At 69.6% G+C, this 47,943-nt stretch carries 47 protein-coding genes and 1 other RNA gene (1 of these 48 cut by a window edge); 27 read left to right on the top strand and 21 right to left on the bottom strand.

The window, feature by feature from the left end:
- A partial coding sequence (locus AC4D2C_RS18605) for a zinc metalloprotease (protein ID WP_490916288.1) occupies positions 1-1,302 on the bottom strand: 1,302 nt, incomplete at its 3' end.
- Between the two features lie 517 nt (positions 1,303-1,819).
- On the opposite strand from AC4D2C_RS18605, the gene AC4D2C_RS18600 reads away from it, so the two are divergent.
- From AC4D2C_RS18600 to AC4D2C_RS18520, 17 genes are all read left to right on the top strand, one after another.
- The gene (locus tag AC4D2C_RS18600; RefSeq protein WP_490916287.1) at positions 1,820-3,046 is read left to right on the top strand and encodes a TadA family conjugal transfer-associated ATPase; all 1,227 of its coding nucleotides are present in this window, start codon (positions 1,820-1,822) and stop codon (positions 3,044-3,046) included.
- Entirely contained in the window at positions 3,043-3,900 is an 858-nt protein-coding gene (locus AC4D2C_RS18595) for a type II secretion system F family protein (protein ID WP_490916286.1), read from the top strand. Before AC4D2C_RS18600 ends, AC4D2C_RS18595 begins: the two co-directional genes overlap by 4 nt.
- Positions 3,897-4,838 carry a type II secretion system F family protein gene (locus AC4D2C_RS18590; RefSeq protein WP_490916285.1) on the top strand — a complete coding sequence of 314 codons (942 nt, stop codon included), beginning with the start codon at positions 3,897-3,899 and terminating at the stop codon, positions 4,836-4,838. The genes AC4D2C_RS18595 and AC4D2C_RS18590 overlap by 4 nt, the downstream gene beginning before the upstream one ends.
- Positions 4,839-4,907: 69 nt before the next feature.
- Positions 4,908-5,147 (top strand): hypothetical protein, encoded by a 240-nt coding sequence (locus AC4D2C_RS18585; protein WP_490916284.1) that lies wholly within the window; start codon positions 4,908-4,910, stop codon positions 5,145-5,147.
- Positions 5,148-5,570: a TadE family protein gene (locus tag AC4D2C_RS18580; RefSeq protein WP_490916283.1), complete on the top strand. Its 423-nt coding sequence runs from the start codon at positions 5,148-5,150 to the stop codon at positions 5,568-5,570.
- Between the two features lie 67 nt (positions 5,571-5,637).
- Entirely contained in the window at positions 5,638-6,069 is a 432-nt protein-coding gene (locus tag AC4D2C_RS18575) for a hypothetical protein (protein WP_490916282.1), read from the top strand.
- A 5-nt stretch (positions 6,070-6,074) separates the two neighbouring features.
- Positions 6,075-6,536: a pilus assembly protein TadG-related protein gene (locus tag AC4D2C_RS18570; RefSeq protein WP_490916281.1), complete on the top strand. Its 462-nt coding sequence runs from the start codon at positions 6,075-6,077 to the stop codon at positions 6,534-6,536.
- 91 nt (positions 6,537-6,627) lie between these two features.
- Entirely contained in the window at positions 6,628-7,743 is a 1,116-nt protein-coding gene (prfB, locus tag AC4D2C_RS18565; protein ID WP_490916280.1) for a peptide chain release factor 2, read from the top strand.
- 169 nt (positions 7,744-7,912) lie between these two features.
- Positions 7,913-8,629, top strand: coding sequence for a cell division ATP-binding protein FtsE (gene ftsE, locus AC4D2C_RS18560; protein ID WP_490916279.1), 717 nt, complete (start codon positions 7,913-7,915; stop codon positions 8,627-8,629).
- Positions 8,626-9,540, top strand: coding sequence for a permease-like cell division protein FtsX (gene ftsX, locus AC4D2C_RS18555; RefSeq protein ID WP_490907593.1), 915 nt, complete (start codon positions 8,626-8,628; stop codon positions 9,538-9,540). The genes ftsE and ftsX overlap by 4 nt, the downstream gene beginning before the upstream one ends.
- A gap of 4 nt (positions 9,541-9,544) precedes the next feature.
- Positions 9,545-11,107 carry a peptidoglycan DD-metalloendopeptidase family protein gene (locus tag AC4D2C_RS18550; RefSeq protein WP_490916278.1) on the top strand — a complete coding sequence of 521 codons (1,563 nt, stop codon included), beginning with the start codon at positions 9,545-9,547 and terminating at the stop codon, positions 11,105-11,107.
- A gap of 71 nt (positions 11,108-11,178) precedes the next feature.
- Positions 11,179-11,652 carry an SsrA-binding protein SmpB gene (smpB, locus tag AC4D2C_RS18545; protein ID WP_104179060.1) on the top strand — a complete coding sequence of 158 codons (474 nt, stop codon included), beginning with the start codon at positions 11,179-11,181 and terminating at the stop codon, positions 11,650-11,652.
- Entirely contained in the window at positions 11,649-12,167 is a 519-nt protein-coding gene (locus AC4D2C_RS18540; protein WP_490916277.1) for a hypothetical protein, read from the top strand. The genes smpB and AC4D2C_RS18540 overlap by 4 nt, the downstream gene beginning before the upstream one ends.
- Positions 12,141-12,508: a transfer-messenger RNA gene (gene ssrA, locus AC4D2C_RS18535) on the top strand. Before AC4D2C_RS18540 ends, ssrA begins: the two co-directional genes overlap by 27 nt.
- Positions 12,509-12,635: 127 nt before the next feature.
- Positions 12,636-13,778 (top strand): D-alanyl-D-alanine carboxypeptidase family protein, encoded by a 1,143-nt coding sequence (locus tag AC4D2C_RS18530; RefSeq protein WP_490916276.1) that lies wholly within the window; start codon positions 12,636-12,638, stop codon positions 13,776-13,778.
- A 44-nt stretch (positions 13,779-13,822) separates the two neighbouring features.
- Positions 13,823-14,050, top strand: a complete 228-nt coding sequence (locus AC4D2C_RS18525) for a hypothetical protein (RefSeq protein WP_490907589.1) — start codon at positions 13,823-13,825, stop codon at positions 14,048-14,050.
- A gap of 40 nt (positions 14,051-14,090) precedes the next feature.
- Positions 14,091-16,232, top strand: a complete 2,142-nt coding sequence (locus AC4D2C_RS18520; protein ID WP_490916275.1) for an alpha-galactosidase — start codon at positions 14,091-14,093, stop codon at positions 16,230-16,232.
- Positions 16,233-16,285: 53 nt separating this feature from the next.
- Here the strand turns inward: AC4D2C_RS18520 and AC4D2C_RS18515 are convergent, their stop codons facing one another.
- From AC4D2C_RS18515 to AC4D2C_RS18465, 11 genes are all read right to left on the bottom strand, one after another.
- Complete coding sequence (locus tag AC4D2C_RS18515; RefSeq protein ID WP_490907587.1) at positions 16,286-17,380, bottom strand: carboxylate-amine ligase; 1,095 nt, start codon at positions 17,378-17,380, stop codon at positions 16,286-16,288.
- A 143-nt stretch (positions 17,381-17,523) separates the two neighbouring features.
- The gene (locus tag AC4D2C_RS18510; protein WP_490916274.1) at positions 17,524-18,324 is read right to left on the bottom strand and encodes a metal-dependent transcriptional regulator; all 801 of its coding nucleotides are present in this window, start codon (positions 18,322-18,324) and stop codon (positions 17,524-17,526) included.
- Positions 18,324-19,205 carry a metal ABC transporter permease gene (locus AC4D2C_RS18505; protein WP_490907585.1) on the bottom strand — a complete coding sequence of 294 codons (882 nt, stop codon included), beginning with the start codon at positions 19,203-19,205 and terminating at the stop codon, positions 18,324-18,326. Before AC4D2C_RS18505 ends, AC4D2C_RS18510 begins: the two co-directional genes overlap by 1 nt.
- Position 19,206: 1 nt before the next feature.
- Entirely contained in the window at positions 19,207-20,004 is a 798-nt protein-coding gene (locus AC4D2C_RS18500) for a metal ABC transporter ATP-binding protein (protein ID WP_490916273.1), read from the bottom strand.
- Entirely contained in the window at positions 20,001-20,924 is a 924-nt protein-coding gene (locus AC4D2C_RS18495) for a metal ABC transporter substrate-binding protein (protein ID WP_490916272.1), read from the bottom strand. The genes AC4D2C_RS18500 and AC4D2C_RS18495 overlap by 4 nt, the downstream gene beginning before the upstream one ends.
- Positions 20,925-20,955: 31 nt before the next feature.
- Positions 20,956-21,744, bottom strand: a complete 789-nt coding sequence (locus AC4D2C_RS18490) for a class I SAM-dependent methyltransferase (RefSeq protein WP_490916270.1) — start codon at positions 21,742-21,744, stop codon at positions 20,956-20,958.
- A complete protein-coding gene (gene hisN / locus AC4D2C_RS18485; protein ID WP_104049636.1) occupies positions 21,731-22,540 on the bottom strand; it encodes a histidinol-phosphatase in 810 nt (269 codons plus the stop codon). Before hisN ends, AC4D2C_RS18490 begins: the two co-directional genes overlap by 14 nt.
- A 143-nt stretch (positions 22,541-22,683) precedes the next feature.
- A complete protein-coding gene (locus AC4D2C_RS18480; RefSeq protein WP_043446208.1) occupies positions 22,684-22,887 on the bottom strand; it encodes a cold-shock protein in 204 nt (67 codons plus the stop codon).
- Between the two features lie 186 nt (positions 22,888-23,073).
- On the bottom strand, positions 23,074-24,204 hold the full coding sequence (gene rsgA, locus AC4D2C_RS18475; protein WP_490916268.1) for a ribosome small subunit-dependent GTPase A: 1,131 nt from the start codon (positions 24,202-24,204) through the stop codon (positions 23,074-23,076).
- Positions 24,201-25,565 (bottom strand): 3-phosphoshikimate 1-carboxyvinyltransferase, encoded by a 1,365-nt coding sequence (gene aroA / locus AC4D2C_RS18470; RefSeq protein ID WP_490916267.1) that lies wholly within the window; start codon positions 25,563-25,565, stop codon positions 24,201-24,203. The genes rsgA and aroA overlap by 4 nt, the downstream gene beginning before the upstream one ends.
- A gap of 5 nt (positions 25,566-25,570) precedes the next feature.
- Entirely contained in the window at positions 25,571-26,119 is a 549-nt protein-coding gene (locus AC4D2C_RS18465) for a DoxX family protein (RefSeq protein ID WP_490907579.1), read from the bottom strand.
- A 324-nt stretch (positions 26,120-26,443) separates the two neighbouring features.
- On the opposite strand from AC4D2C_RS18465, the gene AC4D2C_RS18460 reads away from it, so the two are divergent.
- Positions 26,444-27,139 carry a sigma-70 family RNA polymerase sigma factor gene (locus AC4D2C_RS18460; protein ID WP_490907578.1) on the top strand — a complete coding sequence of 232 codons (696 nt, stop codon included), beginning with the start codon at positions 26,444-26,446 and terminating at the stop codon, positions 27,137-27,139.
- A complete protein-coding gene (gene rsrA / locus AC4D2C_RS18455) occupies positions 27,136-27,396 on the top strand; it encodes a mycothiol system anti-sigma-R factor (protein WP_104049641.1) in 261 nt (86 codons plus the stop codon). The genes AC4D2C_RS18460 and rsrA overlap by 4 nt, the downstream gene beginning before the upstream one ends.
- 84 nt (positions 27,397-27,480) lie before the next feature.
- Here rsrA and AC4D2C_RS18450 read toward each other — a convergent pair whose 3' ends face one another.
- Complete coding sequence (locus AC4D2C_RS18450) at positions 27,481-27,555, bottom strand: 50S ribosomal protein bL37 (RefSeq protein ID WP_369299106.1); 75 nt, start codon at positions 27,553-27,555, stop codon at positions 27,481-27,483.
- A gap of 147 nt (positions 27,556-27,702) precedes the next feature.
- On the opposite strand from AC4D2C_RS18450, the gene AC4D2C_RS18445 reads away from it, so the two are divergent.
- Positions 27,703-28,668, top strand: a complete 966-nt coding sequence (locus AC4D2C_RS18445; protein ID WP_490916266.1) for a zinc-binding dehydrogenase — start codon at positions 27,703-27,705, stop codon at positions 28,666-28,668.
- 125 nt (positions 28,669-28,793) lie between these two features.
- Here AC4D2C_RS18445 and AC4D2C_RS18440 read toward each other — a convergent pair whose 3' ends face one another.
- The 6 genes from AC4D2C_RS18440 to AC4D2C_RS18415 form a co-directional block, all read right to left on the bottom strand.
- On the bottom strand, positions 28,794-30,575 hold the full coding sequence (locus AC4D2C_RS18440; RefSeq protein ID WP_490916265.1) for an ABC transporter ATP-binding protein: 1,782 nt from the start codon (positions 30,573-30,575) through the stop codon (positions 28,794-28,796).
- Entirely contained in the window at positions 30,575-31,609 is a 1,035-nt protein-coding gene (locus AC4D2C_RS18435; RefSeq protein ID WP_490916264.1) for an ABC transporter permease, read from the bottom strand. The genes AC4D2C_RS18440 and AC4D2C_RS18435 overlap by 1 nt, the downstream gene beginning before the upstream one ends.
- A 9-nt stretch (positions 31,610-31,618) precedes the next feature.
- Positions 31,619-33,151, bottom strand: a complete 1,533-nt coding sequence (locus AC4D2C_RS18430; RefSeq protein ID WP_490916263.1) for an ABC transporter permease — start codon at positions 33,149-33,151, stop codon at positions 31,619-31,621.
- A gap of 102 nt (positions 33,152-33,253) precedes the next feature.
- Complete coding sequence (locus AC4D2C_RS18425) at positions 33,254-35,038, bottom strand: ABC transporter family substrate-binding protein (RefSeq protein WP_490916262.1); 1,785 nt, start codon at positions 35,036-35,038, stop codon at positions 33,254-33,256.
- Positions 35,039-35,267: 229 nt separating this feature from the next.
- Positions 35,268-35,867: a GDSL-type esterase/lipase family protein gene (locus AC4D2C_RS18420; protein WP_104049646.1), complete on the bottom strand. Its 600-nt coding sequence runs from the start codon at positions 35,865-35,867 to the stop codon at positions 35,268-35,270.
- A 153-nt stretch (positions 35,868-36,020) separates the two neighbouring features.
- Entirely contained in the window at positions 36,021-39,863 is a 3,843-nt protein-coding gene (locus tag AC4D2C_RS18415; RefSeq protein WP_490916261.1) for a multifunctional oxoglutarate decarboxylase/oxoglutarate dehydrogenase thiamine pyrophosphate-binding subunit/dihydrolipoyllysine-residue succinyltransferase subunit, read from the bottom strand.
- Positions 39,864-40,111: 248 nt separating this feature from the next.
- Here AC4D2C_RS18415 and guaB1 point away from each other — a divergent pair, with 248 nt between their 5' ends.
- From guaB1 to AC4D2C_RS18380, 7 genes are all read left to right on the top strand, one after another.
- Complete coding sequence (gene guaB1 / locus AC4D2C_RS18410) at positions 40,112-41,563, top strand: GMP reductase (RefSeq protein ID WP_490916260.1); 1,452 nt, start codon at positions 40,112-40,114, stop codon at positions 41,561-41,563.
- An 80-nt stretch (positions 41,564-41,643) separates the two neighbouring features.
- On the top strand, positions 41,644-41,829 hold the full coding sequence (locus AC4D2C_RS18405) for a hypothetical protein (protein WP_490916259.1): 186 nt from the start codon (positions 41,644-41,646) through the stop codon (positions 41,827-41,829).
- 2 nt (positions 41,830-41,831) lie between these two features.
- On the top strand, positions 41,832-43,271 hold the full coding sequence (locus tag AC4D2C_RS18400) for a hemolysin family protein (RefSeq protein ID WP_490916258.1): 1,440 nt from the start codon (positions 41,832-41,834) through the stop codon (positions 43,269-43,271).
- The gene (locus AC4D2C_RS18395; RefSeq protein ID WP_490916256.1) at positions 43,268-44,356 is read left to right on the top strand and encodes a hemolysin family protein; all 1,089 of its coding nucleotides are present in this window, start codon (positions 43,268-43,270) and stop codon (positions 44,354-44,356) included. Before AC4D2C_RS18400 ends, AC4D2C_RS18395 begins: the two co-directional genes overlap by 4 nt.
- Positions 44,357-44,450: 94 nt before the next feature.
- Positions 44,451-45,434 carry a metal ABC transporter solute-binding protein, Zn/Mn family gene (locus AC4D2C_RS18390; protein WP_490916255.1) on the top strand — a complete coding sequence of 328 codons (984 nt, stop codon included), beginning with the start codon at positions 44,451-44,453 and terminating at the stop codon, positions 45,432-45,434.
- 65 nt (positions 45,435-45,499) lie between these two features.
- Entirely contained in the window at positions 45,500-46,336 is an 837-nt protein-coding gene (locus AC4D2C_RS18385) for a metal ABC transporter ATP-binding protein (protein WP_490907837.1), read from the top strand.
- A 2-nt stretch (positions 46,337-46,338) separates the two neighbouring features.
- Complete coding sequence (locus tag AC4D2C_RS18380; protein WP_490916254.1) at positions 46,339-47,232, top strand: metal ABC transporter permease; 894 nt, start codon at positions 46,339-46,341, stop codon at positions 47,230-47,232.
- Here AC4D2C_RS18380 and AC4D2C_RS18375 read toward each other — a convergent pair.
- The gene (locus tag AC4D2C_RS18375) at positions 47,229-47,780 is read right to left on the bottom strand and encodes a MarR family winged helix-turn-helix transcriptional regulator (protein ID WP_490916253.1); all 552 of its coding nucleotides are present in this window, start codon (positions 47,778-47,780) and stop codon (positions 47,229-47,231) included. The two genes, AC4D2C_RS18380 and AC4D2C_RS18375, sit on opposite strands and share 4 nt — an antisense overlap.
- Before the next feature lie 51 nt (positions 47,781-47,831).
- Positions 47,832-47,943: the end of a MarR family winged helix-turn-helix transcriptional regulator gene (locus tag AC4D2C_RS18370; RefSeq protein WP_490916252.1), read on the bottom strand. 455 nt of this gene lie beyond the right edge of the window; 112 of the gene's 567 nt are visible here — the last part of the coding sequence; the start codon falls outside the window, past its right edge — the gene reads right to left on this strand; it ends in the stop codon at positions 47,832-47,834.

The following is a 47,943-nucleotide window of genomic DNA, read 5'->3' as shown; positions in this document are numbered from 1 at the left end:
AGTCCTGCCGGCTACGGCAGCAATCGCCGCACCGCCCGCGGTTGACGCAGACTGCCGGGCTGAGATGGTGACGCGGGCGCCTGCGTTGTCCATCGAGTCGACACGCACCTTGATCCCGCTGGGCGTCGTGAAGGTCTGGCCTGCTTGCCAGGTGAGCGTTTTGTTGGCGTATCCGAAAAGTTTGCTGTTCGGTGTGAGGACGATTGAGGCGTTGCCGCTCCAGCCGAGGATGTCCTTCTTCGTGATCTTGACACCCCGGTTGCCCCCTATTGCAGTCGCCGCGTCGGTTCCGACGGGCGCCCGGAGTTCGAGGTAGTAGGTCTCGCCGCTGGCCGGGTCCGTGAACTTCACGGCACGATGTGAGGCCGCGCCGGCCCACGGCCGCAGGGTGACCGACTGCGACGACGCCAGACTGCCGAGGTTCCGGATCTCATCGCCGCGTCCGAAGCCGCCGTACTCCCAGAGGAACGCGTTGATCGACGGCAAGCTGATCTGGGCGTAGCCCATGAGGTCGGTGGTGTCGCTGTACTCGGAGGACCAGCAGGCAGGATCGGCCCACGATGCCCCGGAGCGCGCCACGTCGGTGCGCCCGTTGCTGCAGGCCAGGGAGTTGGCGTGGTGCAGTCCGAGCACGTGACCGAACTCGTGCGTCACGACGTTGTTGGTCAGCGCGGACGGGTAGGGCATGATGACGCGCCCGCTGGTGGCGCTGTCGGTGAAGCCGCCACCCAGGATGCCCCAGGAGCCGTTGTAGTTGAGGTCAGCATGCGGCACGAAGACGACGAGGGACTCGTAGGCCCGGTACTGCCAGTTCAGCTCCTTCGTGACGGTTGCCATGATAGTGCCGTAGGAGTCAGTGATCTTCGCCTTGGAGACGTGGCGGATCTCGTCGACGTTCGTCATGGACAGTCGCCCGCCTGACGTGGAGTTCCAGTACTTGTGGGCGCTGATGATCGAGTTGCGTGCGGCCGTCATGTTGATCGCATTGGTGTCTGCAACTGTCTTCCCCGACAGTTGCACGGTGACCAGGGTGACCTTGAAGGTGCCGGACCGTGGCGCCATTGCTGCCATGCCTGCACCGTCATCGACGCTGAGGGGCGATGCGGCCTTCAGTGGGGCGGCAGGCTCGGCGTAGTGCTCGCCGTAGCGGGCATTGGAGTCGGGGTCCGCGAGAGGGTTCCACGTCAGGTCGGGCACGAAGGATGTGACCTCGTCCTGCGCGGGCGCCGTGGCGACCGGCGCGGGTTCGCTCGCCGGGGGATCCGCCGGCAGCGTTGCGGGGTCCGTTGGAACGGGGGCCACGGGGGAGGTGGGGGAAGCCGGCGAAGGCGGTGGGATAGGCGGAGTGGACGGGACAGCCGGAGCGGCTGTCGCGGAGGGGGCCGGGGCGGTGGCCGACGGTGTCGGCAGGACGTCGTCGGCAATTGCGGGAACCGCGCTGCCCACGAGACCGAAGGACAGTAGGGCGGCGCAGGCAAGTCGCGCAGGGAAGGGCAGTGTCACGGGTTTCTCCAGCAGAATCCGGGCGTCAGCCAGCTAAGTGAAATCCCGAGAAGACTACTGAGATGTGACTTGAGTGACTAACGATTCGCATGTGACTGCGGAATCTTAGGTAAAACCTGCGCCTTAGCCGGGGATGCATTCGGCGTGTCGCTGCCGTACGGGGCGGGAGCGGGTGTAGTTCCGAGTAGCCGAAGTGTTGTCCACAGGTGGCCAGCACTCTGGTCGGGCCGGGTCTCCTTCAGTAGGGTGAGGCCGAGCAGGGGCTACCGAGGGACCGCCACCGCGCAGACGGCGGACCAACCTATGGGGGACGTCGATGGATGCTGTGGGCATGGTCGAGGGCGAGGTGCGCGAACTCATCCGTCGGCGCGGTCTAGACCCGGCCTTGCAGATCGCCGAGGTCCAGCACCTGGTCGACGACGCCGTGGCGGACTATGAGGAGCGTTCCGTCCTCGGAATCCTTCCTCCGCTCGGCAGGCTCGAAGTCGCACGCAGACAGATCTACGACGCCGTCGCCGGCTTCGGCGCCCTCCAGCCTCTCCTCGATGATCCGACCATCGAGGAGATCTGGATCAACGCCCCCTCCGAGGTGTACATCGCGCGGGACGGCGAATCCGAACTCACGGCGCTCTCACTCACCGATCAGCAGGTCCGCGACCTCGTCGAGAAGATGCTCAAGTCCTCCGGACGCCGCCTGGACCTTTCCTCACCTTTCGTCGATGCGTCGCTCCCGGACGGCTCCCGCCTGCACGTGGTGATCCCGGACGTTACCCGCAGGCACTGGTCCGTGAACATCCGTAAGTTCATCGCGCGCGCGTCCCGCCTCGAGCACCTCGTGGAACTGGGGACGCTCAGTCCGCAGGCTGCCCGGTTTCTCGGCACGGCGGTGGCGAGCGGGCTGAACATCCTGGTGTCCGGGGCCACGCAGGCCGGGAAGACGACGCTGCTCAATTGCCTCGGTGCGTCGATCGGGCCCCGCGAGCGCGTCATCACGGTCGAGGAGATCTTCGAACTGCAGCTACCGCTCCGCGACGTCGTAGGTCTGCAGTGCCGGCAGCCCAACCTGGAGGGCACGGGGGAGATCCCGCTGCGACGCCTCGTCAAGGAGGCCCTGCGCATGCGCCCGGACCGCCTGATCGTCGGCGAGGTCCGCGAGGCCGAAAGCCTGGACATGCTCATCGCGCTGAACAGCGGATTGCCCGGCATGTGCAGCGTGCATGCCAACAGCGCTCACGACGCCGTCATGAAGATCTGCACCCTGCCGCTCCTGGCCGGAGAGAACATCTCGAGCAGTTTCGTGGTGCCGACCGTCGCCTCCTGCATCGACCTCGTGGTGCACTGCGCGCGGCTCCCGGGCGGCCAGCGAAGGGTCATGGAGATCATGGCTCTCGGGCGCCGGGTCGAGAACGGCGTCATCGAGTCGTCCTCTGTCTTCCGACGCGTCGACGGATTTCTGCAGGTCACCGCCAGCGGAATGCCTGCGGAGGAGAAGTTCGCCGCTGCGGGTGTCGACGTATCCGCCCTGCTCGGAGCCCGCGCATGAACACCGCCGTCGGCGTAGCCCTCGGCGCCGGACTGTTCCTCCTGTGGTGGTCCTGCTGGGAGCGTCCGGTGACGGAACGCAGGGGGCCACAGCGACGGCGGCTGCTCGACGACCTCCTCCTGCGCGCCGGCGTGGAACGCGTCTCGGCGAACGGGCTCCTCGCCTCCTGTATGGCGGTGGGCGTGGTCGTTCTGCTGATCGGTTTCGTGCTGACCGGATCCGTCCCGATCGCGCTGTGTTTCGCGCTGTTCGGCGGCTTCCTCCCGTTCTCGATCGTCAGGTGGCGCGCGGCCAGGCGCACCGCCTCCCTGCGCGAACTCTGGCCCGACGTCGTCGATCACCTCCGATCCGCCATCCGTGCGGGCCTGTCCCTGCCGGAGGCACTCATCCAGCTCGGGGAGAAGGGGCCGGTCGAACTGCGGGCCGCCTTCCAGTCGTTCGGGGCGGACTACCGCGGCGGCGGGCGCTTCGACGACGCGCTCAACCGGCTCAAGGAGCGGCTGGCGGATCCCGTCGCCGACCGCATCGTCGAGGCGCTCCGGATGACGCGGGAGGTCGGCGGTTCCGACCTCGGCCGGCTGCTCGGGACGCTGTCCGAGTTCCTGCGCGATGCCGCCCGGACGCGCAGTGAGCTCGAGGCGCGGCAGTCCTGGACGGTCAATGCCGCCCGCCTCGCCGTCGCTGCTCCCTGGATCGTCCTGCTGCTCCTGTCGACCCGCCCCGAAGCCGTCCGTGCGTACAACTCTGCGGCCGGGGCAGCGGTGCTGCTCGGCGGGCTGCTGGTCTCCGTGGTCTGCTATCGCATCATGCTGCGCATCGGCGCGCTGCCCGAGGACGAGAGGGTCCTCCGGTGAACCCCGTCGTCGCCCTGGCCGCCCTCGCCGGGCTCCTCCTCGGCGTAGGGCTGTGGCTGGTCGCCGTGCGGTTGCCCGTCATGCGGCCGGTCACCCTGACACAGCGGATCGCTCCGCAGCTGCGCGCAGTCGACGTCCGGTCCAGGCTGCTCACCGAGACCCCGGTCAACGTCACGCCATTCGGCCCGCTCGAACGCATCCTCCGACCACTCCTGGCGGACGCCGTGTCATGGTCGCACCGCTTCAACCCCGCGGCGGCGACCCTCGCCCGCAGACTCGCCCAGGCCGGCCGCGGGCAGACGACGACGGACTTCCGCGCCCAGCAGCTGCTCTGGGCCGCCGGAGGACTCGCCGGATCGACCCTCGTCATGGTGCTCCTGGCGGCCTCCGGCTCGGCCAACCTGCCGCTGGCCGTCGTCCTCGTCCTGGGCTGCGCCGTCCTCGGGTTCGTCGGGCGCGACTACCTCCTGTCCATGGACATCAGGCGCCGGGAGGCCCGCATGCTGGCGGAGTTCCCGAGCCTCGCCGAACTCATGGCGCTCGCCGTGTCGGCCGGCGAGAGCACCACAGGTGCGCTCGAACGCATCTGCAGGACGGCGCGGGGTGAGCTCGCGGGCGAGTTCGGTCTCGTCCTGGCTGCCACCCGCGCCGGCAGACCCCTGGTGGACGCGCTGCAGGAGTTCTCGAACCGGACACGGCTGGCCCCGCTGGCCCGGTTCGTCGACGGCATCACCGTCGCCGTCCAGCGAGGGACGCCGCTCGCGGATGTCCTGCGCGCCCAGGCGCAGGACGTCCGTGACCTGGCCAAGCGGGAGCTGATGGAGTCGGCGGGCAAGAAGGAGATCGCCATGATGGTCCCGCTGGTCTTCGGCGTCCTTCCGCTGACCGTCCTCTTCGCCGTCTATCCCGGAATCGCCCTCATCAATCTCGGTTTCTGATCACGCGCGGCACGAAAGCATCATCACGACAGAGCACCACGACAAGGCATCACTCGACGAGGACACCCCATGAGAATCCTGACCGCAGTACAGCGCATCATCCTGCTCCTCCTCGCTTCGCTGGCGGCCTCAGCCTCGGCGGCGCCGCCGACACGGGTGGCGCCGGCCGACGACCACGAACGCGGGGACGTGCCCGGCTGGGTGATGATCACGCTCATGTCCGCGGTCCTCGTCGCGGCGCTGCTCGCGATCGCAGGGCCCGCCCTCGAAGGCCTGTTCAACCAGGCGATCGATCAGGTCTCGCCCTAGGTGCCGGCCCACGCAGCAGGACCTCCGTGCGGTCGGCGGCGAGGGCGCCGTCGCGACGGTGAGCGCGGTGCCGCCGTCGTCGACTTCGCCCTGGTCGGTGGACTCCTGACGGTGATCTTCATAGCCATCGTCCAGCTGACGCTCGTCCTCCATGTACGCAACACCCTCATCGACGCCGCCGCGTCGGGCGCCCGTTACGGGACGCTCGCCGACCGGAACCCCCAGGACGCGGTGGCGCGCACCGAGGAGCTGATCCGCGGTTCATTGGCCGATTCCTACGGTTCCGACGTCGCCGTCGGAGAGAGCACGACAGGCGGGGTCAGGACGCTCGAGGTCGTGGTCCGCGCGCCCCTGCCGGTCATCGGCCTCATCGGCCCTGCCGGCGTGATTGAGGTGCGCGGCCATGCGGCCCTGCCCTCGTGAGGCGGGCGCCGACCGCGGGACCGGGTGCGGCCGGACCGGCGCTACCCGGCGCGCACCCCGGCCACGCATGGACGCGCGTCGCCGCCGGTGGGACGAGCGCGGCAGTGCGGTCGTGGAGTTCGTGTTCCTGGGCGTCCTGCTGCTGGTGCCGGTCGTCTACCTCGTCCTGACCGTGGGCCGGCTGCAGGGCGGGTCGTTCGCCGTCGTCGGTGCAGCCGACCAGGCCGCGAAGGTGTACGTGGACGCGCCGACGCCACAGGACGCCGATGCCCGGGCACGGGAGGCCGTGCGCGTTGCGCTCGCCGATTTCGGGTTCTCCGAGGACCAGGCCGCCGTGGACATCGCCTGCAGCGCCGCGTGCCTCGCACCGGGCTCGACGGTGACCGTCGTCGTCCGCCTCGACGTCCCGCTCCCGCTGATCCCCGCCATCGCGGGGACGCACGCCTCCGCCGCGACCGTGGACGCAGCAGCGACGCAGCTCGTCGAGCGGTTCGGGTGAGAGCCGTGGAAACTCGGTCCGCGGCGCACCCCGATCGCGGGGAGGACGGGCAGGTCGGTGTCCTGGTCATCGGCTACCTCCTCGTCTCGCTGCTGGTCGTGACCGTCGTGCTGGCCGTCTCGTCCGTATATATAGAGCACAAGAAACTGCTGTCGGCAGCCGACGGGGCCGCGTTGTCGGCCGCCGACGACTACAGCATCGACGTCGGCGCCGGTGGGGGCGCGACACCGCGGCCGGTGCTGCGGGACTCCGGTGTCGAGCAGTCGGCCGGGGGCTATCTCGCCGCGACCGGGGCCGGGGCGCGTTTCGCGCAGCTCACCATCGACCCGGCGACGGGTGCCCCCGACGGACGTACGGCACGGGTGGTCCTCACCGCCGTCGTGCGTCCGCCCATCGTCAACTTCCTCGTCCCGGGCGGGATCCCCATCGTCGCCCGTGCCGACGCCCGCGCCGAACTGACTCGCTGACGCGCCCGGCCGGCCGTGTCCGGCAGCTGCATCGCGGGCGCACCCCTGCCCTCGCGGCGTGCCGGAACGGATGACGTAGGCTGGAAGGACCATGGCAGCCACTGATTTTCCCGCAGAGATCCGCGCCCTCCGCGCCAAGTACACGTCCATCGAGCAGGTCTCCGATGTCGAGGGGATCCGCAAGGACATCGACGAACTCAGCGAGGAAGCAGGTGCCCCGGACCTCTGGGACGATCCCGCCGCAGCGCAGAAGGTCACCTCGAAGCTGTCCTACCGGCAGTCCGCCCTCGAACGTCTCGAGACGCTCGAGAGTCGCATCGACGACCTCGAGGTCCTCGTGGAGCTCGCGCAGGACGAAGGTGACGAGGACTCCCTCGCCGAGGCCGAGAAGGAACTCGTCTCCCTGAGCAGGTCCCTCGACGACCTGGAGATTGTCACGCTGCTGGCCGGCGAATGGGACGAGCGCGAGGCCGTGGTGACCATCCGTTCGGGCGCCGGGGGAGTGGACGCCGCCGACTTCGCGGAGATGCTCCTGCGCATGTACCTGCGCTGGGCCGAGCGCCACGGCTACCCGACGCAGGTCCTCGACACCTCCTACGCCGAGGAGGCGGGCCTGAAGTCGGCGACGTTCGAGGTCAAGGCGCCCTACGCTTTCGGTACCCTCTCGGTCGAGGCCGGGACGCACCGTCTCGTGCGCATCAGCCCGTTCGACAACCAGGGCCGCCGGCAGACGTCCTTCGCCGCCGTCGAGGTCATCCCGCTCATCGAGCAGACGGACGTCATCGAGGTGCCGGACAACGAGATCCGCGTCGACGTATTCCGCTCGTCCGGTCCCGGCGGCCAGTCGGTCAACACCACGGACTCCGCCGTGCGGCTGACCCACCTCCCCACGGGCACTGTCGTCTCCATGCAGAACGAGAAGTCGCAGATCCAGAACCGCGCCGCCGCGATGCGCGTCCTCCAGTCCAGGCTCCTGCTGCTGAAGAAGGAGCAGGAGGATGCGGAGAAGAAGGCGTTCGCCGGGGACGTCAAGGCGTCCTGGGGCGACCAGATGCGCTCCTACGTGCTGAACCCGTACCAGATGGTCAAGGACCTCCGGACCAATCACGAGGTCGGCAACACCTCGGCCGTGTTCGACGGCGAGATCGACGACTTCATCGACGCGGGTATCCGCTGGCGCACCAACAACCGGAACGACGCCGCGTAGTCGCTACGCGAAAACAGGGCTCGACCACCTGTTTTCACCGCAACCTCTTGCATGCGACACACCGGGGCGGTAATGGGCGCTACGTGATGCCCTCGCTATAGTCGAGGAGCCGCGGCTTCCTTCCCCCAGCCAATGCCCGTGCCCGGCGCATCAGGGCGCTTAAGTGGTCATGATCCGATTCGACAACGTCACGAAGACCTACGACCAGCAGTCCCACCCTGCCCTGGACGCGGTCTCACTCGACATCGACCGCGGCGAGTTCGTCTTCCTCGTCGGCGCCTCGGGATCCGGGAAGTCGACGTTCATCCGGCTGGTCCTCAAGGAGGACCGGGTGTCGCGCGGAGCCGTGTACGTCGCGGGCCAGAACGTCGCCAACATCCCCAGCTGGCGCGTGCCCCGTCTCCGCCGCGGCATCGGCGTCGTGTTCCAGGACTTCCGCCTGCTGCCCAACAAGACGGTCTTCGCGAACGTGGCGTTCGCGATGCAGGTCATCGGCAGGAGCCGCGCCGTCATCCGCGAGACCGTCCCCGACGTCCTCGCGACCGTGGGCCTCGAGGGCAAGAACAACCGCATGCCGCACGAACTCTCCGGCGGCGAGCAGCAGCGCGTCGCGATCGCGCGTGCCATCGTCAACCGTCCCGGCATCCTGCTGGCCGACGAGCCCACGGGCAACCTGGATCCGACGACGTCCATGGGCATCATGAAGGTCCTCGACCGGATCAACCAGAACGGCACCACGGTGGTCATGGCCACGCACGACGACGACATCGTGAACACGATGCGCAAGCGCGTCGTCGAGCTCCGCAGCGGGTCCGTGGTGCGCGACGATGCCCAGGGCATCTACGTGGGCGACGCGGGGTCCGACGTCGCGGTGGGGGCCGAATGAGGCTCGCGTTCATCCTGTCCGAGATCGGCTCCGGCATCCGCCGGAACCTGTCCATGGTCACGTCCGTGATCCTCGTGACCTTCATCTCCCTGACCTTCGTCGGTGCCGCCGGGCTGTTCCAGCTGCAGATCGGCCAGATGAAGGGCTACTGGTATGACCGCGTCCAGGTCACGATCTACCTCTGCGTCGGCAACTCCTCGGAGGCGAGCTGTGCCACCGGCCCGGTGACGGAGGACCAGCGCGCCGCGATCCAGGCGAAGCTGGAATCCGAGCAGTTCGCCCCGTACGTCGACACCGTCACGTACGAATCGCAGGAGGAGGCGCTCGGCCACTTCCGCGACCAGTTCGCCAACTCGCCGATCGTCGACTCCGTCACCGCGGAGCAGCTCCCCGAGTCCTTCCGCGTGAGTCTCGTGGACGCGGAGAAGTACGAGGTCATCGACGAGGCCTTCTCCTCGGAGCCGGGCGTCGACGCCGTCAGCGACCAGCGCGACTTCCTCGAGGCGATCTTCCGCTACATGAACTGGGCGTCCGTCGTCGCGCTCGTGATCGCGGGCATCATGACGTTCTGCGCCATCCTGCTCATCGCGACCACCATCCGCCTGTCCGCGTTCAGCCGCCGCCGCGAGACCGGCATCATGCGCCTCGTCGGGGCCTCGAAGGCGGTCATCCAGCTGCCGTTCGTCCTGGAGGGCGTCATCGCGGCCGTGATCGGCGCGGTCCTCGCCTCGGCGACCCTCTGGGGCGCGTCCCGGTTCCTGATCGACGGCTGGCTCGTGAAGACCTTCCCGCAGACGGCGTTCATCTCGTCCCAGCAGGTCCTGATCCTCGTCCCCGCACTCATCCTGCTCGGGGCCGTCCTCGCGGGGCTCTCATCCCTGCTCACCCTCCGACGATACGTAAAGGTCTAGCATCATGCCGCACAGCGCCAGGGGATACGTGCGCCCATCAGGATCCTCCTGGTGGGCCCGGCAGGACAGGAGGGCCTTCGTGGTCCGCGCGACGGCGGGCAGCTCCATCGCCCTGGTCGTCGCGCTCGCCCTCGGTTCGACGCCGGTCGTGGCCGACGAACTCGACGACCGCAAGAGTGCCCTCGAGAAAGAGATCACCGAGGTGCAGCAGTCGATGGAGTACCTCGACTCCGACATCGCCGAGACCATCGGGACCCTGAGGACCTACCAGGGCCGGCTCCCCGCCGCCCAGCAGGCACTCGCCGACGCCCAGGGCAAGGTCGAGACCGCCGCCGGCGAGGCCGAGGCACTGGCGGTCCGCGTCGAGCTGGCGCAGGAGACGAAGAACAAGATCTCCGACGAACTCCGCGCCAACCAGCAGGAGATGGACAAGACCCGCGAGGTCATCGGTCAGATCGCGACCGAGGCGTACAAGAACGGCGGGATCCCCACCAACGTGTCCCTGCTGATGGGCGCCGACGACGTCGAGAACTTCACAGAGTCCATGGACCTCGTGGACCAGGCCCTGCGCAGCCAGAACGCCGCCATGGAACGCCTCTCGGAGCAGAACGCCACGAATGCCAACAGCCAGGCGCGCCTCGTCGCGGTGGAGGCGGAGATCTCGAAGCTGAAGGACAAGGCCGACGCCGCCCTCGCGGCGGAGCAGTCGGCCCGGGACGCGGCCGCCGCCGAGAAGGGGAAGGTGGACCGGCTCGTCGCGGACACCTCGGCACTGTCCGGCAAGCTCCAGGCGCAGAAGCCGGTCATCGAGGCGAAGCTGGCAAGCGTGGAGAAGGCCCAGCAGCAGGTCAACGCCGATCTCGCCGAACGCCAGCGCCGCCAGATCGAGGAGGCCCGCAAGGCGGAGGAGGCACGGCAGAAGGCCGAGCAGGAGCGCCTGCGGGCCGAGGCCGAAGCCGCCGCCGCTGCGGAGCAGGCCCGGCTCCAGGCCGAGGCGGAGGCTGCCGCGGCAGCCGAGACGGCGCGCCGGGCCGCCGAGGCGGAGGCCGCCAACCGGCCGGCCCCGGCCCCGGTCCAGCCGCAGGTGGTCGCGCCGGTCGCACCCGTCATCCCGGTGGCGCCCGTGCCGGCTCCGTCAGGTCCCGACTCCTTCGGCCTCAGGGCGCCTGTCAACGCCCCGATCAGCTCGGGCTTCGGGTTCCGCCCCACGCCGGTCGGCACCATCGACTTCAACGGCACGGGCGGATACATGCACACCGGGATCGACTACGGCGTGGGCTGCGGCACGCCCCTCTACGCCCCCGCGGCCGGGGAGGTCTGGTACGCGGACTCCGACGCCCTGCCGGGCGCCGGGAACAGGATCGTCCTCAACCACGGTGTGGTCGGCGGCAACGCCCTCGCGACCAACTTCTACCACCTGACGAGCTACCTGGTGTCGCCCGGCCAGCGCGTGAGCGCCGGCCAGCTGATCGGCTACACCGGGACCACGGGCAACTCGACCGGCTGCCACCTGCACTTCGAGACGATGCTCAACGGCGCCCTCGTGGACCCGATCGGTTTGTTCTAGGTCGTAGGATGGAAGGCACTGTCCACCCGCGGACCGCCGTCCGCAGCAGTGTCGTACGAAGGAGAGTCGCCGTGCCGAAGGAAAGTGGCCGGAAAGTCGTGGCCACCAATCGGAAGGCCTTTCACGACTACGCCGTGCTCGACACGTACGAGGCGGGCATCGCGCTCATGGGCACCGAGGTGAAATCCCTGCGCGCCGGACGCGCCTCGCTGATCGACGGCTACGCCGTCTTCTACGGTGACGAACTGTGGCTCGAGGGCATCCACATCTCCGAGTACTCGCAGGGCAGCTGGACCAACCACGCCGCCCGTCGCCGCAGGAAGCTGCTCCTGCACCGCGAGGAACTCACCAAGATCTCGCAGAAGATCCGCGAGTCGGGCTTCACCCTCGTCCCCCTGCAGCTCTATTTCCTGAACGGACGGGCCAAGGTGGAGATCGCCGTGGCCCGCGGCAAGCGGGACTACGACAAGCGCCAGACCCTGCGGGAGAAGCAGGACAACAGGGAGGCGCTGCGCGCCATGCGCGAGAAGAACCTCGGCGCGTGAGCGACGTCTTCTGGGAAGCCCAGGAGGACGAGGAGCCCGAGATCTCCGAACTGGCCTACCGGCGGCCGTGGTGGGTCACCGTCGGGGCGCTCGTCGACCTGATCATCCTGCTCGCAGTGGTGCCGGTCGGGATCCTCTCGCTCATCCCGTTCGTCTTCCTCGTGTACGTGTTCTTCGCGCAGCTCCTCGTCTGGATCTCGCCCGTGCTGCTGGTGCTCAACATCGCCATCTTCTGGTGGAGCTTCCGCCGCAAGCAGGCGGCGACCACGGCACTGGCCGCCCTCGGCATCGCCTTCGTCACGCTGGCCTTCGTCGTCGTGCGCCTCTGGCAGTCGCCCGTCGTCGTCCTGGGGCTCACGCTGGCCGCTAGGCCGCCTTCGTTCTCCCACGGCGAAGCCTTCCCGGACAGCCCGGTAGGTGCGGTAGACTTCTGGAGTCGGACGGGCCGGTGGGCCTCCCGACACAGGGATCACTTGATAACTGAACATGGGGATGACAGGTTTCGACGATGTTAGTCGCGACAGGGGAAGCGGGCCGAGGATACAGGGTTATCTCGTAAACGCTCCTTGTAAAACAATAAGTGCCGAACAAAAGCGCACTGACTTCGCTCTCGCTGCCTAAGCAGCCTGACTAGTCCGTCAGCCCGGGTTTGCTCTCGCCCCGGATCCTGGCGTCATTTAGAGGGCCACTGCTCCCGATCCTCGTTGTAGGGATCGGGGGGACTCTTATACAACTGGGCTTGGCAGCCACTCGTTCGCACGATGGCTGAAGCCGAGAAAAACCGACGCGAACTGCGCCCGGAGAAGCCCTGACAACACTGCATCGGACGCGGGTTCAATTCCCGCCATCTCCACCACCGACGAAGCGCTCCACCGGTATCCGGCGGGGCGCTTCGTCGTTCCCAGGTGATGCCCAGCTAGCCTTGTTGCTCCTTGAAGAGGAGGCTTACCCTTGGACCGACCACGACTTCCAGGAGTTGCACGATGAAGCGTACCGTCGCGGAGTTGCTGACCGCACTGGTCTGTGCCCTGATCGTGGTCGGCGGTTTCATCACGTCCCCGGCAAGCCACGCGGCAACACCGATCGACGCCCGCTACGCGGCTCTTGGAGGGGCGAGCGGGCGTCTCGGCTCTGCGACGGGTCCGGAGACCTGTGGGCTCCGCGGAGGCGGCTGCTACCGCAACTACGAGGGCGGGGCGATCACCTGGTCGCCAGCGACCGGGGCTCACCCGACGTGGGGCGCGATCCGCGGGACCTGGCGCGCCTTCGGCTCGGAGAACGGCAAGCTCGGCTACCCGACGTCGAACGAGGTCTGCGGCCTGCGGGGGCGGGGCTGCTACCAGAACTACCAGGGCGGCGCGATCATCTGGTCGCCCACGACCGGCGCGCGCAGCTCGGTCGGCGCGATCAGGAGGGCGTGGGCGACCACCGGCTTCGAGAACGGCGCCCTGGGCTATCCGGTGTCGAACGAGGCATGTTCGGGCGGTACATGCAGCCAGAAGCACCAGCGCGGTTCGATCTCGTGGTCCTCCACGGGCGGGACGAGGATAGCCCGCGACATCGACGTCGCATCGTCCTCGGTGGTGGTCGTCAACAAGAAACGTGCGCTGAATCCCGCACGCTACACCCCCGGTTCCCTCGTGGGGGTGGAGGGTTCCTTGCTGCGCAGCGATGCGGCGCAGCAGTTCAGCCGGCTGCTCGCCGATGCGAGGGCCGGAGGGGTCGCGATGGTACCGGTCAGTGGTTACCGGTCCTACGACACACAGGCCTCCCTCTATGCTTCCTACGTCAACCAGTACGGCCGGGCGACGGCGGACCTCATCTCGGCGCGTCCCGGGTACAGCGAACACCAGACCGGCCTCGCCATCGACATCGGCAACGCCAACGGAACGTGTGGCCTCCAGGAATGCTTTGCGACAACCCCCGCGGGAGCATGGGCGGCGCAGAACGCCTGGCGCTACGGATTCATCATCCGCTACCCGCAGGGCCGGACCTCGATTACCGGCTATGCCTATGAACCATGGCATCTGCGTTACGTCGGCACGACGATCTCGGCGGAGATGCGTACCCACGCCATACCTACCCTGGAGCAGTACATGAGCCTCCCTGCCGCCCCGTCCTACTGAGGAGATACCCGGCAGGTACCGACGAGCGGAACTACACTGAGGCCATGAGCTGGACCGACCGGCCGCCGTCGTGGCTCCCGCCACTGCCGCCGCCCCACAGGGGACGTGCTCTGATCGTGCTCGGCTGGATCCTCGTGGGCGGGACGTTCATCTACATCTTCGTCATGAGCTACCTCGGCGGCACGCACACCCTGCTCACGCTGGTGCCGCTCCTGCTCGGCCTCCTGTGCCTCATCGTCGGCCTGCTGCGGCGGGACACCCGCCCGCGGTAGCGTGTTGCCGCACCAGTTAGTTACACGATAAAAATAAGCAATGACCTTCGAACCCCTCCACCTCTCCCGCGGAGGCACCAGCGTGGTGCTCGAGCCCCATCCGCACGGACTACCGGCCCTCACGTACTGGGGCCCAGACCTCGGTGACGCAGGGGACCTCGCGGCCCTCGCTGCGGCCCAGCAGCCGCAGCGCGTCTCCGGTGGCATCGACGTGCCGGCGCGCCTCACCCTCGTGCCCCTCGAATCCGCAGGCTGGCAGGGCACGCCCGGCCTGACCGGGGACCGCTCGGGATCCCGCCTCCATCCGCGGTTCACCGTGGTCTCGGTCGACTGCCCGCCCGGGTCCGCGGCCGCGGTCGTCGAGGCGCGCGACGACGACGCCGGGCTCGCGCTGACCGCCCACCTGGGCCTCTCGGCGTCGGGCCTGCTCACGCAGCGCCTGGTGCTCACCAACATGGGTGACGACGACTACGAGGTGCGCTCGCTCCACCTCTTCTTCCCGCTCCACCACACGGCCGCCGAGGTGCTGGACACCACCGGCCGCCACCTCCGCGAGCGGTCCCCCCAGCGGCACGCCCTGACCGCGGGCACCTATGCGCGGATGAGCCGGCGCGGCCGTCCCGGGGCGGATGCCACCGTGCTGCTCGCGGCGGGCGCCGCCGGCTTCGGTTTCGAGCACGGCCACGTGCAGGGCGTGCACCTGGCGTGGAGCGGCAACCAGCAGGTTCTCGTGGAGAAGACCCCGGCGGGTGCTGCGTTCCTCGCGGCGGGCGAGGTGCTCTCGCCCCGCGAGGTCGTACTCGCGCCGGGGGAGAGCTACGCCACGCCGGAAGCCGTCGGCTCCTGGGGTGAAGGGCTCAACGAACTCTCGGGACGCTTCCACCGGGACCTCCGCGCGAGGACGTCGCATCCGCAGCGGCCGCGCCCCGTGACCCTCAACACCTGGGAGGCCGTGTACTTCGACCTGGATCTCCCACGCCTGCTGGCGCTCGCCGACCGGGCGGCGTCCCTCGGCGTCGAACGGTTCGTCCTCGACGACGGCTGGTTCCGGGGACGGCGGGACGACACGTCGAGCCTCGGCGACTGGTACGTGGACGAGACCGTCTGGCCGGACGGCCTGGCGCCGATCATCGACCACGTGCGCGGGCTGGGCATGGAATTCGGGCTCTGGTTCGAACCCGAGATGGTCAACCCCGACTCCGACCTCGCGCGGGCCCATCCGGAGTGGATCCTGCAGCCCGAGGGGCGGCTGCCCCTGCCGGGCCGGCAGCAGCAGGTGCTCAACCTCGGGAATCCGGACGCCTACGCGTACATCCTCGAACGCCTCGACGACATCCTGACCGCCAACGACATCGCCTATGTGAAGTGGGACCACAACCGGGACCTGCTCGAGGCCGCCGATGCGCGCACCGGGCAGGCCGCCGTGCACCGGCACGTGCTGGCGCTCTACCGGCTGCTCGACGAGCTGCGGCAGCGCCACCCCGGTCTCGAGATCGAGAGCTGCGCCTCCGGTGGGGCGCGCGTGGACCTCGGCATCCTCGCCCGGACGGACCGCATCTGGACGAGCGACTGCATCGACCCGATCGAGCGGCTCGTCAACCAGAAGTACACAGGCCTCGTGGTGCCTCCCGAGCTCATGGGGATGCACGTCGGCGGGCCGGTCTCGCACTCGACCGGCAGGGCGCACACCCTGCCCTTCCGCGCCGGCACGGCCGTCTTCGGGCACTACGGCATCGAGTGGGACATCTCTGCTCTCACCGACGAGGAGTACGCGGTCCTCGGCCGGTACGTGGAGCTGCACCGGTCGTGGCGCCGGGACCTGCACCGCGGCACCGTGCTGCACGCGGACCTCACCGATCCGGCGATGGACCTGCGGGGCGTGGTGTCGGACGACCGCCGCCGGGCGCTCTTCGGCTATTCGCTGACGGCCTCGAGCGCGAGCTACCCGCCCGGCCCCCTGACGTTCCCCGGCCTCGAGCCGGACACGCTGTACACGGTGCGGCCGGCCGTCCCTGAGGAGGGGCACCCCGGCAACGGGCAGTCGCCGCTCGGCTGGCTGCAGGCGGCCCTCGACGGCGCGCCGCTCCGGCTGTCCGGCCGGGTCCTGGCCCAGGCAGGGCTCCAGGCGCCCGTGCTGCTGCCCGGGCAGACGCTGCTGATCGAGTTCCACGCCGCCGACTGAGGGCCCGCGGTCGGGCTCGGCAGGAGAGCCGGGTGCCCGCCGTGGCTGCCCGGTCAGGCGGTGAGGGTGCTGCCGTACAGGGACAGGAGAGCGTCCAGGCCGCCGTCACGCATGGCCCGGCGCTGGCGCTCGGCGCCCGTGCCGCGGTCCGCCGCGGCCGCCAGCCCTTCCCGGACCTGCCCGGTGTCGCCCTCGGCCTCGAGGGCGGCTCCGACGTGGTCGAGGAAGGCCTCGAGGTGCTGCCGCGCGGGCACGGGTTCCGCCGTGGCGAGATCCACGAGATGGTGCTCCATGCCGTCCCGTGCGCCCTGCCAGAGCGCGGCGTCGAGCAGCTCCGGGTCCGGCACGAGGGGCGCGGAGTCCTGCTCGGCGTCGTGCAGGGCGGTGACGACGAGCGCCCGCGTCAGCGCCCCGAGGAGCACGGCGTCCCCGGCCTCGAGCTGCACGTCGCAGGCCCTAAGTTCCAGGGTCGGGTACCGGTCGGAGAGCCGTGCCACCCAGGTCAGCACCCCGCGGTCGAGGATCGCACCCGTGGCACTGAGGGCCATGATGCGTCGCTCGTAGTCGGCGGCGTCGGCGAACCAGGGCGCCACGCCCTGGACCGCCCACCGCCGGTAGTGGATGACCCGCCAGCTGCCGAAGCCGCTGTCCCGACCGAGCCAGTACGGCGAGTTCACCCCGAGGGCGGCCAGCAGCGGGATCCAGGGCCGGATCCGGTTCAGGGCCTGGACCCCGTGCTCCTTGTCCGGCACGCCGACGTGCACGTGCAGGCCGTTGACGAACTGGTCGCCCACGATGCCCGGCGCGGTGGCGCGCAGATCCGCGTAGCGCTGCTTGTCCGTCAGCTCGGGATAGGACTGCGGGATCCAGGGCGCCGTCCCGGTGGCGGCGCCGATGGTCCCGGCGTGTGCCGCGGCGTCGGCGAACGTCCTGCGGAAGGTCAGCAGGGAGTGCTCGGCCTGCGCCAGGGTCTCGCACACGGGGGTCGCCGTCTCGATCTGGCAGGACAGGAGTTCGCGCTGGATCTCGTCGTCGCTGATCTCCGGCACGGCCTCGAGCAGCGCCTGCACCTCCGTCGCGCGGTGGGCGGGCAGTCCGGACACCGGGTCGAGGAGCAGGTACTCCTCCTCAAGTCCGAGCGTGGTCATAGGGGACTCCATCAGGGCGTCGGGGACAGGGCGGGAACAGGGCGGTGCGCGGCGGGCGCGCATCCCGATCAGTCTAGGAGCGGGCACAGCGCATGGGCGAGCGCTCGGCTGCCGTGGCGCGCCCGACCGCGTGGCCGGGCGGGTCACTGCGGCGCGCGGAGGGTGCACCCCTCGTGGGGGACGGTCGTCTCGATCCACAGGGCGCGGGCGAGGGCGGCGTCCACCGCCAGCGTCCGCGCCGCGGGCGAGGGTGGCGCGGGCGCGGATGGCGCGGCATCCCGGCCGGCGTCATGGCGGGTGTCCCCGGCGTCCCCGGGAATACCGACGCGCAGCTCCAGCACCGAACCGGCATCAGGGCGTCCCAGGCGCAGGTCGGCGTCAAGCCCTATGCCGTGCCGGTCGAGGAGGCGCAGGACGTCGGGGTCCTCGTCGCTGACCCGCACGAGCCGGCCCGCGTGGCCGTCGTCGACCCCGTCGAGGCGATGCGCCGGCGGATACTCGACGGAGCCGTCGGCGGCCGGGATGGGGTCCCCGTGGGGGTCGCGCCGCGGGCGGCCGAGCTTCGCATCGAGGCGTTCGATGAAGGCGTCGGAGACGGTGTGCTCGAGGAGCTCGGCTTCGTCGTGCACCTCGTCCCAGCCGTAGCCGAGCTCCGTGACGAGGAAGGTCTCGATGAGCCGGTGCCGCCGGACCATGGCGAGGGCGAGCGTCCGGCCCGAAGAGGTGAGGGCGATGGGACCGTACTTCCGGTGGTCCGCGAGGCCGAGGTCCACGAGCTTCGCGACCATCCCCGTCACCGAGGAGTTGGCGACCGACAGGCGCGTGGCCAGGTGCGTGGCGGTCATGGCCGTGTCCTGCCACTCGGTGAAGGCGTAGACGGCCTTCACGTAGTCCTGCACGCTGGTCGATTCGATGCTGAGGACGGCGCCCCTGCGACCCGCCATCAGGCCGCAGCCCGTGCGGCCGGGCCGCTGCGTGCCCCGACGCGCCGTCGGGCCCGCCAGAGCATCCCGTCGGGCCGGGCGAAGAGGTAGACGGCGGCGAACACGAGGGCCTGGCACAGGACCACCGCCGCGCCGGTGGAGATGTCCAGGTAGTAGCTGGCGTAGATCCCGGACACGGACGCCGCCACGGTGAGCACGACGGCGATGCCGAGCATGCGGTCGAAGCTGCGGGACAGCAGGAAGGCCGTGGCACCGGGGGTGATGAGCATGGCCACCACGAGGATGATGCCGACGGCCTGCAGGCCGACGACGACGGTGAGGGCGAGCAGCCCCAGCAGCAGCGCGGACAGCAGCCGGATATTGAGCCCGATCACGTGGGCGTGGGTGCGGTCGAAGGCGAGGAGGGTGAGGTCGCGCCGCTTGAACAGCAGGACGGCGAGGGTCACGGCGCCGAGGACCAGCACCTGCCACACATCGGCGGCGGACACCCCGAGGACGTTGCCGAACAGGATGTGCATGAGGTCGATCTGGGACGGCGTCGCGGAGACGATGGCGAGGCCCGACGCGAAGAGGGCCGTGAACACCACACCGATCACGGTGTCGGCCTTCAGCTTCGTGGTGGAACGGACCACGCCGATGAGAGCGACCGCTCCGGCGCCGAAGACGAACGCGCCGATGGAGAACGGGATCCCCAGGATGTAGGCGAGGGCCACGCCCGGGAGGACGGCGTGCGAGACGGCGTCGCCCATGAGCGACCAGCCCATGAGGATCAGCCAGCACGAGAGGACAGCGGCCACCACGGCCGCGGCCACCGTGACGGCGAGGGCCCGCGTGAGGAAGCCGTACTGCAGCGGCTCGAGGAAGAAGGCGAGGAGGTCCATGTCAGAAACCGCCGTCGGAGCGCGACGCCGCAGCCGGGGCCACGGGGACCTCCGGGTCCGCGGGTGCGGATCCGAAGGCCCGCGCGAGGTTGCCGTGCGTGAGCACCTGCGCCGGTTCACCCGATGCCAGGACGCGCCGGTGCAGGAGGACCGCCTCGTCGCACAGGGCGGGGACCCCGGCGAGATCGTGGGTGGAGACGAGCACCGACCGGCCCTCGTCGCGGAGTGCCTTCAGGAGGTCCGTCATGGTGCGCTCGCTGGCCTGGTCCACGCCCGCGAACGGCTCGTCGAGCAGGAGCAGCCGGGCGTCCTGCGCGATGCTCCGGGCGATGAACACGCGCTTGCGCTGGCCGCCGGACAGCTGGCCGATCTGCCGCCTCCGCAGCGCGGTGAGGCCCACCCGTTCCAGGGCGTCGCCCACTGCAGCGCGGTCGGCGGCCCCGAGGCGGCGGGCGGCGCCCAGGCGTCCGTACAACCCCATGGCGACGACGTCGGAGACCGAGACCGGGAAGGTCCAGTCGACCTCCTCGGCCTGCGGCATGTAGGCGACGAGGCCCCGCTTCCGCGCCTGCGTGGTGGTCGTCCCGAAGAGCTCGACGCTGCCCTCCCGTGGAACCAGGAGCCCCATGAGGGCCTTGAACAGCGTCGACTTCCCGGAGCCGTTCACGCCGATCAGCCCGCAGATCCTGCCGGCCGCCAGCGCGAGCGAGACGTCGTCGAGCGCGTGCACCTCGTCGTAGCGGACGGTGAGGTGCCGGACGTCGAGGACCGGGGCGTCGGGGTGGAGGTCGGTGGTCATCGTGTGATTCCCTCCGCGATGGTCTCGAGGTCGTAGCGGATGAGGTCGAGGAACGTGGGGACGGGGCCGTCGGGCCCGGAGAGCGAGTCCACGTAGAGCGTGCCGCCGAGGTCCGCGCCGGTGGCCAGGGCCACCTGCTCCTGGGCGGAGGCGTTGACCGTGGATTCGCAGAAGAGCGTCCGTACCCCGTGGTCCTCGACGAAACCGATGACGTCGCGGATCTGGCGGGGCGTCCCCTCCGAGTCGGCGTTCACCGGCCAGATGAACGCCTCCGCGAGTCCGGCGTCGCGGGCGAGGTAGGAGAACGCCCCCTCGCAGGTCACCAGGGCCGGCGTGCCGACGCCGGCGATGTCGGCGCGGAAGGCCACCAGCAGTTCCGCCAGATCCTCCTTCAGCCGCTGCCCGTTCGCCTCGAAGTCGGCGGTGTGCTCGGGAGCGAGCCCGGAGAGGGCGTCCACGGTGTTGTCCACGTAGACCTGCGCGGCGAGCGGGGACATCCACGCGTGCGGGTTGGCGTGCCCGCTGTAGTCGCCCGAGCGGATGTCCACGGGCTCCACGCCGTCGGACAGGACCACATGCGGGGCGTCGACGGCGGTGAGGAAGCGCTCGAACCACCGCTCGAGCCCGAGCCCGTTGTCGAGGATGAGGTCGGCGTCCTGCGCCCGGACGAGGTCGGACGGCGTCGGCTCGTAGCCGTGGATCTCCGCGCCGACCTTCGTGATGGACTCGACACGCACATGCTCGCCGGCGACAGTGCCGGCGAGATCCGCGAGCACCGAGAAGGTGGTCAGGACGAGCGGGCGGTCGTCCTCCGGCGCCTGGTGCCCGGGGGAGGCGGCGCATCCGCCGAGCACGGCGAGGACGACCACGCACCGCGCGATGCGTGCAGGGGCGGAACTGCCGAGCAGATACCGAGGCATACCCCAAAGTAGCTTTTAGGCATGCCGAAATCTAGTCGGGAAGCAGGGACGCCCGCCAGGCATGGGTGTAGTAGGGGACCCGCACCACGGCATCGGGCGGGAACGCGAGGTACTCGGTGAGGTACCAGCGCAGGTTCGTCTCGACGCGGGCGCGCCCGGCGGGCGAAGCGCGTCGGTAGTGGCTGCGGGAGCGCGTCAGGTCCACGAGGTCGGGAACGGTGAGCTCCTGCGACCAATGCACGAGGATGTCCTCCGGTGGCCCGAAGGCCGGCCCGAAGATGGGGCGGTACGCGGGGGAGAAGACATCACCTGCGTGCATGATGCGGGACAGGCGGTGCACCCATGGCAGGGAGACGTCGAGCTGGTTCCACAGCAGCGCGAGCCGGCCGCCGCGTGTGAGCACGCGGGCGGCTTCCCGGACCGTCGCGGGATGGTCGCACCAGTGCCAGGTCTGGGCGAGCGTGAGGAGGTCGACTGAGGCGTCCGGCAGGGGGGAGTGCTCGGCAGTGCCCGGGAGGGCGGGCACACCGGGCAGTCGGGTCGAGAGGACGGCCAGCATGTCCTCGGACGGATCGACGGCGGTCACCTCGAGGCCGCTGTCCACCAGGAGGGCGGTGAAGATGCCGGTCCCGGCGCCGATATCGGCAGCCCGGCGGGCATGCGGGGGGACGATCCAGTCGGCGACGGCGGCAGGATAGCCGGGCCGCACGCGGTCGTACCGCCCCGCGCCCGAGAGGTAGGCGTCCGCCAGTTCCCGGCGGCGCTGCCCAGCGAGGCGTGGTCCGCCCTGCGAGCCGCGCGGGCTGCTAGAGGAGGTCATCCACGTCCGGGTTGAGGGTCCGCAGGACCTCGCTGTGCAGGGATCCGTTGGTCGCGAGGGCGTTGCCGCCGAAGGGCCCGTCCTCGCCGTCGAGCGACGTGAACCGGCCGCCGGCCTCGGTCACGATGGGCACGAGCGCTGCCATGTCGTGCAGGTTCAGCTCCGGTTCGCACGCGATGTCCACGGAGCCCTCGGCCACGAGGCAGTAGGACCAGAAGTCGCCGTAGGCGCGGGTGCGCCACACGCGGTCGGTCAGGTTGACGAACTCCGCCAGGGCGCCGCGCTCCCGCCAGCCGGACAGGCTGGAGTAGGACAGCGAGGCGTCCGCGAGCCGGGAGACGTTGGAGACGCGGAGGCGCTGGGCGGCGGCGAGTGACTTCCCGGTGTAGGCGCCGGTCCCCTGCGCCGCCCACCACCGCTTGCCGAGTGCCGGCGCGCTGACCAGGCCGACGACCGGCCGGCCGTCGTCGATCAGGGAGATGAGGGTCGCCCACACGGGCACGCCGCGCACGAAGTTCTTGGTGCCGTCGATGGGATCGATGACCCAGCGGCGTGAGCCCGAACCGGTGCTGCCGAACTCCTCGCCGAGCACCGCGTCGCGTGGCCTGGCCCGGGAGAGCTGGCCGCGGATGGCCTCCTCGGCGCTCTTGTCGGCGTCCGTCACGGGGGTGAGGTCGGGCTTCGTCTCGACGCGCAGGTCGAGCGCCTTGAAACGGGCCATGGTCTGGTCGTCCACCGAATCGGCCATGATGTGGGCGAGACGGAGGTCGTCGTTGTAGCCCTGCGTGAAACTCATACCGATCAACCTATCCTCTGGGCGGGCGCATCAGGCGCTGCCGGCGCGGGCGGGGCGGGTGTGCCCGGACAGCGGAAAGCCACCGCGGGCTCGCGCCGCGCGGTGGCTTTCGGTCCGTCGCCGCACTGCGGCACGGGAGGGAATCAGAGAACGGTGATGTTCTCGGCCTGGGGGCCCTTGGGGCCCTGGGTGGTCTCGAAGTTGACCTTCTGGTTCTCTTCGAGGGAACGGTAGCCGTTCGAGTTGATCGCGGAGAAGTGGGCGAACACGTCAGCGCCGCCGTCCTCGGGAGCGATGAAGCCGAAGCCCTTTTCGGCGTTGAACCATTTCACTGTGCCAGTAGCCATGTCGTACATCCTTACCTGGGAGAGCGCCCCGACGTTCGGGGGCTCATCGTGGTGTTCGTTACCCGCTTATCAAAAAAGCTGTCGAACTCCAGGTGGAGGGTCAAGGCTTAGAGATGTAATGCGCAAACAACAACTTCGTTCACTCTAACAGCCCGGGGGCCGGCACCTGACATCGTGTGCCGGATATCACTGCTGGCCGAGCTCCTTGGCGTCATGGGCACTGCCCCGCGCCTCCGCCGTCCCGGCCGTCAGCAGGCGCCGCAGGCTGGCGAGGCGGACGGGGCCGGAGTCCCCGGCGAGCCCCTCCTCCACATAGCTGTCGAGTCCGCAGTCGACGGCGTGGTCGTCGTGCCGGCACCCGCGCTCGCAGCGCTCGGTACCCGGCTCGAGGTCGGGGAAGGCCTTCAGGATGCGGTCGGCGTCCACGTGCGCAAGACCGAACGACCGGATGCCGGGGGTGTCGATGATCCAGGTGCCCGGGGCGGCATCGGCGGCCTTGAGGGCGAGGGCCGACGACGACGTGTGGCGTCCCCTGCCCGTGACGGCGTTGACGCCGCCCGTGGCGCGCGTGGACCCGGTGAGGGCGTTCACCATGGTCGACTTCCCGACGCCGGAGTGTCCGAGCAGCACGCTGACCTGCCCGTCGAGTTCGTCGCGGAGGGCATCGACGGCGCCGTGCGAGAGACGAGCCGATTCGCCGTCGTCGGAGGTGGCGTCGATCCCGACGCCCTCGTCCGTCCTGCTGATGATCACGCGCAGGTCGAGGTGCTCGTAGTTGGCGAGGAGCGCGGCCGGGTCACGGAGGTCGGCCTTGGTGATGCACAGGAGCGGCTCGATCCCGGCGTCGTAGGCGGCCACGAGGGCGCGGTCGATGAACCCAGTGCGCGGTTCCGGATTGGCCGCGGCGACGACGATGACGAGCTGGTCCGCGTTGGCGACGACGACCCGCTCCACCGGGTCCGTGTCGTCCGCGCTGCGGCGCAGGACGGTGTGCCGTTCCTCGATCCGGACGAGGCGCGCGAGGGAGTCGGGGCCGCCGGAGAGGTCACCGACGAGGGCCACGAGATCGCCGGCGACGACGGCGCTGCGGCGCAGTTCGCGAGCGCGTGCGGCGATGACGGTCCGCTCGTCGGGGGTGTCCTCGTCCACGACCGTGGTGTAGCGCCCGCGGTCGACGGTCACCACCCGTCCGGTCACGGCGTCGTCGTAGGCGGGTCGCGTCTTGGTGCGCGGGCGGGACCCCTTCTTGTTGGGGCGGATCCGGACGTCGGACTCGTCCCAGGCCCGCGATCCGCGACGGTTGCCGGCCTCGCTCATGCCCGGTCCGCCGTTCCGCCCGTGCCTGTTCCCGTCCCCGTGCCCGTCCCCGTGACCGCGGCCCAGAGGGCGGGGAATTCGGGCAGGGTCTTGGCCGTGGTCGCGATGTTCTCGACCTCGACGCCGTCCACGGCCAGGCCGATGATCGCCCCGGCGGTCGCCATCCGGTGGTCGTCGTAGGTGTGGAACACGCCGCCGTGCAGGGGGGCCGGGCGGATGACGAGACCGTCGGCCGTCTCCTCGGCGTCGCCGCCGAGCGCGTTGATCTCGGCGACGAGTGCGGCGAGCCGGTCCGTCTCGTGCCCGCGGAGATGCGCGATGCCGGTGAGGGTCGACGGCGTGTCCGCCAGGGCGCACATGGCCGCGACCGTGGGGGCGAGCTCGGAGGTGTCGGCGAACGTGCCGCCGGAGATCGAGGGTCCGCCCGTGACGGTCAGGACGCCGTCGTCGAGGCTCGTCCGCGCGCCCATGAGCGGCAGGATGCGTCGCCATGCGTCGCCCACCTGGGTGGTGCCGTCCGGCCAGTTGCGCACGCGGACGGTGCCGCCGGTGACGAGGGCGGCGGCGAGGAACGGTCCGGCGTTGGAGAGGTCCGGTTCCACTGCTACGTCGAAGGCCGCGATGGGCCCGGGGGAGACCCGCCAGTGGTCCGGGACGGAATCGTCGACGGCCACCCCGAGGGACCGCAGCACCGATACGGTCATCCGCACGTGGTCGAGGCTGGGGACGGGCTTGCCGACGTGCTCGAGGTGCAGTCCCTCGGTGAAGCGGGCGCCCACGAGGAGCAGCGCCGAGACGAACTGGGAGGACGCGGACGCGTCGATGACGAGTCGTCCGCCACGGACGCGCCCGTCGCCCTCGATACCGAACGGCAGTGCACCGGCCCCGCCGTCGTCGACCGCCACCCCGAGGCCGCGCAGTGCCGCGATGATGCTGCCCATCGGGCGGCGGCGTGCATGGGGGTCGCCGTCGAACCGGGTGGTGCCGGTGACGAGTCCGGCGAGGGGCGGGACGAAGCGCATGACCGTGCCGGCCAACCCGCAGTCGACGGCGCGGTCGGCCGGTGAGCCGGGACCGGCCTGCAGGGGGGTGACGCGGAGGTCCGGGCCGAAGCCGCCGTCGCCCGGCACCTCCTCGATGACGGCTCCGAGCGCCCGCAGGGCGCCCACCATCAGTGCGGAGTCACGGGAGTGGAGGGGCCGCCGGATGAGGCACGGGCCGTCGGCCAGAGCCGCGAGGACGAGGTAGCGGTTGGTGAGCGATTTGGAGCCGGGAACCGAGATCCCGGCGTCCACGGGATGCGTCAGGCGGGGTGCCCGCCACAGAGCCTGGTCGGACACCCCGCCTGAGGCAACGGTCATGTCGCTTAGGAACCGACGACGTCGGCAGCGGTCTTGCGCACGGCCAGGTCGGCCTTCTTCAGCTGCTTGCGGGCATCCCTGCTCAGGCCGGCGGCGTTCTTCTTCGCGTCCCGGGCGAGGTGCTCGGCGCGCCAGGCGATGCCCGGGCGGCCGTTGGTGTCCACGGCGGCGAGCAGGACGGCACCGATGAGCGAGAGGTGCTTGAGCAGCTGCGCGCGGCGGGCCTTCTTGGCCGCCGGCGTCGAGGCATCCGCTGAGCGGTAGTCGACGAGGGCGTTGACCGTCGCGGTCACGGTCAGCAGCAGGGCCGCGACGCGGGAGAACCGCCCGATGCCGAGCAGGAGTGCCGCCCCGACCTGCGTGGCGCCGAGGACCTGGCCCACGAGCTTCTCGTTGCTCGTGAGCGCGGCGGCGGACGGGACCACCTTGGTCACCCCGGCCAGGACGGGCTTGAGCTGCGGGGCCGTGGCGCCGGCCGTACGGTACCGGTCGACGCCGGAGAACACGAAGCTGCTGGCGAGCAGGGGTCGGGCGATTACGCGGACAAGGGTCACAACTGCCTCCTGGTTGCCGGCGGGGTGCGCCGGGCATCGGTTCGGTACTGCGTCGTCAAAGTACTAAGCACGCTGGGTCCAGTTTTGCATGCCGTGCCGCACGGGGCGATCCGGAACCCGCCGGCCTGCAGGAATGGAACAGGAATAGAAGGGGCTGCGGGCAGGTTGGAGAAGGCGTAACGGGAACGGCAGGCGAAAGGGGACGCACGGATGACAGGTGCACGGACCGCGACGGTCGACAGACCAGGGTTCCAGCTCACGACGACGGTCAAGCACGACGCCCCCACGGGGCCCGCGCGGGTTCGGCGCGTAGACTTTGCCACGATGAATACCACAGCCCCCGCAGGCAGCAGCCAGGCCGAAGATGCAGAGTTGGACGTGTCGACGGAGTCCGAGGCGGACCGTAAGGCGCGCTTCGAGCGTGACGCCATGCAGTACGTGGACCAGCTCTACTCCGCGGCGATGCGCATGGCCCGGAACCCGAGCGACGCCGAGGACCTGGTGCAGGAGGCTTACACCAAGGCGTTCTCCGCCTTCCACCAGTACAAGCCGGGAACCAACCTGAAGGCGTGGCTGTACCGGATCCTCACCAACACGTACATCAACCTCTACCGCAAGAGGCAGCGAGAGCCCCTGCAGTCCCACTCGGACACGATCGAGGACTGGCAGCTCGCGAAGGCCGCCGAGCACACCTCGGCCGGCCTGCGGTCTGCGGAGGCCGAGGCGCTGGACCACCTGCCCGACTCCGACGTGAAGAGCGCGCTGCAGGCGATCCCGGAGGAGTTCAGGCTCGCCGTGTACTTCTCCGACGTGGAGGGCTTCGCGTACAAGGAAATATCGGAAATCATGAACACGCCCATCGGGACCGTCATGTCCCGGCTGCATCGCGGCCGCAAGCTCCTGCGGGAACTGCTCGCCGAGTACGCGCACGAGCGGGGACTGGGTACCACCAGCGGTGCTGGTACCAAGACCCCGGTCGCCGCAGGTGCAGCGGGCAAGGAACAGGAGATGAAGAAATGAGCGATTGCGGTAGTTTGGGCGACTGCGCCGACTCGAGGATCGAGCGGCTGTACGAGTACCTCGACGGGGCGCTGTCCCATCAGGACCTCGTGGAGATCAAGGACCACCTGGACGGGTGCCCCCAGTGCGCCGAGGAGCACGATCTCGAGTGCGTCATCCGCTCGGTCGTGAAGCGGTCCTGCACGGAAGTCGCGCCGTCGACCCTGAAGGCCAGCATCCTCGACCGCATCAGCCACCTCCAGTCCGTGGACCACTGACGGACCGGTAGCGCGGTCACGACGACAAAGAAGAACCTCCGGCCCAGCGGGCCGGAGGTTCTTCTTTCGTACTGACGCCTGGACTCAGGTGTTGGGGCGCTTACCGTGGTTCGCGCCTCCACGCTTCCGGTCGCGGCGCTTGCGTGCTCGCTTGCTCATGGCTGCCTCCTTCTTCTTCAGGCACTGCAGTCGTGCAGAACTGGTCCCAAGTCTCCCATACGCCGGCCTGCCCCGCCTAAACAGGACCCGTCGGGGGAGCCCGTGCTTAGGATGAGGGCGACCATCCATGACCGAAGGAGCTTATGCATGCGCGCCGCCTACGCAGCCACCCAGTCCACGGACGATCCGCTCGCCGGCCTCACCGTGGGGGACGTGGAGCTACCCGACGCACCCGACGGCTTCCGCCGGGTGCGGGTCGTGGCGTCCTGCCTGAACCACCACGACCTCTGGTCGCTCAGGGGAGTGGGGCTCCCGCAGGAGCGCCTGCCCATGGTGCTCGGCTGCGACGCCGCCGGGATCGACGACGACGGCGCCGAGGTGATCGTCCACGGCGTCGTGTCCTCGCCCGACTGGCGCGGCGACGAGACTCTGGACCCACGGCGGTCCCTCCTGTCCGAGCGGTACCCGGGCACCATGGCGGACTACGTGTGGGTGCCCGAGCGGAACCTCGTGCCCAAGCCCCCGGAGCTCTCCTTCGAGGAGGCGGCGTGCCTGCCCACGGCCTGGCTCACCGCGTACCGCATGCTCTTCACGGTCTCCCCGGCTGCCCCGGGCTCCACCGTGCTGGTCCAGGGGGCGGGCGGTGGCGTGGCCACCGCGCTCATCGCGCTCGCCGCGGCGGCGGGCTACCGCGTGTGGGCCACGAGCCGCAGCGAGGACAAGCGGCAGCGTGCGCTCGACCTCGGCGCCGAGCAGGTGTTCGACGCCGGCGCGCGGCTGCCCGAGCGCGTGGACGTCGTCTTCGACTCGGTCGGCGAGGCCACGTGGGCGCACTCCCTGAAGTCGCTCGTGCCGGGCGGGACCGTGGTGACGTGCGGGGCGACGAGCGGACCTGCTCCGTCCGCGGACCTGAACCGGGTGTTCTTCCTCCAGCTGCGGGTGCTCGGCTCGACCATGGGCACCCGCGAGGAACTCGAGCGGCTCACGCGCTTCCTCGTGGCCACCGGCGTCCGGCCGGTCATCGACGCGGTCCTGCCCCTCGACGACGCCGCCGAGGGTTTCCGGCGCATGCTCGACGGGGACGTGTTCGGGAAGATCGTCTTCCGCCATTGAGGTCACCGGGGATCATTGAGAATCCACCGGGGCTCCACTAGGACTCCACGGCACGGACGAAAGGAGACCCTCCGCTGGCGGAGGGTCTCCTTTCGTGTTTCGGTCTCGCCTCGGATGTGGGACGGCTAGTCGACGGCGCCGGCCGCCATGAGGGCGGAGCGCTGCTCCCGGCGCAGCGCCTGGTGCGCCGGGTCCGGCACGGGCGCCGCGGCGAGCAGGCGGCGCGTGTACGGATCGCGCGGGTACTTCAGGATCTGCTCGGTGGTGCCTTGTTCCACGAGGGTGCCCTTGTTGAGCACTGCGACGTGGCTGGCGAGGAGCTCCACGACGGCGAGGTCGTGGCTCACGAACAGGCAGGCGAACCCGCGTTCGCGCTGGAGGTCCTGCAGCAGCTCCAGGACCTTCGCCTGCACCGAGACGTCGAGCGCCGAGGTGGGCTCGTCCGCGACGAGGAGGTCCGGACGCAGCGACAGCGCACGGGCGATCCCGACGCGCTGGCGCTGCCCTCCGGAGAGCTCGTGCGGGTACCGGTTGCGGAAGGCGACGGGCAGCTGCACGTCCTCCAGCAGGGACGCCACGCGCTTGTCCAGCTCGGCGCGGCCGGGCTTCTCGTGCAGCAGCAGCGGCTCACCGATGCTCTCGCCGATGGACATCCTCGGGTTCAGGGACGCCGCGGGGTCCTGGAACACGATGGCGAACTTCTTGCGCAGCGGCAGCAGCTGCCGGGCGCTGAGCTCGGTGATGTCGGTGCCCCCGATGCTGACCCTGCCTCCGGAGGTCCTGATCAGGCCCGTGACGGCACGCGCGATGGTGGACTTGCCCGACCCGGACTCGCCGACCAGGCCGAGGACCTCACCGGGGTTGATGGTGAACGAGACGCCGGAGACCGCCTTGAAGGCCGGCTGGCGGAAACGTCCCGGGTACTCGATGTCCACGTCCCGGAGCTCGAGGGCAGGGACGACGCCGGTCGCGGTGTGCGTCTCCTGGGCACGGAGCGCCGCCTCCGCGTACTCCCTGTGGATGGTCGCCTGCCCGTCCACCACCTCGACGTCGGTGAGGACCCCGCCGACCTTCGACCCGAGGTGCGGGACGGCTCCGAGGAGCTGCTTCGTGTAGGCCTCGGCGGGGGCGGCGAACAGCTGCGCCGTGGGCGCCGCCTCGACGATGCGCCCGCGCTCCATGACCACCACGTGGTCGGCGAGGTCGGCGACCACGCCCATGTCGTGGGTGATGAGGAGTACCGCGCTGTTGAGCCGCTTGTTGAGCTTGCGCAGCAGGTCCAGGACCTCGGCCTGCACGGTGACGTCGAGCGCCGTCGTGGGCTCGTCCGCGATGAGCAGCATGGGGTCGTTGGCGAGGGCGATCGCGATCATGGCGCGCTGGCGCTGGCCACCCGAGAACTGGTGCGGGAAGTTGTCGTAGCGCCGCTCCGGTTCGGGGATCTCGACCATGCGCAGCAGCTCGATGGCGCGCGTCTTCGCCTGGGCGGGGGAGAGTTCCGTGTGCTGCTCGACCGCCTCGCGGATCTGCTCGCCGACCGTCAGCACGGGATTGAGTGCGGTCATGGGCTCCTGGAAGATCATGGCGATCTCGTTGCCGCGCACGCGGCGGAGCGTGCCCTGCGATGCGCCGATCAGCTCCTTGCCGAGCATCTTCGCGCTGCCCGAGGATCGGCCGTTGCGGGGCAGGAGGCCGAGCAGTGCCATGGAGGACATGCTCTTGCCGGACCCTGATTCACCGACGATCGCGAGGATCTCGCCGGGGTGGATCTCGTAGGAGACCTCCTCGGCGGCCATGACCCATTCGTTGTCGACGTTGAACTCCACGCCGAGGTTCCTGACCGCGAGGATGGGTCCGTTGCCGGGCACTGCCTGCTCATCCGAGATGATGACGGAACTGGTACTCATTACTGCTTCACCCTTGTCTGCTTGGGGTCGAACGCGTCGCGCAGGCCGTCTCCGATGAAGTTGACCGCGAGGGCGATGCCGATGATGAACACGCCCGGCCACAGGAACAGCCAGGGCCGCACGGTGAGGGCCGAGCGGTTGTCGTTGATGGCCTTGCCGAGCGAGGTGTCGGGTGCCGTGACCCCGAGGCCCAGGAAGCTGAGGCCGGTCTCCAGGAGGATGGCACCCGAGATGGCGAGCGTCGTCGAGACGATGATGACGCCGACCGTGTTCGGCAGGATGTGGCGGAAGATGATGCGGCCCGAGCTCGCACCGACCGACTTCGCCGACTCGACGAACTCCTTCTCGCGCAGGGAGAGGAACTCGCCGCGGACGAGCCTCGCGAGTCCCGTCCAGGTCACGGCACCGAGGAACAGGGCGAAGGGGATGATCCCGTACTTCGCGACGATACCGGCGACGGCTGCCGCGATGACGACCGTCGGGATGGTGATGACGACGTCGGTGATCCGCATGAGGAACGCCTCGGTCCAGCCGCGGAAGTAGCCCGCGAAGGCGCCAACGGTGGTGCCGATGACCATGGCCACGAGCCCGACGATGAACGCGATGATGAGCGAGGTCTGGATGCCGCGCATGGTCAGGGCGAAGTAGTCGCGCCCGAGGACGTCCTGGCCGAAGGGGTGCTCGCCGAGGCTGAAGGGCCACAGGGTGAGCGTGGGCTTGCCCTCGTTGAAGCGTGCGGCCAGCAAGTCGTAGTCCTTGTTCCACCAGCCGGGGATGCCGGCGAAGCCGATCGAGGTGAAGGCCAGGAGCACGATCAGCACCAGCAGGGCGATGCCGGCCAGCGCCCCCTTGTGGCGGAAGAACCGCTCCCGGATCAGGCGTCCCTGGCTCTTCGCCTCCGTGGTGCGGATGCGGTCGGTCTGGTCCCTCGTGGGGATCGCCGTCGCGATGTCGGTGTCCTGGCTCTGCAGCGTCATCTCGGACAGTTCCAGGGAGGCGCGGGAGTCGTCCCGCGGGTTCTCGTGATTACTCATGGGGATGTCCTAGCTCAGGGTGATACGCGGGTCGAGGAACGCGTAGGCGATGTCCGCCAGCATGTTGAACAGCACGGCGGCCGTGCCGACGACGAGGAAGAAGGCCATGACCGGCCCCGGATCCACGTGGCCGATGCCGTCGACGAACATCTTGCCCATGCCGTTCCAACCGAAGACCTGTTCGGTGATGACGGCGCCACCGAGGACGCCGGCGAAGTCGAAGGCCATGAGGGTGGTGATCGGGATCATCGCGTTGCGGAAGGCGTGCTTGACCAGGACGGTGCGTTCGCTCAGCCCTTTGGCGCGGGCGGTGCGGATGTAGTCCTGGTTCATGACGTCGAGCTGGCTCGCCCTGGTGTACCGGGTGTACGTGGCGAAGGAGATCAGCGTCAGTGCGATGGTCGGCAGGATAAGGTGCAGCGCGAAGTCCAGGTTGGTCTCCCAGAACGTGCCGTTGAGGTTCGCCGACTGCGAGCCGGTGGTGGGGATGGGGCGGCCGCCGGCCTTCGCCGAGAGGGCCGGGTACGCCTGCAGGAGGCGGTCGAGCATGATCAGCAGGCCCACCGAGACGGCGATGACCGCACCGATCTTCGCGGCCTGCGCCCGGAACGGTCCACCGACGATCCCGGCGACGACGTAGGCGAGGACCGCCATGACGACCACGAGGCCGACGACGACGAACCAGTTCGGGTCCTCGAGCAGCGGGATGGAGACGAGGTAGCCGACGAAGGCGACGCCGGCGGCGGCGAGTGCGGCGTGCAGCACGCGGCGCCGGCGGAACCCGGCGAGCAGGGCGGTCCAGAGCACGGCGATCCCGACGGCCGAGACGAGCATCCCGACCAGGCCGAGGCCCGGGTTGACGAACCAGCCCGTGACGAGCAGCAGGTACAGGGCGAGGGCTGTCACGACGGTCGCGGCGACGAAGACCGTGAGCCTGCGCCGGCGGTCACCGCCGACGGCGACGGCCCAGACCACGCCGGCGATCACCCCTATCAGGGCGATCGTGAGATACGAGAACTGTGGATTCGCCAACCACGTGTTGAGGTCGATCGCCAGGTACTGCTTGAGGAGCGTGGAGAGCCAGAACAGGGGCAGCGAGAAGAGCAGGAACGAGATGAACGTGACCGAGTAGTCGAACGTGCTGTACTGGCGGATCGCGGTGACAATCCCGACGATCACGCCGAGGACCAGGGCGAGGACCGTCGCGACGACCACGAGGCGCAGGGTGGAGCCCATGGCGTTCTCGAGCTGCGGGAGGACGGCCGCGCCGGTGCGGTCCTGTCCGAGGGTGCAGCTGATGCCGCCGGGGACGAGGCAGTGGCCTACTTCCTGCAGCCACATGAAGTAGCGGGGGATCGGCGGTACGTCGAGGTTCATGGCGGCGGTGCGGACCGCGATGGTCGCGGCCTTCTCCGGGCCGCTGGTCTCGCCGAGGTCCTCGAAGGGATCGCCCGACGAGATGGTGAGGAAGTACATCAGCGTGGTGGCTGCGAGCATGATGAAGAACGAGATGATCGTCCGCTTGGCGATGAAGTAGAACACGTGGGGGCTCCTAGGAAACGGTGCAGGCTGTCGCGGTGCCGGGCACAGGGACGGGCAGGCCCGAGGGCCTGCCCGTCCTCATGCGTGATCCGGAAGGAGCAATCAGTTCTGCTTCGTCCAGCTGTAGGCATTCCAGGTGATGCCGGTCTGCGTCGGGTTCATCTCCACGCCCTGGAGCTTCGAGGAGTGGCCGATGATGTCGGCGTTCGCGTAGAGCACCACGTTGTACTGGGTCTCGGCGAGGCGCTGCTCGAGTTCGGTCTTCAGCGCGGGCACCTCGTCGGCCTCCGTGGTGGTCGCGATCTCGGTCCAGAGGCGGTCGACCTCTTCGTCCGCGTAGCCGCCGAAGTTCTGCTCGCCACCGGAGACGTAGATCGACTGGCCGGAGGCGACGAGTCCGGAACCGGACCAGCCGAACAGGACAGCGTCCCAGGCGCCGGGCTGCGAGAGCTTGGCGCTCCACTCGGCCTCGGGCTGCGGGACGATCTCGAAGCCGGCCTTGTCGCAGGAGTCCTTGACGAGGGCCACCATGTCGGCACGGAGCTGGCTGGTGGAAGCGTACATGAGGCTGACCTTGACGGGCTCGGTCTTGCCGGCCTCGGTCAGGAGCTTCTGGGCACCCTCGATGTCGGCAGTGCCGTCACCCTGGGCTGCGGGAGCGCCCTCGAGGACGGTGTCGTAGTCCGGCTGACCGGGCTGGTACTCGCGCAGGTTCATGACCGATCCCTCGGGATCGATCGGGGTCACGAACTTGTCGACCATGTCGGCGCGGGGGACGCAGGCATTGAAGGCCTGGCGGACCTTGACGTCCTCGAAGACGGCGCCGGGGCGCTGATCGAGGTCGATGTGCGAGAAGGTCATCGAGGTCCCGGCGTCCACCGTGACGGTGTCGCCGATCTGCTCGAGGGCAGCCTTGGTGTCGACCGAGGGGCTGGAGGGGTCGATCACGTCGACGTCGCCGTTCTGGAGGGCCTGGACGGCCTCCTCGTCGACGATCGTCTTGAAGACGATGGTGTCGGTCTTGCCGGCGCGCTCCTCGCCCCAGTACTTGTCGTTCTTGACGAGCGTGAGGGTGCCGTTCGTCGCGTTGTCCAGCTTGTACGGGCCGGAGGAGGGCAGCAGGGCCGCGTCGGGGAGCGTGGGCAGGTCCGCCTCGTAGTCCCAGCCCGAGTTCCAGAACTCGGCGACCGGGGTGAGCGCGGCCAGGTCCTTGTTCTTGAGGGCGTCGACCAGTGCGGCGCCGTCACCCTCGGTGGACAGACCGCCCTGCTCCGCGGCGATGTGCGCGGGCATGAAGACCCCACCGGTCAGGAGGGCTTCCCAGTCGGCGTACGGCTCGTCGAACACGAGCTCGAACTCCTTGTCACCCGGCTCGCCCTCGATCATCTTCGTCTGGGCGAAACCGTTGGTCGAGGAGGCCAGGAAGAGATCGGACTCGGCGCCCGTCGCGGGGTCGGTGACACCGCTGGGGGTCGTTCCCGAGAACGCGGACCATGCGAGCAGCACGTCGTCGTAGTCGATCGCCACGCCGTCGGACCAGACAGCATCTTCGTCGATGGTGTACTTGACCGTCAGCGGGTCGTCGCTGGTCTTCTCGTAGGTGCCGAAGTCAGGGTTGGCCTCGAGCTCTCCGGCCGCCGTGAAGGCCGCGAAGCCGCTCGAGGTCAGGTTGTCGACGTAGCCGTTGTACACGGAGTTCGTGGCCGCGGTGTTGCCGTTGTAGCCCGTGGGCGCCTGGCTGATCGCGATGTTGATCGTCGACGCGAGGTTCTCCGCGGCACCTTCCGATGCGGGGGTCTCGGCCGTTCCGCCCGCCGATCCACAGGCGCTCAGCATGAGCGCTCCGATGGACAGTGCGGCGAGCGTCATAGTGCGCTTATTACGCATTGAATAGTCCTTACTGTGCTTGGCGCGAGGGGCCAAGGGGTGCCCCACGAGGCGGATTGCTGCAGTGACGGCAATCACACTCGGACAGCATAGCGAAGGATTGTTGCCCCCGGACACTCAGTGAACCTTTGATAACCCATTTGTTACCTCGCTGAAATATAAGGACTCCGAGCAATCGGAAAGCCCCGGGGAACAGCGTGTCCCCGGGGCTCTGCAGACCTCTGGTGCCCTATTCTGGCGCCGGCACTTCCAGCCACTGGAACCAGCCGCGGTGCAGTACGAGCCACGCCACGAGACCGTAGCCCGCCTGGCCCGGAGTGCCCCCGTTGGAGGCGAGGTCGTGCCGCCACTGCTCGTGCGCGAGCAGTGGCGTGAAGGTGTCGACGAAGACGTGCTTGCGGCGCGTCGTGACGTCGCCGAACGCGGCGGACAGATCGGCGAGGCGGCGGTTGCGCTCCGCGTCGAGGCCGGGCGGAGGGCCGACGACGAGCACCTTGACGCTCATCTGCGACGCACCGTCGAGGATGTTCGCGAGGTTGAGGCGGCTCCGTGCCGTCGATAGGTCGAGGTCGAGATCCCGGTCGGACAGGCCGATCACGAGGCGGTTCTCGAAGCCGGCCTCGAAGCGGCGTCCGACCTCCTGCAGCCAGCGGTTCGCGAGGGCCTCGGTGCCCTCACCGGGCGCAGGGAGGCTGTAGGCCTCCACGCTCGCGCTGTCCGGGCGGGTCCGCGCCATCACACGCCCGAACCATCCCAGAGCGCGTGGATCACCGAGCCCCGCGAGGAGTTCGTCGCCCACTGCTGCTAGCCGGATTCTGCGTTGTTCCACTGGTCCCTCGGTGTGCTGGTCGTCGAAAAGGAGCAGGGCACGCGGAACGGCACGGGGCCGTTCGTGCCCTTAAAGGCATCAGGTGGGGCCTCGGGCCCCACCTGACATCATACTGATGGCTCACTACTGGCCTGCCACCGGCCCGCTACCGGCTTACTGCTGCCGGCCGAACGCCTTCTTGATGAGGAGTTCCTGCTCCACGGCGTGGCTCTTCGCGGAGCCGGTGGCCGTCGAGGCCGACGCCGGACGCGAGGCCAGGCGGATGGGCCGATCCAGCTCCTGCGGGAGGTTCAGGCCGATGAACGGCCACGGACCCTGGTTCGCCGGCTCGTCCTGCGCCCAGACGATCTCCGCGTCGGGGTACGTGGCGAGCACAGCCCTGATCTCGTCCACGGGGAGCGGGTACAGCTGCTCCACGCGCACGATGGCCGTCCGGGCGTCGTCGAGCTTCTGCCGTGACGCCAGGAGGTCGTAGTACAGCCTGCCGGATACGAGGATCACGCGCTCCACATCGCTGCCCGACGTCCCGAGCGTGTCAGGGATCACCGGACGGAAGGTGCCCTGCGTGAAGTCCTCGACGGGGCTCGCCGCGCCCTTGAGGCGGAGCAGCTGCTTGGGCGTGAAGATCACGAGCGGCTTCCGCGGACGGGTGTAGGCGTGCCGGCGCAGCAGGTGGAAGTGCGACGCGGCCGAACTCGGGTTGGCAACGACCATGTTCTGCTCGGCGCACATCTGGAGGAAGCGCTCGATCCGGGCGGAGGAGTGGTCGGGGCCCTGGCCCTCGTAGCCGTGGGGCAGCATCAGGACGAGGGAGGAGCGCTGGCCCCACTTCTGCTCCGCCGAGCTGATGAACTCGTCGATGATGGTCTGGGCGCCGTTGACGAAGTCGCCGAACTGCGCCTCCCAGATCACCAGGGCGTCCGGGCGTTCCACGGAGTAGCCGTACTCGAATCCCATGGCCGCGTATTCGCTGAGCAGGGAGTCGTAGATCCAGAACTTCGCCTGGTCGGTGCTGAGGCCGTCGAGCGGCAGCCACTCGTGGCCGGTGGCCCGGTCGTGGAACACCGCGTGGCGCTGCACGAAGGTCCCGCGGCGCGAGTCCTGGCCGGCGAGCCGCACGGGCACGCCCTCCATGAGGAGGGACCCGAACGCCGCGATCTCGCCGAAGCCCCAGTCGATGCCGCCCTCGCGGGACATCTGCTCGCGCTTGTCCAGCAGGGCCTTGAGCTTCGGGTGCACCGTGAAGCCCTCGGGGATCGAGGTGTGGGCCGCACCGATGTGTGCGAGCGTCTCGGCGCTGATCGCCGTCTGCGGGGCGTCGCCGCGGCCGCCGTCCGCCTGCTGCGCGTAGGGGCGTTCGAGGTCGGACACCGCCTGCGGGTCCTGCGTGATGACGGGGATCGGCGAGGTCTGCGCCGCGTGCGTCTCGGCGAAGACACGCTCCAGGCGCTCCTGGTAGTCGCGCAGGGCCTGCTCGGCCTCCTCCTGCGTGATGTCGCCGCGGCCGATCAGGGCCTCGGTGTAGAGCTTCCGGACGGAGCGCTTGGCCTCGATGAGGTTGTACATCATGGGCTGGGTCATCGAGGGGTCGTCGCCCTCGTTGTGGCCGCGCCGGCGGTAGCAGACCATGTCGATGACGACGTCCTTGTTGAACCGCTGGCGGAACTGGTACGCCATCTGGGCCACGCGGACCACGGCCTCGGGATCGTCGCCGTTCACGTGGAACACCGGCGCCTGGACCATCTTCGCGACGTCCGTGGAGTACACGGAGGAGCGCGAGGACGTGGGACTCGTGGTGAAGCCGACCTGGTTGTTCACGATGACGTGGATGGTGCCACCGGTGCGGTAACCGCGCAGCTGCGAGAGGTTGAGCGTCTCCGCCACCACGCCCTGCCCGGCGAACGCCGCATCGCCGTGGATGAGGATCGGCAGCACCGGGAAGGTGTCGCCCTGGTCGAGGAGGTCCTGCTTGGCGCGGACTATCCCCTCGAGCACGGGATCGACGGCCTCGAGGTGGGACGGGTTCGCGGCGAGGTAGACCTTGGTCTCGTTGCCGGCGTCGGACGTGAAGGTGCCTTCGGTGCCGAGGTGGTACTTCACGTCGCCCGACCCCTGCACGGAGCGGGGATCCTGCGTGCCCTCGAACTCGCGGAACACCTGGGCGTAGGTCTTGCCGGCGATGTTGGTCAGCACGTTCAGGCGGCCGCGGTGCGCCATGCCGATGGCGACCTCGTCGAGGCCGTCGTCGGCCGCACCCGAGATCACGGCGTCGAGCAGCGGGATCAGGGACTCGCCGCCCTCGAGGGAGAAGCGCTTCTGGCCGACGAACTTGGTCTGCAGGAACGTCTCGAACGCCTCGGCGGAGTTCAGCTTGTGCAGGATGCGCAGCTGCTCCTCGCGGCTCGGCTTGGAGTAGGGGTGCTCCAGCTCGTCCTGGAACCACTGCCGCTCGGCGGGGTCCTGGAGGTGCATGTACTCGATGCCCGTCGTGCGGCAGTACGCGTCACGGAGCACGCCGAGCATGTCACGGAACTTGAGCATCGGCTGGCCGCCGAAGCCGCCCGTGGGCCACTCGCGGTCGAGGTCCCACAGCGTGAGTCCGTGCGTCCTGATGTCCAGGTCGGCGTGCTTGCGCTGTACGTACTCGAGCGGGTTGGTGTCCGCCATGAGGTGTCCGCGGACGCGGTACGCGTGGATGAGCTGCTGGATCCGGGCGACCTTGTTGATCTGGTCCACCGGGTCGACCTGGATGTCGGCGCTCCAGCGCACGGGCTCGTAGGGGATCCGCAGCGACTCGAAGATCTCGTCGTAGAAGCCCTGCTCACCCAGCAGGAGCTGGTGGATGATGCGCAGGAACTCGCCGCTGCCGGCACCCTGGATGACGCGGTGGTCGTAGGTGGAGGTCAGCGTGATGGTCTTGCTGATCGCGTGCTTGGCGAGCGTCTTCTCGCTCGAGCCCTGGAACTCCGCGGGGTACTCGAGGGCGCCTGCGCCGATGATGCAGGCCTGGCCCTTGGAGAGGCGCGGGACGGAGTGGACCGTCCCGATGCCGCCCGGGTTGGTGAGGGACACCGTGGTGCCGGCGTAGTCGTCCGCGCCGAGCTTCCCCGCACGGGCCTTCTTGACGAGGTCCTCGTAGGCGTGCCAGAACTCCGAGAAGTTCATGGTCTCGGCCTTCTTGATGTTCGGCACCACGAGCGAGCGCGTGCCGTCCGGCTTCGGCATGTCGATCGCCAGACCGAAGTTCACGTGCGCCGGCTGGATCGCGGAGGGCTTGCCGTCGACGACGTCGTAGTAGACGTTCTGCGACGGGAACTGGGCGAGGGCGCGGATGATCGCGTAGCCGATCAGGTGCGTGAAGGAGACCTTGCCGCCTCGGGCGCGGGCCAGGTTGCTGTTGATGACCACGCGGTTGTCGATGAGCAGCTTCGCCGGGATGGCGCGGACACTCGTGGCCGTGGGGACGCTGAGGCTGGCCTCCATGTTGGTGGAGATCGCCTTCGCCGGGCCGCGCAGCACGCTGACCCGGTTCTCCTCCATCTCGCCGTTGCGGTCGGAGACCGGCAGCTGGGCCGGGATGGGCTTCGCGGCGGGCTTCTCCTCGCGCGAGCTCTCGGGCTTCTTCGCCGGTGCGGGCTCCTTCGCCACGGGCGGCGTGCCGTCCTGCTGGGTGCTGGCCGGGCTCTCGCCCGATGCCTTGGGCGCCGGGGCCTCGGTCTTCACGACCGGCAGTTCCTTCGTGGGGGGCGTCGGAGTGGCGGCGGAGGTGCCCTTGCTCCCGGGGGCGGCGGGTGCCGCAGGGGCGGCGCCGGCGGGCCGATCCGCTGCCGAGGGGCGTCCGTTCGGGGCGTTCTCCGCGTCGAACGAATCGAACAGGTCCCACCACTTCTTGTCGACCGAGTGGCGGTCCTTCTGGAACTGTTCGTAGAGTTCATCAACGAGCCACTCGTTCCCGCCGAACTCTTCAGGCAGACGATGGCTGGTTTGTTCTGGCACTTGGTATACGCCTCTTCCGTAAGTTGCCCTGAGCGCGATGCGGGCGGCACGATCGGCCGAGAAGCCGCGTCTGAACCCTGTCCAAGTGTAGTGACAGGAGTAGGCAACGGCCAATCAGGCGTGTCGTGCGCAGGCGCGCCGTGCGATACTGCGCGCGGACGACGGATGTGCCCGGAGGCGGACGACGCACTAGACTCTATGCGGCTGTCCATCAGGCTGCCCGTCCAGCCGTCGACGCAGGGAGAACCGTGCGCTTCATCACCCCGCCCACCACCGACCTCACCTACTCGGACGTGTTCCTCGTCCCGAGTGCCTCCGAGGTCATCTCCCGCTTCGATGTGGACCTCTCCTCCGACGACGGCACGGGGACCACGATCCCGCTGGTCGTGGCGAACATGACGGCGGTCACCGGTCGGCGCATGGTCGAGACCGTCGCCCGGCGTGGCGGGATCGGCGTGCTCCCGCAGGACGTGCCGGTCGAGGTGATCGCCGAGGTCACCTCGTGGGTCAAGGACCGCCACCCCGTCTTCGAGACGCCGCTGAGGCTCCAGCCGGGCAACACCGTGATCGACGCCCTGCATCTCATGCACAAGCGCGCCCACGGGGCCGTCCTCGTCGTCGACGGGTCCGGTGCCTGCGTGGGTGTGGTGAACGCGGCCGACTGCGAGGAGGTGGACCGTTTCGCCTCGCTCGAGTCCGTGATGCGGGCGGCGCCCGCGCCGTTCGAGGCCGCCCTGTTCGACGAGGAGCCGGCCGTGGCCCTGCAGAAGGCCTTCGAGGACCTCGACGGTGCACGCATCGCCCTCGCACCCGTGGTGCGCGACGGCGTGCTGCAGGGTGTCATCACCCGCAACGGTGCGCTCCGCTCCACGATCTACGAGCCTGCGCTCGACACCGCGGGCAGGCTCCGCGTCGCCGCGGCGGTCGGCATCAACGGCGACGTCGAGGCGAAGGCCTCGGCCCTGCTCGAGGCAGGCGTCGACGTCCTCGTCGTGGACACCGCCCACGGCCACCAGCGGAAGATGCTCGACGCCCTCGCCGTCGTGCGCGGCCTGGACCCGAAGGTCCCGATCGTGGCCGGCAACGTGGTCAGCGCCGACGGGGTGCGCGACCTGGTCGCCGCGGGCGCGTCCATCGTCAAGGTCGGTGTGGGCCCCGGCGCCATGTGCACCACGCGCATGATGACCGCCGTCGGGCGCCCGCAGTTCTCCGCCGTCCACGAGTGCGCGCAGGCCGCGGCCGAGCTCGGCGCCCATGTGTGGGCCGACGGCGGTGTCCGCTACCCGCGCGACGTCGCCCTCGCCCTCGCCGCGGGCGCGAGCCAGGTCATGATCGGCTCCTGGTTCGCCGGGACCTACGAGAGCCCGGGCGACCTGCAGACCGACAGCAACGGCCGCCGCTACAAGGAGAGCTTCGGCATGGCGTCGGCCCGTGCGGTGCAGAACCGCACCCGGCGTGACGACGTCTTCGCGCGTGCCCGGAAGGGCCTGTTCGAGGAGGGTATCTCCACCTCGAAGATGTACCTGGACCCTGCCCGCCCCGGCGTGGAGGACCTGCTCGACCTGATCACCGCCGGCGTGCGCAGCTCCATGACCTATGCGGGCGCCGATTCGCTGGCCGAGTTCCGTGAGCGCGCGGTGGTCGGCGTGCAGTCGGCCGCCGGGTACGAGGAGGGGCGTCCGCTCCAGCAGAGCTGGTAGGCCCGCCCGAGGGCGCGGTTCCGCCCGCGGAGAAAGTCCTCGGTCGCGCACGTGTCCGAGCCGGTAAACTGGGCCTCCTTATGGACAGTCCTTCCAGGGGCCGGCTCGATGCCGGCATCCCCTCACCTCTCGCCCATGTGCTGCCCGGAACCGATGCGGAACGCGCTGTCGACGCCGGTTCGGACGCGGCCCTCCCCGACGCGGCGGACCCCCTCAGACGCGGGCCGCTGCGCCCCCTGCCCGTGCTGATCGGGGAGGGGAGGTAGCGGTGGAGTGGATGTACCTGGCCGTCGGCCTGCTCCTCGTCCTCGGGACGGGGTTCTTCGTGGCCGTCGAGTTCGCGCTCGTGGCCCTCGACCAGACGTACGTGCAGCGCGCGGTGGAGGACGGCGACACGAAGGCCGAGCCGCTGCTGCGATGCCTGAAGTCGCTCTCCACGCAGCTGTCGAGCTGCCAGCTCGGCATCACCCTCACCACGCTGCTCACCGGATACGTCATGGAGCCGTCCGTGGGGAAGCTCCTCGAGGCGCCCCTCGCCGGACTCGGCCTGTCGGAGGCCCTCATCGCCTCCACCTCGATCATCATCGCGATGATCCTGGCGACCCTGCTCTCCATGCTCATCGGGGAGCTCGTCCCGAAGAACCTGTCCATCGCGCTGCCCTTCCGTGTGGGCAAGGCGCTCGCGCGCCCTCAACTCGTCTTCACCGCCGTCTTCAAGCCGGCCATCATCGTGCTCAACGGCTTCTCCAACCGGGTCCTCGGCATCTTCGGTCTGGAGGCCAAGGAGGAGATCTCGGGCGCCAGGACGCCGTCGGAGCTCTCCTCGCTGGTGCGCCGCTCGGCGGAGATGGGCACGCTGGACCAGGGCACGGCCAACTTCCTGGCGCGGACCTTCAGCTTCTCGGAGCGGACGGCCGCCGACGTCATGACCCCGCGCATCCGCATGGAGGTCATCGACTCCGAGCAGACCGTGGCCGACGTCGTCGAGGCGGCGCGGCGTACCGGCTTCTCCCGGTTCCCGCTCATCGGCGACTCCGCCGACGACATCCGCGGCGTGGTGCACGTCAAGAAGGCCGTCGCCGTGCCGCGCCACAAGCGCGCCGATCTCCCCGCCGGCACCATCATGACCGATGTGCTCCGCGTGCCCGAGACGGTGCACCTGGACTCCCTCCTCAGCGAGCTCCGCGAGGCCAACCTCCAGCTCGCCGTCGTGCTGGACGAGTACGGCGGGACGGCCGGCGTCGCGACCCTCGAGGACCTCGTGGAGGAGATCGTCGGCGAGGTCAAGGACGAGCACGACAAGCTGAAGCCCGGTGTGCTGCAGAGCGCGGCGGGGGACTGGTTCTTCCCGGGTCTCCTCCGACCGGACGAGGTCACCCTGCAGATCCCGGGCCTCGTGGTGCCCGACGAGGCCGGGTACGAGACCGTGGCCGGCTTCATCATGGCCGAGCTCGGGCGCGTGCCCGCCCCGGGCGACCGCGTCGAGGTGCCCGAGGGTACCCTCACCGTGGAGCGCATGGACGGACGGCGCATCGACCGCGTCCACTTCCGCCCCGCGCCCGTCCCCGCCGGGGACGAGCCCGACGACGCCGTGGTCCCCGAGCACCAGTCCGTGCCGCTGGGTACCGGCTCGCACGACACCGCCCCGCGCCCCGGCGCCCGTCCTGCCTTCGCGGGCAGCACCGCCGTCAGGAAGGCCGACCGATGAGTGACTGGGCAGGAATCGTCTGGCTCGTCGTCCTCCTGATGGGCAACGCGTTCTTCGTCGGCTCGGAGTTCGCCATCATGTCCGCGCGCCGGAGCCAGATCGAGCCGCTGGCCGAGGCCGGGTCGAAGCGCGCCCGGACCACCATCTGGGCCATGGAGCACGTCTCCCTCATGCTCGCCTGCTCGCAGCTGGGCATCACCGTCTGCTCCCTGCTGATCCTGCAGGTCGCCGAACCGGCCATCCATCACCTGTTCGTGGTGCCGTTCGAGGCCGTCGGCATCCCCGAAGGCCTCGCGGACGGGGTCGCGTTCGCGCTGGCACTGGTCCTCGTGACCTTCCTGCACGTGACGTTCGGCGAGATGGTGCCGAAGAACATCTCGGTCTCCGTGGCGGACAAGGCGGCGCTCCTCCTGGCCCCGCCACTCGTGATGATCGCGCGGGTGGTCAACCCGGTGATCTCCACGCTGAACTGGACCGCGAACCACATCCTCCGGGCCCTCAAGGTGGAGCCGAAGGATGAGGTGTCCTCGACGTACACGCTCGAGGAGGTCCAGTCGATCGTGGAGGAGTCCACGAGGAGCGGGCTCGTGGACGACGAGTCCGGCCTGATCACCGGTGCCCTCGAGTTCTCCGGCCAGACGGCCGAGACGACGATGATCCCCCTCGGTGAACTGGTCACCGTCCGCACCGACGCGACCCCCGAGGACTTCGAGCGCGCCGTGGGCCGCACCGGATTCTCCCGGTTCGTCATGATGGACGACTCCGGGAACCTCACGGGCTACATGCACCTGAAGGACGTCATGTCCATGCCGCAGGCCATGTACCGGCGCCCCATCACGGAGAACAAGGTGCGCACGCTCGTGAACCTGTCGCTCAGCGACGAGATCGAGGACGCGCTCGCCGTGATGCAGCGGACGGGCTCGCACCTGGCGCGCGTCCTCGGACCCGACGGTTCCACGCGGGGCGTGCTCTTCCTCGAGGACGTCATCGAGCAGCTCATCGGCGAGATCAGGGACGCCACACAGAACCAGGGTGTCCGGCGGACAGGGGAGGGCGCAGGCGGCGCGGAGGCGCCCGTCCGCTGACGCAGGTCCCCGCGGGGGAAATGCGAACGGTTCGCGTCTAGGTTATGCTCGATGTCCTAACGTAAACAGTTCTCATTAGTCAGATCGAGGTCCCATGCGCCTGTCCCGCCGTCTCGCCGTTCCCGCACTCCTGGCCGCCTCCGCCGTCGGGCTCGCCGCCTGTGGCGACGGCGGATCGGGCGCGCAGGCGGCGGACGCCGCCGACGACGGGGCGCTCACCATCGTCACCGCCACCAACGTGTACGGGGACATCGCCTCGGCCGTGGGCGGCGACGACGTGGAGGTGACCGCGATCGTCGACAGCCTCAGCCAGGACCCCCACTCGTACGAGGCGACCGTGCAGGACAAGCTGTCCGTCTCCGAGGCGGATCTCGTCATCGAGAACGGGGGAGGCTACGACGTCTTCCTCGGCCGCCTCGCCGAGGAGACGGGCGTGGGGACGGTGCTCAGCGCCGTCGAGCTCTCAGGACTCGAGGAGGGACACTCCGCGGAGGAGGAGGCGTCCGGCGAGGCGCACGCCGACCCGTCCGGCGAGGAAGGCCATGACCACGGCGCCTTCAACGAGCACGTCTGGTACGACCTGCCCGCCATGATGGCCCTCGCCGACGCCATCGCCGGGGAACTCGGCCGGCTGGACGAGGCGAACGCCGACGCGTACCAAGAGCGGGCCGACGCCTTCACCGCCGAACTGCAGACGATCCAGGACCGCCTGACGGCGCTCGCCGCGGACGGACCCGGTGGCGAGGTAGCCGTCACCGAGCCCGTCCCCGCGTACCTGCTCGAGGATGCGGGCCTCACCGACGTCACCCCCGAGCAGTTCACCGAGGCCATCGAGGAGGAATCGGAGGTCCCCGTCGCGGTCCTCGAGGACATGAAGTCGCTCGTGACGGGCGGGACGCTCACCTTCCTCGCCTACAACGACCAGACCGAGGGGTCGCAGACCGAGGCGGTGCGGTCGGCCGCCGAGGGTGCGGGCCTGCCCGTGCTCGTCTTCACCGAGACGCTGCCCGACGGCGAGGACTACGTTTCCTGGATGAGCGCCAACACCGATAGCATCGAGGCGGCGCTCGGATCGTGACCCCACGCTCCGCGCTCTCGGCGACCGGTCCCGGTGCGCCCCCGACGGACTGGGAGCCGCTCCGCATGACCTCGACGACCTCGCGCTCCGCGCAGTCCCCGGACGGCGCAGTGGGCCCGGCGATCAGCCTGCGCGGCGCGGCGCTCTCCTTCGGACGACGCACGCTCTGGGAGGGCCTCGACCTCGACATCATGCCGGGCGAGTTCTTCGCCGTACTCGGACCGAACGGATCGGGCAAGACGAGCTTCCTGAAGGTGCTGCTCGGGCTGCAGCCGCTCGACACAGGGACCGCGACGATCGACGGCCGTCCGATCACGCGCGGCAGTCGCGACCTCGGCTACATCCCGCAGCAGAAAGCCTTCCCGCCCGAGACACCGCTGCGTGCGCGCGACCTGGTGGGACTCGGCGTGGACGGCCACCGGTGGGGGCTGCGGCTGCACGGACGCGCGTACCGCGAGCGGGTGGACAGCCTCCTCCGGGACGTCGGCGCCGCGTCCTACGCCGACGCCCCCGTGGGGCTCCTCTCGGGCGGTGAGCAGCAGCGGCTGCGTGTCGCGCAGGCCCTGGCCACCGACCCGACCGTCCTCCTGTGCGACGAGCCCCTGCTGTCGCTCGACCTGAACCACCAGCAGGCCGTGAGCTCGCTCATCAACCGGCAGTGCCATGAGAAGAACAGCGCGGTGGTCTTCGTGACGCACGAGATCAATCCCGTCATCGACTACGTGGACCGCGTCCTCTACCTCGCCGACGGACGGTTCCGCGTCGGGGCGCCCGCGGAGGTCATGACCAGCGAGGTCCTCTCCGACCTCTACGACAGCCCCGTCGAGGTGCTGCACAGCAACGGCCGGATCGTCGTCGTGGGCCTGCCCGACGCGACCACCCACCACCACGAGAGCGCCTGAGCATGGACTTCTCCGGGATCGTGGAGGCGATCTTCACCTTCGACAACTACGCCCAGCTGCTCCCGCTGGTGCGGAACTCCCTGATCGCCGGAGCCGTCCTCGGCCTGCTGGGCGGGCTCATCGGGACCTTCGTCATGATGCGCGATCTCGCCTTCGCGGTGCACGGCATCGCGGAACTCTCGTTCGCCGGAGCGGCCTTCGCGCTGCTCATCGGGGCCAACGTCGTGGGCGGCTCGCTCGTGGGATCGGTGCTCGCGGCGCTCGTGCTCGGGTTCATGGGGATCCGGGCGCGCGACCGCAACTCGATCATCGGAGTGGTCATGCCGTTCGGCCTGGGGCTCGGCATCCTGTTCCTCGCCCTCTACGAGGGGCGCGCCGCCAACAAGTTCGGCCTCCTCACCGGGCAGATCGTCTCCGTCGACGACGTGCAGCTGAACCTGCTCGTGGGGTGCGCCGCCGTCGTCATCGTCACCCTCGCCGCCATCTGGCGTCCGCTGACATTCGCCAGTGCCGACGCCGACCTCGCCGAGGCGCGCGGTGTGCCCGTGCGAGGGCTCTCGATCCTCTTCATGGTCCTGCTGGGGATCTCGGTCGCCCTGTCCATCCAGGTGGTCGGTGCCCTGCTGGTGCTGGCCCTGCTCATCACCCCGGCGGCAGCGGCCCTCAAGGTCACCTCCGCGCCGGGGCTCGTGGTCCTGCTGAGCGTGCTGTTCGCGTGCACGTCGGTGGTGGGCGGCATCCTCCTCGCGCTGGGGGGCCGCATCCCGATCAGCCCCTACGTCACCACGATCTCCTTCGTGATCTACCTGCTGTGCCGGGTGGTCGGTTCACGTCGGGCGGCGGCACGATCACGTACGGACGGCCTCCCGCGGGGCGCCGCCGCGACGCGGGGCTAGGGCTCCCGGGTCCGGTCCGCCTGCTCGACGGCGTCGGTCAGGGCCTGTTCCATACTGCGCAGGAAGCGCGTGACCGTCTCGGTCTCCGCGTCCGTCAGGCCGTCGGCCGCGACGAGGACACCGCGCTTCTCGATGTCGAAGGCAACGCGGAACTCCTCCGTGGCCTTCTCACCGGGCTCGATGATCACGGAGCGGCGGTCCACCGGGTGGCGCCGGCGGCGGATGAACCCGGCCCTCTCGAGCCTGTCGATCACGAGGGTGGTGGACGCGCTCGAGATCCCGAGGGCCAGCGCCAGCTCCTTCGGGCTCGCCCCCTCGTCGCGCTGCCAGACCGAGAGCAGATAGCGCAGCGCGCTCAGGTCCGTCTCGTTGACGTTGAGCCGTCGGCCGAGGCGCCGGCGCAGGTCGTTCTCCAGGGTGCGGTATGCGCGCAGGGCGTTGAGGACGTCGACGCCGGTAGGCGCGCGGTCGGTCGGCGGTGCGGACGCGTCGGAGCTGCCCGGCGGGTACCAGTAGCCCGCTCCCTGCTGCGCGTCCGATGAATCCATGTCCTTAGCTTAGGTCATCTAGTAGTCAATCCTTCTAGCTACCGGCCCGGATCACTCCGGAGCCGGCGGCGCGGCGTCCTGGGGTGCAGCCGTGCCCAGGACTGCCGGGAACTCGAGTCCCGATACCGCTCGCCCTAGGTCGCCGAGGAACCGGTGGATCACG

The organism is Arthrobacter sp. TJ-240, from assembly GCF_058269195.1.
This window is presented reverse-complemented; position numbering and strand designations above follow the sequence as displayed.

Bases quoted from the DNA above. Each gene is read 5' to 3' on its own strand.
- AC4D2C_RS18600 (WP_490916287.1), top strand. From the start codon at position 1,820: ATGGATGCTGTGGGCATGGTCGAGGGCGAGGTGCGCGAACTCATCCGT.
- AC4D2C_RS18595 (WP_490916286.1), top strand. From the start codon at position 3,043: ATGAACACCGCCGTCGGCGTAGCCCTCGGCGCCGGACTGTTCCTCCTG.
- AC4D2C_RS18585 (WP_490916284.1), top strand. From the start codon at position 4,908: ATGAGAATCCTGACCGCAGTACAGCGCATCATCCTGCTCCTCCTCGCT.
- AC4D2C_RS18575 (WP_490916282.1), top strand. From the start codon at position 5,638: ATGGACGCGCGTCGCCGCCGGTGGGACGAGCGCGGCAGTGCGGTCGTG.
- prfB (WP_490916280.1), top strand. From the start codon at position 6,628: ATGGCAGCCACTGATTTTCCCGCAGAGATCCGCGCCCTCCGCGCCAAG.
- ftsE (WP_490916279.1), top strand. From the start codon at position 7,913: ATGATCCGATTCGACAACGTCACGAAGACCTACGACCAGCAGTCCCAC.
- ftsX (WP_490907593.1), top strand. From the start codon at position 8,626: ATGAGGCTCGCGTTCATCCTGTCCGAGATCGGCTCCGGCATCCGCCGG.
- AC4D2C_RS18550 (WP_490916278.1), top strand. From the start codon at position 9,545: ATGCCGCACAGCGCCAGGGGATACGTGCGCCCATCAGGATCCTCCTGG.
- AC4D2C_RS18530 (WP_490916276.1), top strand. From the start codon at position 12,636: ATGAAGCGTACCGTCGCGGAGTTGCTGACCGCACTGGTCTGTGCCCTG.
- AC4D2C_RS18525 (WP_490907589.1), top strand. From the start codon at position 13,823: ATGAGCTGGACCGACCGGCCGCCGTCGTGGCTCCCGCCACTGCCGCCG.
- AC4D2C_RS18520 (WP_490916275.1), top strand. From the start codon at position 14,091: ATGACCTTCGAACCCCTCCACCTCTCCCGCGGAGGCACCAGCGTGGTG.
- AC4D2C_RS18515 (WP_490907587.1), bottom strand. From the start codon at position 17,380: ATGACCACGCTCGGACTTGAGGAGGAGTACCTGCTCCTCGACCCGGTG.
- AC4D2C_RS18510 (WP_490916274.1), bottom strand. From the start codon at position 18,324: ATGGCGGGTCGCAGGGGCGCCGTCCTCAGCATCGAATCGACCAGCGTG.
- AC4D2C_RS18505 (WP_490907585.1), bottom strand. From the start codon at position 19,205: ATGGACCTCCTCGCCTTCTTCCTCGAGCCGCTGCAGTACGGCTTCCTC.
- AC4D2C_RS18500 (WP_490916273.1), bottom strand. From the start codon at position 20,004: ATGACCACCGACCTCCACCCCGACGCCCCGGTCCTCGACGTCCGGCAC.
- AC4D2C_RS18495 (WP_490916272.1), bottom strand. From the start codon at position 20,924: ATGCCTCGGTATCTGCTCGGCAGTTCCGCCCCTGCACGCATCGCGCGG.
- AC4D2C_RS18490 (WP_490916270.1), bottom strand. From the start codon at position 21,744: ATGACCTCCTCTAGCAGCCCGCGCGGCTCGCAGGGCGGACCACGCCTC.
- hisN (WP_104049636.1), bottom strand. From the start codon at position 22,540: ATGAGTTTCACGCAGGGCTACAACGACGACCTCCGTCTCGCCCACATC.
- AC4D2C_RS18480 (WP_043446208.1), bottom strand. From the start codon at position 22,887: ATGGCTACTGGCACAGTGAAATGGTTCAACGCCGAAAAGGGCTTCGGC.
- rsgA (WP_490916268.1), bottom strand. From the start codon at position 24,204: ATGAGCGAGGCCGGCAACCGTCGCGGATCGCGGGCCTGGGACGAGTCC.
- aroA (WP_490916267.1), bottom strand. From the start codon at position 25,565: ATGACCGTTGCCTCAGGCGGGGTGTCCGACCAGGCTCTGTGGCGGGCA.
- AC4D2C_RS18460 (WP_490907578.1), top strand. From the start codon at position 26,444: ATGAATACCACAGCCCCCGCAGGCAGCAGCCAGGCCGAAGATGCAGAG.
- rsrA (WP_104049641.1), top strand. From the start codon at position 27,136: ATGAGCGATTGCGGTAGTTTGGGCGACTGCGCCGACTCGAGGATCGAG.
- AC4D2C_RS18445 (WP_490916266.1), top strand. From the start codon at position 27,703: ATGCGCGCCGCCTACGCAGCCACCCAGTCCACGGACGATCCGCTCGCC.
- AC4D2C_RS18440 (WP_490916265.1), bottom strand. From the start codon at position 30,575: ATGAGTACCAGTTCCGTCATCATCTCGGATGAGCAGGCAGTGCCCGGC.
- AC4D2C_RS18435 (WP_490916264.1), bottom strand. From the start codon at position 31,609: ATGAGTAATCACGAGAACCCGCGGGACGACTCCCGCGCCTCCCTGGAA.
- AC4D2C_RS18425 (WP_490916262.1), bottom strand. From the start codon at position 35,038: ATGCGTAATAAGCGCACTATGACGCTCGCCGCACTGTCCATCGGAGCG.
- AC4D2C_RS18405 (WP_490916259.1), top strand. From the start codon at position 41,644: ATGGACAGTCCTTCCAGGGGCCGGCTCGATGCCGGCATCCCCTCACCT.
- AC4D2C_RS18395 (WP_490916256.1), top strand. From the start codon at position 43,268: ATGAGTGACTGGGCAGGAATCGTCTGGCTCGTCGTCCTCCTGATGGGC.
- AC4D2C_RS18390 (WP_490916255.1), top strand. From the start codon at position 44,451: ATGCGCCTGTCCCGCCGTCTCGCCGTTCCCGCACTCCTGGCCGCCTCC.
- AC4D2C_RS18385 (WP_490907837.1), top strand. From the start codon at position 45,500: ATGACCTCGACGACCTCGCGCTCCGCGCAGTCCCCGGACGGCGCAGTG.
- AC4D2C_RS18380 (WP_490916254.1), top strand. From the start codon at position 46,339: ATGGACTTCTCCGGGATCGTGGAGGCGATCTTCACCTTCGACAACTAC.
- AC4D2C_RS18375 (WP_490916253.1), bottom strand. From the start codon at position 47,780: ATGGATTCATCGGACGCGCAGCAGGGAGCGGGCTACTGGTACCCGCCG.